Source organism: Sulfitobacter sp. 1A12056, assembly GCF_043558125.1.
GTDB classification, from domain to species: domain Bacteria; phylum Pseudomonadota; class Alphaproteobacteria; order Rhodobacterales; family Rhodobacteraceae; genus Sulfitobacter; species Sulfitobacter faviae.
On record NZ_JBIFFY010000010.1, the window covers coordinates 54,817 to 109,829 of the forward strand.

Consider the following 55,013-nt stretch of genomic DNA (forward strand, 5'->3'; position numbering starts at 1 on the left):
CTGTCTCGCCCTCGCCCTGCCCGCCGCGGCGCAGGATGCTGTCGGCACGCCCTTGCAGGGTGATCTGCTCACTGGTTGGCAACAAAGCGATGGGCGGCGGGTGGCGGCGATCCGGCTGCGTATGGCACCGGGTTGGAAGACCTATTGGCGCAGTCCCGGTGACGCGGGCATCCCGCCGGAGTTCGATTGGTCCGGCTCGGACAACCTGCGCGATGTGCAGATCACATGGCCCGCGCCCAAGGTCTTTGACCAAAGCGGGGTGAACTCCATCGGCTATGCCCGCGAGGTGATCTTGCCGCTGACCATCACCCCGCGCCGCCCGGGTGCGCCGGTGACATTAGACACCAGCATCGACCTTGGCGTCTGCAGCGACATCTGCCTGCCACAGACCATCCACCTGCGCGCCCTGCTCGACACCCGCGACAGCAAGCCCACCCCGGCCATCGCCGCCGCCTTTGCCGCGCGGCCCTATTCCGGGGCCGAAGCTGGTCTGAAAAGCGCCCATTGTAGTCTGCGCCCCACCGCGCGGGGGCTGGAGATCGAAACCCGGCTAGCCCTGCCCTCTGCCGGGGGTAAGGAGACCGTGGTGATCGAACCCGGCAATCCCAACATGTGGATGAGCGAGACCGTAAGCCAGCGGTCGGGCAATACGCTTGTCGCCAGCGGTGAGATGATCGCCGAGAATGGCACCGCGCTGGCGCTCGACCGTTCCGCCATTCGGATCACGGTGATTGGCAAGAACCACGCGGTCGAGGTGACGGGCTGCAGCTCTGGCTAAACCTGCGCGCTACTTGCGGCGCTGATGCTCGTCCAGCCGCGGCATGATCTCAACGAAGTTGCAGGGCATGTGGCGGTAGTCCAACTGTTTCAGCAGGATGCCGTCCCACGCATCTTTACAGGCACCCGGACTGCCCGGCAGCGCGAACAGATACGTCCCCTGCGCTACGCCGCCCGTCGCGCGGCTTTGCACCGCGCTGGTGCCGATCTTGTCCATTGAGATCATGGTGAAAACCGTGCCAAAGGCGTCGATCTCTTTCTCATAGACATCGCGGTGCGCTTCGACCGTCACATCGCGCCCGGTGAGGCCGGTGCCGCCGGTGCTGATCACCACGTCGATCTCAGGGTCCGCGCACCAGTCGCGGAGTTGCGCCGCGATGGCGGGGCGGTCGTCGGTCACGATCTCGCGGGCGGCCAGCACATGGCCCGCCGCTTCAATCCGCGCGACCAATACATCGCCCGAGCGGTCTTCGGCCAAGCTGCGGCTGTCCGAAACGGTCAGCACAGCGATTCTTACGGGGATGAACTCCCGGCTGTCATCGATCCTGCTCATGTCCGCTCCATCATTGCCAAACGCGCGGCCAAAGCCACGAAAATACCGCTGCTGATCCAGCCGAGCAGCCGCCCACCGCCCGCCAGCCGCCGCCCGATCCCGGCGGCAAAGACCCCCACCGCGCCGTTGATACCAAAGCCGCCCAGTGCCAGCACCGCACCAAAGGTCAAGAACTGCGCCAAGACCGGCCCGGCCTCGGGCACAACGAATTGCGGCAGGAAGGCCAGCACGAAAAGGATCACCTTGGGGTTCGTCAGATTGACGGCGAAACCGGTGTTGAAAGCGCGCCAACCGCCCATGCCGGGCGTCGTATCGCGCGGCTTTCCAGCCTGCCGCAGCGTTTGCACCGCAAGCCACAGCAAATAGGCCACGCCGAGCCAGCGGATCATGTCCAGCGCCCAAGGCAGGGCCGCGACGACCGCGCCCAGCCCCAACCCGGCCAAAGCCACATGCACCAGCACGCCTGCCGAGATCCCCGCGCTTGCCGCCAATGCGGCGCGCGGGCCTGAACGCAGCCCCTGCCCGAGGCAGAACATCATATCCGCCCCCGGCGTGAGGTTCAGCGCCAAGGCGGCGGGCACGAAGGCCAGAAGGGTCAGCGCATCAACCATCGCGCAGCTTTGCCTGAACGCTGAGCAGATCGGCCCAAGCCTCGCGCTTGGCCTCGGGATTGCGCAGCAGGTAGCCGGGATGCACCATCGGCATGCAAGAAAGATCGGCGGCCTTGGTCCAATTGCCGCGCAGGCGCATGATGCTGCGTTTCTCCAAAAGCGACTGGCAAGACCAATTGCCAAAGAGCACCAACACCTTGGGCTTGGCCAATTCGATATGACGCTGCACAAAGGGGCGCATCATCGCGATCTCATCTGGCTTCGGGTCGCGCCCCTGCGGCGTCCGCCACGGCAGGATATTCGACAGATAGACATTGCGGTCGCGCCCCATGTCGATCGCCGCCAGCATCCGATCGAGCATTTGGCCCACGCGCCCCACGAAAGGCTTGCCCGCGCGGTCTTCGTCGCGGTCGGGGGATTCGCCGAAGATCATCAACGGCGCGCCAGGCACCCCATCGGCAAAGACCAGATTGCGCGCGCCCTTGTGCAGCTCGCAATGCTCGAACCCTTGGATCGCGGCGCGAAGCTCTTCCAAGCTCTGAGCACCCTGCGCGGCGCGGCGGGCCAGTGCCACGGGGTCGGGCGTCTCTGCCGCTTGCAGGGGCTGCGGCCCCTTGGTCGCCTTGGCGCTGGCCTTGGGCGGGCTTGCGGGCACCTCATAGCGGTTGACCGGCGCATCGCAGATCGCCTCGGTCGCGCCAAGCTCGACCTGCCACGCCAGCATCTCTGCCGCCTGATGATAATCGAATGATTCCATGACCCGCAGCTTACGCCCTGAGGACGGGGGGCGAAATGCCCTATCGCTGCGCTTTACGCGCCAAGCCCCCCGCGCCTATAAGGCGGCAACAGCAGAAGGGATCGCCACCATGTCATTCGCCCATCGCCACCTGCTTGGCATCGAGCAGCTCTCGCAATCCGACATTACCACCCTTCTGGACTTGGCCGACACCTATGCCGACCGGAACCGCCAGCCGAACAAACATTCCGACGCGCTGCGCGGGCTGACCCAGATCAACATGTTCTTTGAGAACTCCACCCGCACGCAGGCGAGTTTCGAGATCGCGGGCAAACGCCTTGGCGCGGATGTGATGAATATGGCGATGCAGGCCAGTTCGATCAAAAAGGGTGAGACGCTGATCGACACGGCGATGACGCTGAATGCCATGCACCCCGATCTGCTGGTCGTGCGCCATCCGCAATCGGGCGCGGTGGACCTGCTGGCCCAAAAGGTGAACTGCGCCGTGCTCAACGCGGGCGACGGGCGGCACGAGCACCCCACGCAGGCGCTCTTGGACGCGCTGACGATCCGCCGCGCCAAGGGGCGGCTGCACCGGCTCAGCATCGCGATCTGCGGTGACATCGCTCACAGCCGCGTGGCACGGTCGAACATCCTGCTTTTGGGCAAGATGGAAAACCGCATCCGCCTTGTCGGCCCGCCGACCCTGATGCCCAGCCAGATCGACCAGTTTGGGGTCGAGGTCTTCGACGATATGAAAAAGGGGCTCGAAGGTGTCGATGTGGTGATGATGCTGCGGCTTCAGAAAGAGCGGATGGATGGCGGCTTTATCCCGTCGGAGCGCGAGTATTACCACCGCTATGGGCTGGATGCCGAAAAGCTCGCCCATGCCAGCCCCGACGCCATCGTCATGCACCCCGGCCCGATGAACCGCGGGGTGGAGATTGACGGCACTTTGGCCGACGACATCAACCGTTCCGTCATTCAGGATCAGGTCGAGATGGGCGTCGCCGTGCGCATGGCCGCGATGGACCTGCTGGCGCGCAACCACATCGCCGCCCAACCCGGCGCGGCCTGACCGGAACCCCGACGGGCCAAGCGGCGTTTTCCTGAGAACAGTCAAAGGAAGCCGTCATGCCCCATACAGAAGTCGCCCCGCAAGAAGCTGGCAAGGTTCGCGTCTATGCCCTCTCGCTCTCGGATGCCGAGGCGCGGGCGATGCGCGATGATGAGACCGCACAGGCCGCGGCCCTCGGGGTCGATCGGATCGACGCAGCCTATACAGAGGTCTTCCGGGTGGCCGACCTCGATCAACTGGGGCTTGCGGGCTATCTGCGCGACGGCAATGGCGTGAACCCCGACCAGATCGAGACGGACCGCAGCAAGCTTGCCGCGCTCGATGGTTGGGTGATGATCGTCTACTCCCGCGCCTTTGCCGGGCAGTCGCTGCAACTGGCTCCGATCCCGGCGCTGACCCATATCGGCACCTATACCGAAGGCGGCCCCGACACGCCGGTGCAGGCGATGGAGGCCGAAGCCGCCCAGCCCTACACCGGCATCCCCCGCGTCGCCCCTTCCGAGCCCGCCAAGGGCGGCGGCGGCAAGACCATGGTGATCGTCGCAGTGGCCGTGCTGATCCTGCTCATCATCTGGTGGCTGCTGGCCTAAGCGCGAAAACCGCTGGCACCCTTGGTGCTGGCGGGCTACATCTGGCCCATGCAAGAACCTGAACACGATCCGAAAATGTCTGGCCGTATCGCCATGGTCGCCCTTTTGGTGGCCTTTGGCGTGGTCGGGCTGATGATTTGGATTGGCGGCTAGCGGCGCGTGCGCCGCGCCCGCGCCCAAAAGACCGCTTGGTTTGGGGGGCGATTTGGGGCATGACAGCGGCGCATCCGCTATCGCACCAAAGGCCCGCCCATGACCCAGTTCTTCACCAATCTGCGCCTTCTCGACCCTCAGGCTGGCACGCTTGAGCCTGCTGCGGTTCTGGTGCGCAACGGGGTGATTGCCGAGGTGCTGGCCGATGAGGCCACAGCGCCCGAGGGCGCGGAACTGGTCGATTGCGGCGGCCATATCCTCGCCCCCGGTATCGTCGACATCGGCGTCAAAGTTTGCGAACCGGGCGAGCGGCACAAGGAAAGCTACCGTTCTGCCGGGTTGGCGGCAGCAGCGGGCGGGGTGACCACCATGGTCACGCGCCCGGACACCGATCCGGCCATCGACAGCCCCGAGACGCTGGAATTTGTCACCCGCCGCGCCAATGAAGCCGCCCCGGTGAATGTGGTCCCGATGGCCGCGCTCACCAAAGGCCGCGAAGGGCGCGAGATGACCGAGATCGGTTTTCTGATGGACGCCGGGGCCGCCGCCTTTACCGATTGCGACCGCGTGGTGACGGATACCAAGGTCTTCTCCCGCGCGCTCACTTATGCCCGCAGCCTCGGAGCGCTGGTCATCGCCCACCCACAGGATCCGGGGCTGAGCAAGGGGGCGACCGTCACCTCTGGCAAGTTCGCCTCACTGCGCGGCTTGCCTGCCGTCTCGCCCATGGCCGAGCGGATGGGGCTGGACCGTGACATCGCCCTCATTGAGATGACCGGGGCGCGGTATCACGCGGATCAGATCACCACCGCCCGCGCCCTGCCCGCGCTGGAACGCGCCAAGCGCAACGGGCTCGACATCACCGCCGGTGTCGGCATTCACCACCTCACGCTGAACGCACTCGACGTGGCCGACTACCGCACCTTCTTCAAGGTGAAGCCGCCGCTGCGTGATGAGGAAGACCGCCTTGCCGTGGTCGAAGCCGTGGCCAGCGGCCTGATCGACATCATCTGTTCCATGCACACCCCGCAGGACGAAGAGAGCAAACGCCTGCCCTTCGAGGAGGCCGCCAGCGGCGCGGTGGGGCTGGAGACGCTGCTGCCCGCCGCGATGCGTCTGGTCCATGCCGAGATGATGGACCTGCCCACGCTCTGGCGCGCGCTGTCGCTGAACCCGGCCAAACGCCTCGGCCTGCCCGGCGGGCGGATCGCCGTGGGGGCGCCTGCGGATATGGTGCTGTTCAACCCCGACGCGCCCTTCGTGTTGGACCGCGCGACGCTGCGGTCGAAATCCCGCAACACACCCTTTGATGGGATGCGGATGCAGGGTAAGGTCGTGGCAACTTATGTAGCAGGCTCCTGCGTTTACGAGGCGAATTGATGCCCCCAATCGAGACTTCCGTTGAATTGATCCTCTTCTGGGCGCTGGCAGGCTATGTCATCGGCTCCATCGCCTTTGGCATGTTGCTGGCACGGCTGATGGGGCTGGGCAATCTGCGCAGCATTGGATCGGGCAATATCGGCGCGACCAACGTGCTGCGCACCGGCAACAAGAAGGCGGCGGCGCTGACCCTGCTGCTGGACGGGGCCAAGGGGGCCGTGGCGGTGCTGCTGGCCCGCGCCTTCGCGGGCGAAGATGCGGCGCAGGCGGCGGCGCTTGGTGCGATGATCGGCCATTGCTACCCGGTCTGGCTGGGCTTTCGCGGCGGCAAGGGTGTGGCGACCTTTCTGGGCCTCATGCTGGCGCTCGCTTGGCCCGTCGGGCTGGCCTGCTGTGCGGTCTGGCTGGCGACGGCGGCACTCTCGCGCATTTCGTCGCTTTCCGCACTGGCGGCGGCAGCAAGCTCGACCTTCCTGCTGGTCTTCCTTGGCTACGGGGAAATGCTGCTTTTGGGCATCGCCCTGACTTTGCTGATCTTTTGGCGGCATCGCGACAATATCCGCCGGATCCGCGCAGGCACGGAATCGCGCATCGGCCAAAAAGGCTGACACCGCCCGAGGGCGGCATCAGCCTCTTTACCCTTCAGTAGGAATATTCCGCGTAGATACGGCTCAGATCGCCGTTCCATGGCCCGTGGTAATCCGCCAAGAGATCGTCAGCAGGCACACGGCCCGTCTCGATGCTGTCGCGCAGGGCGTTGAGGAAATGCGTCTCATCCGGCACCAGCCCACCGGCACCGGGACGGGCGCGGGCTTTCAGCCCCGCCTCTGATAGGGCCACGGCCTCGCGCGCCAGATCATGCATCTTAAGCCCGCCCACCTCGGCCTGAAGGCCGTGGGTGGAGGCGGCGATGCGCAATTCTTCCCGTGTCTCGGCATCCCAGCCTTTGACCAGATCCCACGCGCCATCCAGCGCGCTTTGGTCATACATCAACCCGACCCAGAAGGCCGGCAGGGCACAGAGCCGCCGCCACGGGCCGCCATCGGCCCCGCGCATTTCGATGAACTTCTTGACCCGCGCCTCGGGGAAGAGCGTGGTCAGGTGGTCGGCCCAATCGCTCAGCGTCGGCTTCTCGCCGGGCAGAGCGGGCAACTCGCCTTTCAAAAAGTCGCGGAAGGACTGGCCGAGCGCGTCGATATATTTGCCGTCGCGGTAGACGAAATACATCGGCACATCGAGCGCGTATTGCACCCAAGCCTCAAAGCCGAAGCCCTCATCAAAAACGAAGGGGATCATGCCCGTACGCGCGTCATCGAGATGGCGCCAGACCAGACCGCGGGTGGATTTCACGCCGTTGGGCTTGCCGTCGAGAAAGGGCGAATTGGCGAAAAGCGCATTGGCGATGGGCTGCATCGCCACGGCGACGCGCATCTTCTGCACCATGTCGGCCTCGCTCGCGAAGTCGAGGTTGACCTGAACGGTACAGGTGCGGCGCATCATGGTGGTGCCCATGGTGCCGACCTTTTGCATATAGCCGTCCATCAGCTTGTAACGGCCCTTGGGCATCAGATCCATCTGCTCATGCGACCATTCGGGCGCGGCCCCCAGACCGATGAAACCGACGCCGATCTCATCCGCCACGTCTTTCACCTCGCGCAGGTGGGTGTTCACCTCATCGCAGGTCTCGTGAATGGTCTCGACAGGGGCGCCCGAGAGTTCCAACTGGCCGCCCGGCTCAAGGCTGATGTTGGCCCCGTCTTTCTCAAGCCCGATCAGCTTGCCACCCTCTTCGACAGGGGACCAATTGTGGCGGTCGCGCAGCCCTTCCAGCATCACCCGGATCGAGCGTTCCCCCTCATAGGGGAGCGGTTTGAGCGTGTCCTTGCAATAGCCGAACTTCTCATGCTCGGTGCCGATGCGCCACTGCTCGCGCGGCTTGCAGCCGTCCGCCAGATACTGCGCCATCTGGTCGTGATGTTCGATCGGGCCGCCGCCGGATTGAGGAATGGACATATGCGAGGGCTCCGTTTTGAAGGATCGTCTTGGGTGTCTTCTAAGTTGTCGACGTGGCGTCGCGTCTAGCAGGGATGGGCGGATTTGACGGGGCTGTCAATGCAGCAAGACATGCGCCGGGCGCAGCGGCGCGCGCTCCCAGATCACAACGGCGTCATGGCGGGTCTTGCGTAGCTCAAAGAGCATCCTCTCGGTGCGTAGCCCCGGCAGGGCAGCGAAAGCATCAAACAGCGCCTCGGAGCCTGCGGCGTTCACCGGGATCAACAGGGGCGTCTCATCGTCGCGCGGCTCAAGCCGCCAATGGGCCGGAAACATCTGCCGGTCGAGGCTGAGCCGCTGCAATTCGCGCAGCGCCACCGTGCCACCGGTCAGCGGGCCGAAATAGGTAATCTGCCCTTCGACGACCTGCACCGCGCCCGCGCCATCGCCCTGCCCGCGAAAGCGCGCGCGTTGCACGCCAAGCCAGATCAGCGCGGCACCGCCCGCCAGCGCCGCATAGCCGGGCACCGCCAGCAAGAAACCGGGGCCCGCGACCAGCCAAAGGCCAAGGCCCATCAGCCCGCCGCCGACGATCGCCTCGCGCCAGCGCCAAAGCTGATCGCGGGCGCCTTGGCGCAGGAAACTCATCGGGCCACCATTCGCATCACCAATCTCCCAAAGCCTGCTGCCACATGGTCATCGCCGCCACGGCCGCCGTATCGGCCCGCAGGATGCGCGGGCCGAGCGTGACCGCATGGGCGTGATCGAAACCATGCAGCCGTTTGCGCTCGCCCTCGGAAAAGCCGCCCTCGGGGCCGATCAGGATGGCCCATGGCCCCTGCGCATCCGGCGGCAGCGCGCCGCTTTCCCCGGCCAAAGCCTCATCGCAGAACATGATCTGCCGGCTGCTGTCCCACTGGTCCAGCAGCCGCCCCAGCTTCTCGGCCTCGGCGACTTCCGGAACATAGGTGCCGCCGCATTGCTCTGCCGCCTCGACCGCATGGGCCTGTAGGCGCGGCCGCTGCACGCGGCCTGCGTTGGTAAATTCGGTCATCACCGGCAGGATGCGCGCGGCCCCCATCTCAGCCGCTTTCTCGACGATGAAGTCGGTGCGGGTCTTTTTGATCGGGGCAAAGAGCAGCCACAGATCCGGCGGCATTTGCAAGGGGCGGGTCTGTTCGACACAGGTCAGCACCCCGCCGCGCTTGCCCGCCTCGGCGACCTCGGCCAGCCATTCGCCATCGCGCCCGTTGAACAAAAGCACCCCGGCCCCAACCGTGAGCCGCATCACCCCAAAGAGGTAATGCGCCTGCTCGCGCGCCAAAGGAACCGTTTGCCCCTGCCCCAAGGGCTGATCTACATACAATCTGATTTTCGCGTTCATAGGGCCAGATATATGCACAACCAGCCGCCTTCGCCAGATGCTACGCCCGATGCGCCTGTTGCCGATGCGGTGGCCGACAATTGGGTCGACCGTCACGCCCCGGCGGGGCTCCGCCCCTACCTGCGGCTGAGCCGCGCGGATCGGCCCATCGGCACATGGCTGTTGCTGCTGCCCTGCTGGTGGGGGCTGAGCCTTGCGATTCTCTTCGACCAGTCGCCGCGGTGGGAGGATCTGTGGATCTTCGCGGGCTGCGGCATCGGCGCTTTCCTGATGCGCGGCACGGGTTGCACGTGGAACGACATCACCGACCGGCATATCGACGGGAAAGTCGCCCGCACCCGGCTGCGGCCCATCCCTTCGGGCGCGGTGACGGTGAAACAGGCGCTAGCGTGGATGGTGGGGCAGATGCTGCTGGCGCTGCTGATCTTGCTGTCATTCAATCAAGCGGCCATCGCGATGGGCGTGCTGGCGCTCTTGCCGGTGGCGGTCTACCCCTTTGCCAAACGCTTCACTTGGTGGCCGCAGGTCTTTCTGGGCCTCGCCTTTAACTGGGGCGCCATGCTGGCTTGGACGGCCCATGCAGGCACGCTGCACGCGCCCGCCGTGGTGCTCTACTTCGCGGGCATCGCTTGGACGCTGTTTTATGACACGATCTATGCCCATCAGGATGCCGAAGATGACGCGCTGATCGGTGTGAAATCCACCGCCCGGCTCTTTGGTGAGAATTCCGGCAAATGGCTGCGGCGCTTCCTGATGGCCACAGTGGGGCTGATGGGGATTGCCGTGATCTATGCCGGGCTGCCCCAAGCCTCGGTGCTGGCGCTGGCGCTGGCCCTTGGCGGGCCTTGGGCAATGGGATGGCATATGGCATGGCAGCTGCGCGGGCTGGATACCAAGGACAATGCCAAGCTTTTGCAGCTCTTCCGGGCCAACCGCGATACCGGCATGATCCCGCTGTTGTTTTTCGCGGCAAGCTTGCTGGCCTGATTGCACCCCCGGCAGGACGCGCGTATCAAGTCGCAAGCTTAACAATCAGAAGTCCGCCCATGCGCCTCTCCGCCATTTTCACGATCGCCCTGACCTTTGCAGCCGCAGCGGTGGTCTCTCTGGTGGCGGCGAGCTTTTCGGTGCAACTGATCGAAGACACCTCGGAAATCGGCGTCCGTGACGCGCTGGACGCGCAGGGCATGACATGGGCCGAAGTGCAGGCCGATGGCTTGCAGGTCACCCTCGCCGGGATCGCGCCGACCGAGGCCGTCCGCTTTCGCGCCCTGTCGACCGCAGGCACCGTGGTCGACGCCGCCCGCGTCATCGACGAGATGGAGGTCGAGGCCCAATCCGGCATCGCCCCGCCGCGTTTCTCTGCCGAGGTGCTGCGCAATGACGCGGGCATCTCGATCATCGGCCTGATCCCCACCAGCACCGACCGCGAGGCGGTGATCGACGCCTTTGGCGACATGGCGGGCGACGCCTCGGTGACCGACCTTCTGGAATCCGCAGATTATCCCGCCCCCGAAGGCTGGGAAGACGCGCTGAGCTTTGCCGTGCAGGCGATGGCCGACCTGCCCCGGGCCAAAGCCTCGGTTGATGCGGGGCGGGTGACCATCACCGCCATCGCCGACAGCGCCGCCGCCAAGGCGCAGATGGAACGTAAACTGCAACGCGCCGCCCCGCCCAGCCTGCGGCTGCGACTGGACATCGCGGCCCCGCGCCCGGTGATCACGCCCTTCACCCTGCGGTTTGAGATCGACGCGGAAGGCGCGCGTTTCGATGCCTGCTCTGCCGATACCGAAGCCGCCGCCGACCGTATCTTGAAAGCGGGCATCACCGCCGGCGCGCCTGAGAGCGCCGATTGCACCATCGGTCTGGGCGTGCCCAGCCCGAACTGGGGCCGCGCCGTGGCGCTGACCATCGACGCGCTGCGCCGTTTGGGCCAAGGCAGCATCTCTTTCGCCGATGCGGACATCACCCTGCTGGCCGCGCCCGGCACCGAGTCCACCACATTCGACCGCGTGGTGGGCGAATTGGAAAACGCGCTTCCCGATGTCTTTGCCCTGACCGCGAAACTGCCCGAGGTCGAAGACCCAGAAGCAGGCCCGCCCGAATTCACCGCGACCCTCTCGCCCGAGGGGCAGGTGCAACTGCGCGGACGACTTTCGACCGAGGGGCTGCGCGATCTGGCCGACAGCTACGCGAAATCGCATTTCGGCTCGGCCAACGTCTATACCGCCGCGCGGCTGGACGAGACCCTGCCGGGCGATTGGGCCACCCGCGTTCTGACCGGGCTTGAGGCCATGGCCTCCCTCGCCAATGGCTCTGTCAAAGTCACCCCGGACCGGCTTGAGGTGATGGGTAACACCGGCAACAAGGACGCCAACACCACCGTCGCCTCGCTTTTGGCCGATAAGCTGGGCGAAGGGGCGGATTACAGCATCGATATCACCTATCAAGAAAAGCTCGACCCCATCGCGGGTCTGCCGACGCCTGAAGAATGCGAAGCCGAAATTCGCGAGATCCTGAAAATTGGCAAGATCACCTTTGAGCCGGGCAGCGCCACGATCGACGCCTCCGCGCTTGGGACGATGGACGATATCGCCGAAGTGCTCAAAAACTGCGGCGACATCCGGCTAGAGATTCAGGGCTACACCGATAGTCAGGGCCGCGAATCGATGAACCTGTCACTGTCGCAAAGCCGCGCGGAATCGGTTCTGAACGAATTGCGCGCGCGCCGGGTGCTGACCTCCTCCTTCGTGGCCAAAGGCTATGGCGAGGAAAACCCCATCGCAGACAACAAGACCGAAGAGGGTCGCGAAGCCAACCGCCGCATCGAATTCCGCCTGATCCAGCCCGAGGCCGAGACCCCCGAGGACGAAACAGCGCTGGAATCTGCTGAAGAAACGGGCGATACCACGGCAGAAGAGATCGGGGAATCCGACGAAACCGAAGAAGGCAGCGGTGATGAGCAGAACTGAGTTTGTCCTGGCAACAGCCATCATTCTTTTCGTGGCCTTCTGCATGGGATGGTTCGCCAATTGGCTGCTGAACCGCTTTACCCGCGTAGCCGCTGATGATGTGGCCCAGCTGGACCGGATGAGCCAAGAGCTGCACGAGGCCGAGGAAACCCGCGATCAGGCCATCACCTATCTGCAACAGCGCGAGGCCGAGTTGACCAACCAACTCGCCCAGACCGAGGCCGAGTTGCGCGCCGCGATGGACGGGCTGCGCGACGCGCGCCATGAGGCCGAGGAAATGCGCGCCTATATCGAACGTCAGAAAGCCTAACCCCAGACCTTCGGAGCCCTGCCATGGCCAAACTCGCCCACTCCATGATCCGCGTCTTTGATGAGGCGGCATCGGTGAAATTCTACGAAGACGTGTTCGGGCTGAAAATCGCGGACCGGCTGGATTTCGACAGTTTCACCCTGATCTACCTGCGCGACGCCACGGGCGCCTTCGAACTGGAATTGACCGTCAACAAGGACCGCGAGACCCCTTACGATCTGGGCGACGGCTATGGCCATCTGGCCTTTGTGGTCGACGACCTTGAAGCGGCGCGCGAGACCGCGATCAAGGCCGGTGCCACCCCGCGCGAGATCGTTGATTTCCGCCCCGCCGGAGAGACAGTGGCGAAGTTCTTTTTCGTGGCAGACCCCGATGGCTACCAGATCGAAGTCATCGAAAAAGGCGGGCGTTTCGCCTGAGCCGAAGGCTCACCAACGCTGCAACGCCGCCTCGTCTTCGTCTTTCGCGGCGACCCAAGTGTCCCCCTCTGCCGTGATTTCGCGCTTCCAAAAGGGCGCGCGGGATTTGAGGTAATCCATCAGGAACTCCGCCGCCTCAAAGGCATGGCGGCGGTGCCGCGCGGCGGTGGCGACCATCATGATCTGCTCCCCCGGCACCAGACGCCCGTAGCGGTGGATGACCAGCGCATCCTGCAGATCGAACCGTCCCATCGCCTGCTCGGCAATCTCACGCAGGGCCTTTTCGGTCATACCGGGGTAATGTTCGACTTCCATCGCGCTGAGCGTGCCCGCGTCATTGTCGCGCACCACGCCTGTAAAGGTCACGATCGCGCCGCTGCTCCCCTCGCCCTTGGCAAAGCGCGCGGCTTCCTCACCCAGATCAAAGGGCGCTTCCTGCACCAAAACGCGCATCGCTCAGCCCCCGGTCATCGGAGGGAAGAAGGCCACCTCGCGCGCGCCTTGCAGCGGGGCGTCGAAATCGGTCAGTTCCTGATCAACGGCGACCCGCAGCGCGGAAAGGTCGGAAAAGGCAACTTCGTAGCGCTCCTCCCGGCCCCGCAATTCTTCGACCAATTCGGCCACCGTGGCAGCTTGGCTCTCGACCCGTTCGCGGGGCAGGCCGATGCGTTCGCGGACCCATGCGAAATACAAAACATCCATTAGCGTGGCTCCTTCAGGTGCGGCAGCGCCTTGCGCAGATAGTCAAAGCCGGTGATGGCGGTCAGCACGGCGGCGACCCACAAGAGCGCCAGCCCCAGCAGCCCGGCCCATTCCATCCCGGCGAGTTTCCAGCCCAGCCCGAGATGATCTTCGACCTCGCCATCAAGGATCGCTTCGATCATCTGCTGGTCCATGCCGAAAACGCTCATCCCGAGGTAATGCTCGAACACGCCTTGCGAAAACAGCACGGCGATGGCGATCATCTGCAATGTCGTCTTCCACTTGGCCAGTTGAGTCACCTTCAACGTGCCGGCGACATCGCCCAAATACTCCCGCAGGCCCGAGACAAAGACCTCACGAAACAAGATCAGCGTGGCGGGCAGCACCAGCCATGGCGACCAGCTTGAGAAGGCGACGATCACCATCAGCGCGATCACGACCATCGCCTTGTCGGCAATCGGGTCGAGCATGGCGCCGAGTTTGGTTTCCTGCGCCCAAGCGCGGGCAAGGTAGCCATCGAACCAATCCGTCACCGCCGCCCCGACAAAGAGCAGCAGGGCGAACCAATCGGCATAGGGGCGCGTAAAATAGAGAAACATGACCGCCACACCGGGGGCCGCGACCAGCCTGAGCAGGGTCAGGATATTGGGCAAATTCCATTTCATGACGTTATCCTATCTTGCGCCGTTCGTGGCTGAAAGGACGAAACCGCCCCGTCCACGAGCTGTCGGCAGCACGGGGCCGCCCGCCCTATCCTTTTTCATGGAAATAGCCGTAGATCGTCTCGGCCAGCGCATCCGATACGCCCTCAACCGCCTTGAGATCGCTGAGGTTCGCGCGGCTTACCGCCTTGGCCGAACCGAAATGCGCCAGCAGCGCACGCTTGCGCGCAGCGCCGACGCCCGGCACATCGTCGAGCGGTGTGGCGCTGACCCCCTTGGCCCGTTTGGCACGGTGGGTGCCGATGGCGAAACGGTGCGCCTCATCCCGCAGGCGCTGCACGAAATAAAGCACCGGATCGTTGTGGCGCAGCGCCATGGGGCGCTTGCCGACGCGGTGGAACTCTTCCTTGCCCGCGTCGCGGTCAATGCCCTTGGCCACGCCGACCATGGGAATATCCTCAACCCCATGCTGCGCCATGATGGAGGCCACGGCGCTCACCTGCCCCGCGCCGCCGTCGATCAGCAGCAGATCGGGCCAAAGGCCGCGGCTGCGGTCCGGGTCCTCTTTGATGAGCCGTTTGAAGCGGCGGTGCAGCACCTCTTTCATCATGCCGAAGTCATCGCCCGGGGTCAGGTCATCGCCGCGGATGTTGAACTTGCGGTACTGGTTTTTCATCATGCCTTCCGGCCCCGCCACGATCATCGCGCCGACGGCATTGGTGCCTTGGATATGCGAGTTGTCGTAAACCTCGATCCGCTGCGGCGGCTTGGGCAGGTCGAAGGCATCGGCCAGCCCCTGCAACAGCTTGGTCTGCGTGGCCGTCTCAGCCATCTTGCGGGCGAGGCTTTCGCGGGCGTTGCGCAGGGCACCGTCGACCAGTTCGGCCTTCTCACCCCGTTTCGGCACCAACAGTTCGACCTTACGGCCCAGCTTGCCGCTCAGCGCCTCGGCCATCAGATCTGGGTTCTCGATCTCATTGCTGAGGATCAACTGCCGGGGCGGCTCTCGGGTGTCGTAGAACTGGCCGATGAAGGCCTCCAGCACCTCGGCGGCGTCGATCTCGCTGCCGATCCGAGGGTAGTAGTCATGGTTGCCCCAGTTCTGGTTGGCGCGGATAAAGAAGACCTGCACGCAGGCCTGACCGCTTTCCATGTGCAGCGCGATAATGTCGGCCTCGTTCACCCCCTGCGGGTTGATGCCTTGGGCGGTCTGAACCTGCGTCAGCGCCTTGATCCGGTCGCGCAGGGCGGCGGCGCGTTCGAACTCCATCGCCTCTGACGCCTCTTCCATGTCCCGCGCCAAACGGCCCTGAATATCCGTCGATTTGCCGCTGAGAAACCGCTCCGCATCGCGCACGGTCTCGCGATAATCCTCGGCCGAGATTTTGCCGACACAGGGGGCGGAGCAGCGTTTGATCTGATGCTGCAAACAGGGCCGCGTGCGGCTGTCGAACATCGCGTTGGAACAGTCCCGCAACAGGAACACCCGTTGCAATTGGTTCAGCGTCCGGTTCACCGCGCCCGCGCTGGCAAAGGGGCCGTAGTAGCTGCCCTTCTCCTTTTTCGCGCCGCGGTGTTTCTTGATCTGCGGGTAGTCGTGATCGGCGGTGACAAGGATATTGGGAAAGCTCTTGTCGTCGCGCAGGAGCACGTTGAACTTGGGCTTAAGCTGCTTGATCAGGTTCTGTTCAAGCAGCAGCGCCTCGGTCTCTGTCTTGGTGGTCAGAAACATCATCGAGGCGGTGTTCGCGATCATCCGCGAGATCCGCGCCGAATGCCCCGTTGGCCGCGCGTAGGATGACACCCGCGCCCGCAGGTTCCGCGCCTTGCCGACGTAAAGCACGCGGCTCTCCGCATCGAGCATCCGGTAGACGCCAGGCGAGGAATCGAGCGACTTCAGATAGGCCTGAATCACCTTGCGGCCTTGCGGCGGAGGGCTGTCGTTGGGCGTGGTCATCTCAGGCGCTGATTCTCGTGCTTCGCTGCAATAGGACGGCAATGGGGGCAAGCTTTAACATGTCCACCAAACATGTGGATAACTCTGCCGATAACTTCTGGGCATCTTGGATTTCTCTTTGTTTTTAACATGGTTCGCTGATTTGCCTATTTTTTAGGCGCGCCCATAATATCCTGATTTCGTTCATTCTTTTGTTTACCATGAAACAAGCCTCTGAAAACAAAAGGGTTTCGGTAACACTTTGGTTACATAGGTTAAGGACGTGCAAAACTTCCCGCATGCGCGTCAGTTTCGGGGGCTTTTAGGGCTTGTTTCCCATTGCAAATGCTCTCCGCCATCGGTGCAGATAAGCTGCCCCGTGACCCCCGGCGAATCGATGAAATACCCCAGTGCCGCCGTGATATCCTCGGGGTTCGCGCCGCGGCCAAGAACCGTGCCGCGGCGCTGCGCGGCAAAGTCATCGGGGTCTTGATGCGGGCCTTGCAGGGTCGGGCCGGGCCCGATGCCATTCACGCGGATCGCGGGGGCCAGCGCCTGCGCACTGGTGCGCGTCATCGCCCAAAGGCCCATTTTGGCGATCGTATAGGTGGTGAATTCCGGCGTCAGGTTGCGCACCCGCTGGTCCAGCATATTGACGATCAAACCGCTGGCACGCGGCTCTCCGCCGGCGTCGGCATCGGGGGTCAGCCCCTGCCCTGCCATCGCCTGCGTCAAAACGAAGGGCGCGCGCAGGTTGCTGCCCATATGGCGATCCCAGCTTTCGCGCGTCGCGCTGGTGATATCGTCCTGCTCAAAAATCGAAGCGTTGTTCACAAGGCAGGTGATCGGCCCGCCGAGCGCATCCGCCGCGCGGGGCAAAAGCGCTTCGGCTTCGGCATCGTCGAGAAGGTCAGCTTGCAGGGCCACAGCGCGGCGGCCCAAGGCCGCAATCTGGGCGACGGTCGCCTCAGCCCCGCTTTGCGAGGTGGCAAAATGCACCGCCACATCAAAGCCGCGCTGCCCGAGGTAGAGCGCCATGGCGCGGCCCAGACGTTGCCCGGCTCCGGTCACCAATGCCCGCCGCATCTGCCGCCCTCCTCAGATCAGGATGATAAACAAATAAAGCCCATAAAGCGCGCTCAGCGCCACGCCCCAAAGCCGGGTGATATCGCGGCCCAGATAGACGAAGGGGATCAGCAAAAGCGACGCGCCCAACATCACCCAAAGGTCGATCCGCAAGAAAGCTTCGTCGACCGAGATCGGACCGACAAGGCTCGCAATGCCGATGATCGCCAGCAGGTTGAACATGTTGGAGCCGATCACATTGCCAAGCGCTACATCCGCCTGACGGCGCAGCGCCGCCATCACCGTGGTCGCAAGCTCAGGCAGCGACGTGCCCACGGCCACCAGCGTCAGGCCGATCACCGTGTCACTGACCCCATAGGTCTGGGCGATGATCGTAGCGTTATCCACCAAAAGGCTCGCCCCCAAGGGCAGGCCGATCAGCCCGAGGATCAGGAACATCGCGATCTGCCAGCCCGCCATATCGGGGTCCGCGCCTTCGGGCTCTTCCTCATCCTCTGCCGCGCCGCTGCGGCAGGCGTGGCGGTGGTCCTTGGCATCGCGGAAAGCGTCGAAAAGCATATAGGCCAGACCGGCGAGCAGGATCAGCCCGGCGATCCAGTCAAAGACGCCGCGGAAGGCCAGCGCGATGAACAAGAGCGAAGCCGCTATCATCTGGTTATAGGTCTTGCGGGTGCTGCATTCCGAGGTGTGCATCGTCGCCAAAAGCGCCGGAATGCCCAGCACCATCAAGATATTGGCCGTATTCGACCCCACGACATTACCAAGCGCCAGCCCCGGCACCCCGTCCAAAATCGCCTTGACCGAGATCAGCAACTCCGGCGCCGAAGTGCCAAAGGCCACGATGGTCAGGCTGACGATCAACGCAGGCACGCCAAGGCGCAGCGACAGGTTCACCGCCCCTTTCACCAGCGCATCCCCCGCAAACAGCAGGATCACGAGGCCAAGCCCCGAAAGTAGCCATGGCATCAGCATCAACGCCCTCCCTTACAGGCACAATCGCCTTTGCCAATGCGGTAACGTCCGCAGTCACGGCATTTGGACCGGGTCAGGCGCCTGCCCCCCAGCCAATGCATTTTTCCAAACCAAGCCATGAGGCCCATGGCCACCAGAAACAGCAGGACGATCTTGAAAACCATGGGCTAGAGTCCAAACCGCGCGAAGGCCGCGCGTTCCTCTATGCCCTGCACCGCGTCCTGCATCATCTGAACGCCAAAACGCGACAACAGCCCGCGTTTCACGCCATAGCGGCGCAGCCTGACCTTATCGCCAAAGCGCTTTTTCAGCAGTGGTTTCAGATGGCCGATCCCGTCGATCAGCCCCAGTTCGGCAGCGCGTTTCGCCAGCCAGATTTCCCCGGTAAACAGGTCTTGCCCCTCGGGCAGCTTGCCCGCGCGGCGGGTCTTTACATGGTCGATGAAATTCTCGTGGATATCTTCGAGCATGGTTTTAAGCCGCGCAACATCCTCAGGGTTTTCGGGACGGAACGGATCGAGCATGGATTTGCTCTGCCCCGCCGTATAAACGCGCCGCTCGACCCCATGCTCGCGGATGAACTCATGCACCCCGAAGGAGGCCGAGATCACCCCGATGGAGCCGACGACCGAGCTTGGGTCCGCGTAGATCTCATCTGCCGCCGCCGTCAGCCAATAGCCGCCCGAAGCGGCTACATCTTCGACGAAGGCGATGACGGGAATGTTCTTTTCTTCGGACAGGCGCCGGATGCGCGCGCCGATCAACGACGACTGCACCGGGCTGCCACCGGGGGAGTTGATCTCTAAGGCGACAGCGGCAGGCTTGCCCTTGGCAAAAGCCTTTTCGATGACCGGACCCATGGTGGCATCGTTCAACACCGCGCGGCCCTGCGCGCCGATCATGCCGGAAAGCCGGATTACGGAAACGCTGGGCGGGGATTTCAGGAAGGGCAGCCGAATTCTCATGCCCTTCATGTAGAACGCCCACCCCGCGCAAACAAGGCGGACGCCCAAGTTTCGTAGGCTCAGGCCCGAAGACGCCAGCCGGTGCGGAAAATCCACCAGATCACGCCGAGGCAAAGCGCCGTAAACAGCGCGATGGCGGCAAGGCTGGTGATGATCGGCACATCCGCCGCGCCGAAAAACGCCCAGCGGAAGCCCGAGATCAGATAGACCACCGGGTTGAAGTGCGAGATCACCTGCCAGACGGGCGGCAGCATCGAGATTGAGTAGAAAGACCCGCCAAGGAAGACCAACGGCGTGACGATCAAGAGCGGGACCAGTTGCAACTGCTCGAAATTGCCCGCCCAGATGCCGATGATAAAGCCCATAAGCGCGAAGCTGATACAGGTCAGGATCAGGAAGGCCACCATGGCGATGGGATGCTGGATCGTGATGTCGACAAAGAAGAAGGCCGTGATCAGGATGATCGTGCCGATAAAGAGCGCCTTGGTCGCCGCCGCGCCGACATAGCCGATGACGATCTCGAAGAAGTTGATCGGCGCCGAAAGCAACTCGTAAACCGTGCCGATGAACTTCGGGAAATAAATCCCGAAAGAGGCGTTGGAGATCGACTGCGTGATGACGCTGAGCATGATCAGCCCCGGCACGATGAAGGCGCCGTAGCTCACGCCCTCGACCTCATCGATGCGGCTGCCGATGGCGGCGCCGAAGACCACGAAGTAAAGCGAGGTCGACAGCACCGGCGAGATGATGCTTTGCGTGATGGTGCGAAAGAAACGCGCCATTTCAAAAGCGTAGATGGCTTTGATCGCGGTCCAGTTCATGCCGCATCCTCCTTGAGCAGATCGACAAAGATATCTTCCAAACTGCTTTGCCGTGTCGCCACGTCTTGCAGCACCAGACCGCTTTCCGCGACCTTGGAGAGCAGTTTGGTGATGCCGGTCCGCTCGGCATTGGTGTCATAGGTGTAGATCAGCGATTGCCCATCGGCGGACAATTCCACATCTGGCGATTGCAGCGCCGGCGGCACTTCGGTGATCGGCTCGGTCAGTTGGACTTCGAGTTGCTTCTTGCCCATGCGCGCCATCAGCGCGTGTTTCTCTTCGACCAGCAGCAATTCGCCCTTGGCGATGACGCCAATCCGGTCGGCGATGGCCTCGGCCTCTTCGATATAATGGGTGGTCAGGATGATCGTCACGCCCGAGGCTTTCAGCCCCGCCACGATCTCCCACATGTCCTTGCGCAGTTCCACATCGACGCCTGCGGTCGGCTCATCCAGAAACAGCACCTTCGGGTCATGCGCCAGCGCCTTGGCGATCAGCACGCGGCGTTTCATCCCGCCCGAAAGCTCGCGGATTTGGCTGTCTTTCTTATCCCAGAGCGAGAGTTGCCGCAGGATTTTCTCCAGCACCGCCTCATCCGCCGGACGGCCAAACAGCCCGCGCGAGAAGCGCACGGTGTTGATGACCTTCTCAAAGGGTTCGAGATTGATCTCCTGCGGGACCAGCCCGATCATGGAACGGGCCGCGCGGAAATCATCCCGAATGTCATGGCCGCCGACGGTCACCTTGCCGCTGGTCGCGGTGGTGATGCCGCAGATGGTCGAAATGAGCGTCGTCTTCCCCGCCCCGTTCGAACCCAGAAGCGCGAGAATCTCGCCCTTCTCGATCTGCAAGTTGACCCCTTTGAGCGCCTCGAAACCGCCCGCGTAGGATTTACGCAGGTTCTGAATATCCACGATTGTCGGCATGGTCGTCTCCGCTTTGGTAAGGCGCGCAACCTAACCGGCTTTGCACCGGCTGAACAGATGCCTTCAGGTCTTGGCGCGACCGAACCAGCCCTTTTTGGCAGGCGCGTCTTCTTCGGTGGCCGACGCCTCTGTGCCCTCCTCTGCCGGACCTTCGAGCGAGGATTGCAGGTTGTCGAAAAACTGATCCGCCATTTTCTTGGCGAAACCGTCGATGATCCGGCTGCCAAGCTGCGCCAGCTTGCCACCGACCTTGGCCTCGACATCATAGCTCAGCTCGGTGCCGCCGTCCTTCTCAACCAGCCGCACTTCAGCACCGCCCTTGGCGAAACCGGCGGCGCCGCCCTTGCCCTCGCCGGTGATCGTCAGCGCCTCATTCGGCACCAAATCAGAGAGCGTGACATGGCCCTTGAACGTCGCCTTCACCGGGCCGACCTTTTGCACCACCGTGGCGACATAACCCTCTTCGACCGAGCCTGAGACGTCTTGTGCGCCGGGCACGCAGGTTTGCAGCATATCCGGGTCGAGCAATGCCGCGTAAACCTCGGCGGGGGTGGCGGCGATCTGGCGGGTGTCGGACATCTGCATGGCTGGCTCTCCCTTAGGCGTATCGCAACAGTCTAGCGGGGAATTCTGCGCAAACCAATGTCAAAGCGCTGGACCTTACGCGCCGGGCTGATAGGTCTTTGCCATGACAAGTAGTTCCCATAACCGCGCCGGACTGGCGATCGGGCTGATCCTTCTCGGCGTCGCCGCGATTTCGGTCAATGACATGCTGATCAAACGTCTGTCGGGCGGCTATCCGCTGCATCAGATCGTCTTTACCCGCTCGGCCATTGGGATTCTGCTGGGGCTGGTGCTGGTCAAACTCGAAGGCGGATTTCACCTGCTTAAAACGCAGCAGCCGGGGCTGCATCTGCTGCGCGGGCTGCTCATCGTGATTTCGAACATGTCGTTCTTTTTGGCGCTCTCGGTCCTGCCGTTGGCCGAGGCAACGGCGCTGTTCTTTGCAGCCCCCCTCTTCATCACGGTGCTGTCGATCCCGCTTCTGGGTGAAAAGGTCGGCCCGCTGCGCCTTGGCGCGGTGATCGTGGGGTTCATCGGCGTTGTGATCATGATGCGCCCTTGGGCCAGCACCGCGACGCTCGAAGTCTCCCGCTGGGTGCTGCTGCTGCCGGTGCTGGCGGCGCTGACCTATGCGTTGAACCAATTGATGACCCGCAAGCTTGGGGTGAACTCCAAAGCCTCGGCGCTGATGGTCTATATCCAAGCCGCCTTTGTCGCCGTGTCGCTGGGGTTTTTCCTGATCGCGGGCGATGGGCGGTTCGTGGATGAGGGCAGCAGTGCCTCGCTCCAGTTCCTGCTGCGCGCGTGGATTTGGCCTGCCCGTGAGGATTACCTCACCTTCCTCGGCATTGGGTTGAACATCGCGCTGATCGGCTATTGCCTGAGCCAAGCCTACCGGCTGGGGGATGCCGCCACCGTCGCCCCGTTCGAATATATCGGCCTGCCGCTGGCGGTGTTCTGGGGTTTCGTGATCTTTGGCGACCTCCCGGTCTGGGAGGTCTGGGTCGGGATCGCGCTGATCCTCGCCTCGGGTCTGTTCGTCTATCTACGCGAGCGCCAAAAGGCGCTGCGCGTGACCCGTTTGCAGGGCGGGCGGCGGGCTTAAGCCGCCACCTCGACCACCACTTTGCCGGTCGCCTTGCGGTCGCGCAGCAGGGCCAGCGCCTCATTCGCCTGTTCCAGCGGCATCACGTTGCTGACATGGGGTTTCAGCTTGCCCGCGACATACCATTTGATCAGCTCGGCGAAACTGTCGGTCAGCACCGAAGGTTTGATCTTGGCATAGCCGCCCCAGTAAAAGCCCAAAACGGTGAGGTTCTTGACCAGCAGGATATTGGCCGGGATCTGCGGCACCTCGCCGCTGGCAAAGCCCAAGGGGATCAGCCGCGCTTCGGGGTTGCAGGCGCGCATGGCGGCTTTGAACTGATCGCCGCCGACGGGATCATAGACCACATCGGCCCCGCCCAATTCCTTGACGATGGCGCGGATGTCGTCGGTCTCGGAATTAATCAGGTGATCGGCGCCCGCCTTCTTGCAGACGGCGAGCTTGTCTTCGCCGCGCGCCACGGCGATCACCTCGGCCCCCATCAGCTTGCCCAGTTCCACCGCCGTCAGCCCGATGCCGCCCGACGCGCCCAAGACCAGCAGCCGCTCGCCCGGCTGCAACCGCGCCTTATAATCCAGCGCCACATGGCTGGTGCCATAGGCGATCAGAAAGGCCGCCGCATCGACCGCTGTCATCTCTTCGGGGATCGGCACGCAGACGGCTGCCGGAATGGCGGCATATTCGGCCAGACCGTCAAACCCGGTATAGGCCGCCACGCGCTGGCCGACCTTCAGGTGATCCACCCCCGCGCCCAGAGCGGTGATCCTGCCCGCCATCTCCATCCCCAGCGTGAAGGGCAGCGGCGGTTTTTCCTGATAGGTGCCTTTGATGATCAACAGATCGCCAAAGTTCAGCCCGCAGGTCTCGACCTGAACCAGCACCTCGCCCTGCCCCGGCATCGGCATCTCAAGCTCTTGCAGGGTGAGCGGTTCGTCATAGGCGGTGACTTGCATGGCGCGCATCGGGCTGTCCTTTCGTGCTGCTTTGGCCCGAAGAGGCCAGAAGCCAGCGCGCTTGGCAAGACCCGTGGCCCGCGCCGCTGCGTCAGCCGGGCATGATCACCAGCCGGATGCCATAGGCCACCACCGCCAGCAGGGCGACGCTGGCCAGCCAAAGCGCCACGAACCAGCCCGCGCGTTTCAGCCAATGGCGCATCAGTGATAGCCCTCCTCGGGGTCGATTTTGCCGCGGAACACCCAATAGGCATAGGCGGTGTAGCTCAGGATCAGTGGCAGCAGCACCAAGGTGCCGACCAGCGCGAACATCAGGCTCTCATCCGGGGCGGCAGCCTCTGCAATGGTCAGGCTCGGCGGGACCATATGGGGGTAGAAACTGATCCCGATGCCGATAAAGCCCAGCACGAAAAGCGCCAGCGCGCAGAAGAACGGCTGCTTGTCGCCGCGGCGTTGCAACCCGCGCAGCATGCCGAAGGCCGCAAGCGCCACCAGCAGAGGCACGATGCCGCTGAAGAGCGCGGTGGGCCACGCGAACCAGCGTTCGAAATAGACCGCATCGGTGAAGGGCGTCCAAAGGCTGACCAGCCCCATGAAGACCAGTGTCGCCACCGCCAACGGCCATGCAAGGCGGCGCATATGCGCTTGGATGCGGCCTTCAAGCTTCATGTTGAGCCATGTGGCGCCCAAGAGCGCATAGCCCGTGGTCACCGCCACACCGGTCAGGATCGAGAAGGGCGTGAGCCAATCCCACCAGCCGCCCGCATAGGCGCGGCCTTCGATCTCGATCCCCTGCACCAGCGCGCCCAAGGCGATGCCCTGACAGAAGGAAGCCACCAGCGAGCCGCCGAAGAACGCCATGTCCCACAGCGGTTTCCAGCGTTTCGTGCGCCAGCGGTACTCGAAGGCAACGCCGCGGAAGATGAGGCCCAGCAGCATCAGGATGATCGGCATGTAAAGCGCGGGCATCACCACCGCATAGGCCAGCGGAAAAACGGCGAAGAGCCCGCCGCCGCCCAAGACTAGCCACGTCTCATTGCCGTCCCAGATCGGCGCAACCGAGTTCATCATCACATTGCGCTCGCCCTCATCCTTGGTCATCGGAAAGAGCAGCCCAACACCCAGATCGAAGCCATCGAGGATGACGTAGATCAACACCGCTGCGGCGATGATCCCGGCCCAGATGAACGAAAGTTCAAGTCCAAACATCTCAGCTCTCCTCGCCCTTGTTATGCGCGGTCTTGTCTCTGACCGCCGCCTCTTCGCCGACAGCAAGGATCGGCCCCTCGCCGCGCGCCGGGTCGTTCTGCGCCGCCCCGTCTTGCGCGTCGTCCCCCTGAACGTCGTCGCGTTCATCCTCCAGCACATGACCGACAACCGGCTTGCGCATCATCGCCAGAATATACCAAGTGCCCGCGCCGAAGACGAAGAAATACACCACAATGAAAGCGATCAGGGAGGTCGCGACCGCCGGCGCCTCAATCGGGGCGAGGCTTTCCGAGGTCCGCAACAGCCCGTAGACGGTGAAGGGCTGCCGCCCGACCTCGGTCGTGATCCAGCCCGCCAGCACCGCGACAAAGCCGGTGGGGCCCATCAGCAGCGCCAGCCGGTGCAGCATCGGCGCATCGTAAAGCCGCCCGCGCAGCCGCGCGAAGGCCGCCCAAAGCCCCAGCCCCAGCATCGCAAAGCCAAGCGCGATCATGATGCGGAAAGACCAAAAGACGATGGCCACCGGCGGCTCATCCGCGTCTGGGATCGTATCCAGCCCGTCGAGCGGCGCGTTCAGATCGTGCTTGAGGATCAGCGACGACAGTTTGGGAATTTCTACCGCGTAGTCGATGCGCTTTTCCTCGGGGTTCGGGATACCAAAGAGGATCAGCGGCGCGCCCTCTGGGTGGCTGTCGTAATGCCCCTCCATCGCCATGACCTTGGCGGGCTGATGCTCCAGCGTGTTCAGCCCGTGCATATCGCCTGCAAGGATTTGGAGCGGTGTGACCAGCAAGAGCATCCACATCGCCATGGAGAACATCCGCCGCGCCGCCGCATCCGCGCGGTCGCGCAACAGGTGCAGGCCCCCGACCCCGCCGACGACCAACGCCGTGGTCAGATAGGCCGCAAGCACCATATGCAGCAAACGGTAGGGGAAGGACGGGTTGAACACGATCGCCCACCAATCCTCGGGCACGAATTGGCCCACGTCATTGATGGCAAAGCCCGCAGGCGTCTGCATCCACGAGTTCACCGACAGGATCCATGTGGCCGAGGCCAGCGTGCCAAGCGCGACCAGCGCTGTGGCGAACATATGCAGCCCGTCGCCCACCCGTTTGCGGCCAAAAAGCATGATGCCCAAAAAGCCCGCCTCAAGGAAAAAGGCCGAGAGCACCTCATAGGCCATCAACGGCCCGACCACAGGCCCCGCCTTGTCAGAGAAGACCGACCAGTTGGTGCCGATCTGGTAGGACATGACGATGCCCGAGACGACCCCCATGCCAAAGGCCACCGCGAAGATTTTCTTCCAGTAGTTGAAGAGCTTCAGATAGGTCTCTTCGCGTTTCCACAGCCAGAGCGCGTTGAGCACGGCCAGAAAGCTCGCCAACCCGATCGAGAAAGCCGGGAAGATGATGTGGAACGAAACCGTGAATGCAAACTGCACCCGCGCTAGGATTTCGGCGGTGTAACCGTCGAGCATATGAAGCCCCCGCGTATTGTTTCCTGACCTATATAGGACCCGGCGGCGGGAGCGGCACAGGCTAAATTGCCGCAGTGCTTGGCCCGCGTTCTAGCTGTCGAACGCCACCACGACGCGCAGCCCCGGCGCGTTGTCGGCAAGCTCCAGCCTTGCCCCATGGAGTTTCGCCACCCCATCGACCAGCGCCAGACCCAGCCCATGACCCGGCGTGCCCCGGCTGCGATCAAGCCGGTAGAGGCGCTGCAACACTTTGTCGCGGTCCTCTGCCGGAATGCCGGGACCGCCGTCCGCCACCGTGAGCGTGACCTGCCCCGCCGCCTGCTTCAGCGCGACCTCTACCGCCTCGGCATCCCCGGAATGGCGCAGGGCGTTTTCGATCAGATTGGCCAGCAATTGCCCCAAAAGCGCGCGGTCACCGGTGACATGAACAGGGGGTTCGGGCAGATCGCAAAGCAGGCGTTTGCCCTGCTCCCCTGCTGCAGGCTCGTAAAGCTCGACCATAGTGCGGCAAAGCGCGGTGAGGTCGACGGAGGCGAAATGGGCGCGGGCCTCGCCCTGCTCCACCTGCGCCAATTGCAATAGCGATTGAAAGATCGCGGCAATGCCCTCCAACTCGGCCCGGGCACGGGCCAGCGGTTCGGCGGGGTCCGCGCCCGCAGCCTCGGCCCGGTCCAGATCGTCAAGATGGACAGAGACACGCTGAATCGGGGTCTTCAGATCATGCGCGATATCGAGAGAGACCTGCCGCAGCGCCGCGACAGAGGTTTCCTGCGCCCGGGCCATCTGGTTCACCGCCTCACCGATGCGCAGCAGGTCATCCGACCAGCGCGGCCCCGGCGCGACCCTTGCGGCCAGATCCCCTGTCGTCAGCCGATCTAGCGTGGCACGGATCACCTCCACATGGCGTTTGGAGCGGCGGGCAAGGATCAGCCCGCCCGACAGCGCGATCAGGACCGTGGGCAGCAGGCTTACCAGCAGAATATTGACGAAAACCTCGCGCAGGGCCGTGATCTCGGCCCGGCTGCGCGCGATGGTCAAAAGCCCGCCATAGAGCGTGTCGGTCAGGGTCAGGTAAACACCCCGATACTCCGCCCGCGCCGCACCGATCGAGACGATGTGATAGCCCTCGTTATCCCGCGCGATGGCCCCGTTGCCGTAAATGCGCCCGTTGGGACCGATGTAGCTGAGGATCAGGCGGTTCGGGTCGGTCTCCCGCGATTCCGCCTCGACCAGCCGCGCGAGCGCGGCGGCGCCGGGGGCGGCACGAAAGCCTGCCATGTCCTGCGCTAGATCGGCGCGGATCGCTTGCTCGAACGACCGTTGGGTGACCGCATAGCTGGCCGCGAGGCTGAGCAGGCTGACGATGGTGAACAAAAGCACCAGCAAAAGCGCCAGACGCAGCGGCATCGACCGCCAGAGCCCCGCCAGCCGCGCCCTCATGCGTCGATCCTATAGCCAGCGCCACGCACGGTCTGGATGAGTTCGCTATCAAAGGGCCGGTCGACCTTGGCGCGCAACCGGCTGATATGGGTCTCCACCACGTTGGTCATCGGGTCAAAGGAAATGTCCCAGACCGCCTCCAAGAGCATGGTGCGGGTCTGCACCCTGCCCTTGCGGCGCAAGAGATGCTCGAGCAAGGCAAACTCGCGCGGCAACAGGTCGATCTCTTGGCCCGCCCGCGTCACCCGGCGGCTGATGAGGTCCATGGTCAGGTCGCCCGCGCGCAGGACCGTCTCCTGCTCCAGCGCCTGCGGGCGGCGGGCCAGTGCGTTGACCCGCGCCGAAAGCTCTCCGAAGGCGAAGGGTTTGACCAGATAGTCATCCGCCCCGGCATTGAGCCCGTCGATCCGGTCCTCCACCGCGCCCATCGCCGTCAGCAGCAGCACCGGCGTGGTATTGCCCGCCCCGCGTAGGGTTTTCAGCAGCGTCAGCCCATCCAACTCAGGCAGCATCCGGTCGAGGATCAGCACGTCATATTGCCCGGTGGTGGCCTGCACCAACCCGTCGCGGCCATCGGCCACCACATCCACCGCATGCCCCTCCTCGCGCAGGCCACGCGCGATATAGGTGCTGGTGGTGGTATCGTCTTCGACAACAAGCAGTTTCATCGTGTCCTCATGTAGGATTGCCGATGAATTATGCCAAATTCGCCGCCCGTGCAGCCCAGAGGCGGCAATCTCACAAATTTGTATAGGGCACGGCAAGGCACTGTAAAACCGCAGGTCCAGATAGGCTCCCGGAACGACCGAATGCACAGCAAGGAGCATGCAATGACCAAGACTCTTTCAAAAGCCCCCCGCGCCGCCGCCCTTGCGCTGAGCGCCGCGATGGCCGCCACGCCGATGCTGGCGCTGGCCCCCTCGGCCGCGCTTGCGGTTCCGCCGGGCGGCTATGCCGACCTGGTCGAGGCCGTCTCCCCGGCCGTCGTCTTCATCGAAGTGACCGGCAAGCAGCAGCAGGCCGTGGCCCAGCAACAGCTGCCCCCCGGCATGCCCGAGGAACTGCGCCGCCGGTTCGAGCACATGCTGCCCGGTCAGGATGGCGCCGCCCCCGCCCCGCGTCAGGGTCTGGGTTCGGGCTTTATCATCTCCGAGGACGGCCAGATCGTGACCAACCACCACGTCGTCGCAGGTGCCGAGACAGTGACCGTGAAACTCGCCGATGGCCGTAAGTTCGACGCCGAAGTAGTGGGCAGTGACGCGATGACCGACATCGCGCTGCTAAAGGTTGCCGCGGATGTGGACCTGCCCAAAGTGGACTTCGGCACCTCGAAAACCCTGCGCGTGGGGGATGAGGTCGTGGCCGTGGGCAACCCCTTCGGCCTTGGCGGCACAGTCACTTCGGGCATCGTCTCGGCCCTGTCGCGCGACATTCAGGCAGGCCCCTTCGATGACTTCATCCAGACCGACGCGGCGATCAACCGCGGCAACTCGGGCGGGCCGCTCTTTAACAACGAGGGCGAGGTCGTGGGTGTGAACACCGCAATCCTGAGCCCCGGGGGCGGGTCGGTCGGCATCGGCTTCTCGGTGCCCTCGGATCTGGTGCAGACCATCGTCGCCGATCTGGCCGATGACGGGTCGGTCGAGCGGGGCTGGCTGGGCGTGCAAATCCGGCCCATGACCCCCGAGGTCGCCAATGTGCTGGGCTATGACGAGCCGCGCGGCGCGGTGATCGAAGCGATTACCGAAGACAGCCCCGCCGCCAAAGCGGGCCTCAAGAAGGGCGACATCATCCTGTCCTTCGGCGACACGGAAGTCGACGATCTGCGCGACCTCACCCGCGCCGTGGCCACCACCACGCCCGAGAGCGCGGCAGAGGTCGTCGTGCTGCGCAAAGGGTCTGAACAGACCCTCGACGTGACCGTGGGCGCGCTGGAGCCCAAGCCGGCGTGATCCACGCCTTCCCGGCGCCCCTCATGCCGCCGGGAAGCCCCCAGCCCTTCGCCCTCGCCGGGGGCTGGGCAGCCTGCCCCGGTGGTCCTGCACTGCCGGGGCTTTTTATGTCCCCTCGCCGCCATCACCTTCGCCTGATGGTGCATTGTGCATATGGAACCGCACCAGTTCCGCCACGGAATTCGCCTCAAGCTTGCGCATCACCCGCGCGCGATGCACCTCGACCGTCTTGATAGAGATGTCCATCTCGCTGCCGATCTCGCGGTTCGAAAGCCCCGCCGCCACCCGTTCGAATACCCGGTGCTCCTGCGGGGTGAGCCGGGCCAGAAGCTGCGCATTTTCGACCTCTGCCGCCTTGCTCCTGCGCCGGGCCGCATCGGACTGAAGGGCGGCGTTGATCAGGTCGAGCATGTTTTGGTTGTTGAAGGGTTTTTCAATAAAATCCACGGCCCCCGCCTTCATCGCCGTCACGGCGGTAGAGACATCGCCGAAGGCCGTCATCAGGATCAGCGGCAGTTTGATCCCCCGCGCGTTCAGCGCCTTTTGCAACTCCAAACCGCTCATCCCCGGCATCCGCACATCGCTCACAAGGCAGCAGCAACCGCTGTCCTCATAGCTATCGAGGAACGCTGCCGCCGATGCAAAGGGAATGGCGCGCAGCCCGACAGAGCCCAGCAACCACACCAGCGACTCCCGCACCGCGGCGTCATCATCGACGACGTAAACGATCCCCTCTTCCGACATTCTACTTTTGCGCCTCCAACGGCAGACGCACGGTCAGGCAGGCGCCCTCGGCATCGGATTTCGTCACGGCGATCGTTCCGCCATGGGACAGAACGATCGTTTCGCAAATCGCCAGCCCCACGCCAAGCCCCTTGTCCTTGGTCGAGCGGAAGGCGCTGAAAGCGGTCTGTGCGGGCATGTCCGGGGCAAAGCCGCGTCCCGCGTCGGCCACGTCGATCACGATCTCACCGGCTTCGCAGCGCGCGGTGACCGAGACTTCGGCATCCTCACGCTCCGCCTCGCGACAGGCGTCGATGCCGTTCTTGATCAGGTTGATCAACAGCTGTTCGATTTCGATCCGCGCGCAATGCAGGGTGACCTCCCCACATTGATCGTCGATGGTCACGGCGACCCCGGTGGCCGAGCTTTCGGGCTGGATCAGCAGTTGCACCGAGCGGAGGATCTCGTCAAAGCGGACCGCATTGCGGTCGGCATCGTCGCTATGCAGATAGTTCGACATGGAGCGCAGGATGGCGCTGGCCCGTTCAGATTGGCTTTGCATATTGTTGAGCACGGCGATCATATCCTCTCTCTCAAGCTGGTCGTTCTTGGCACGCAGCACGCAGCCTGCGGCAAAATTGTGAATAGCGGCTAAAGGCTGGTTCAATTCATGGGCGATGGCGGCGGTCATCTGGCCCAGCGTTTCGCGCCGGTTGAGCAGTTGCAGCGCCGTTTCATGCCGGTGCAGCCGCTCTTCGCGCTCGACCTTTTCGCTGATGTCGGAAGCGATGGTCAAAAGCCCGCCCGCGGCCACGGGGTAATCCGTCACTTCTAGCCAACGGCCCGTCGATGTCCGCGCGCGAAAGAACTTGGCCGGGGCGTTGCGCCGGTCGCGCCGCTGCGCGCTCCAGCGGAACTTGCCTTCGGTGGTCGTCGCCAATTTGCCGGTCTGGGTGAAATGGGCGAGCAGTTCATCGAAATGTTTCCCGATGATATCGCCCTCCATCCCGGCATAGGTCGCGCGATATTCCTCGTTGCAATAGACCAGACGGTCGCTGCTGTCGAAGAGCGCCACCATGGTCGAGATATTCTCGAAAGCCAGCGCCAGAGCCTCCAATGCGCTTTTGCGCTCGGTCTCGGCGGTGGCGATTTCGGTCATGTCGAAACAGGTGCCGCGATAGCCTGCCAGTTCCGCTTGGGCATCGAAGAAAGGTTTGCCTGACATGTCGATCTGCCGTGTCCGCTCCTTGCCCAAGGGCAAGAACAATCGCAGATCGCGAAAGGCTTCTCGCGCGGCGAAGCGTTGTTTCAGCAGGTCGTAATCCCCTTGGTCTTTCGCCACATCGGCTTCGGCAAGGGTCTTGCCCAGATCGAAGATCGGGGTTTCGCTGTCGGTCTGACGGCCCCCGCCAGACAGAAAGGTGAAACGCCCTTCGGCGTCCATCTCCCAGACCCAATCGGTCGCGCTTTCGGTGAAGTCGCGAAAGCGGGTTTCGCTTTCCACCAGTTCTGTCAGCACGTTCTGCTGATCCGTCACATCTTGGATCGCGGCCAGCAGATGCACATGACGGCCCCGGTCCAAACGGCGAATGCAGGCGCGCGCTTCAATCTGGCGTCCGCTGGCGGCAAGAAACTTGACGTTCTCCACCACATCGCGCGGACGGCTGCCTGCCATATGGACCATATGCAGGTTGTTCCGGATCGTGGCGCGGCTGCGCGGCTCCACGAAACTCTGCCCTTGCTGCCACATCTCGCGCAGGTCTTGCGCGTCGCGACCCAAAAGCGCTTCCACCTCGGGCGAGGCATCGACCAGCGCGCCCTGCTGATCCCACTCCAGATAGCCGATCCCCGCCACCTCTGCCGCAAGCGCATGTTGCGCCGCGCTGACCTCTGCCTCATGCACTGCGTCCTGCACGGCGGAGCGGTCCATGATCATGACCAGCACCCCCACCACCTGCCCCCGGTCGGCCAGCGGCTGATAGACCGCCGCCCCCTGGGTGCGGTCCAGCACGGGGCGCGAGAAATCGAAATGCCATGTGACCTGCCGCCCGGCCAAGGCCTTCTCAAGGTTGTCCGAAATCTCCTCCAACAGGTCCGGCGGGACGATCTGCGACAGGTGTTTGCCCACGATCTCATCCGCTGGCCTGCCGAAGGACGCGCTATAGGCGTCATTGACGAAAGCATAGGTCATATTGGGCGTGAGAAAGGCCGCCTGCACCGGCAAATGATCGAGGAAGTCGGGCAATCTGCGCCGTGTCTCATCGGTGTTGGCGGTGTTTTGCAGCTTGCGCCGGTTGCGCATCACGCGCCAGACCTGTGCCACCAGCACCGCAAGCGCCGCCACCGCAAAGACCAGTTCGATCGGGTCGCCATAGGCGCCGCCGCGCGGGGCCGATGCCAATACCACGACGATATAGAGCGCCAAGACCGCAACCGCGCCCCCCACGGCGAAACGGTTGATCGCATCGCCGATCTGCTTGGCGATCATCACGCCGGACAAGACGATCCCGCACAGCGCGATCAATGTGAACGCCGCGACCAAGCTCATGCGCACCTCTACTTTCCCTCAAAAGGTCTGCTTTTTCGGCTCCCCTGTCTATTGGGGGAAACCCTGACAAGGGCCGATTAAACCGCCTCGCAAAACGGGTATACGACGGCGCGCCATAAATTCGTGAAAATATCTGCCCTAATTTCAGCAGCTTGTTCCTGCCTATAGGGGAGAACCCTGACCCCGCTGGGGCTTTGCCCAATTGGCGGCGCAATTTCAGGCCGGTAGCTTGTGCTCACCCCACGGAATTGGCCGTGTGATACATGGTCAAAACGCGGATTTTGCAGTGACAGATAGTGAAACCCCACCCTCGAAGCCCTCTGACGCAAAGGCAGAAAGCAAGACGCCCACGCAGGCCGATCTGATGGAGATCCACAGCCTCTACGCTCGGGCCGACGCGATGGCCGAAGCCGCTGAGAAAGCGGGCAAATCCGACGGTGAAGCGCAGCCTGCCGCGGCCCCGCCCCCACAGAGCGCCGAACAGGGTGATGAATGGAATGACGCGGGCTAAGCGCCGAGACCGCTCACTTCGTACTGTTGGACACCACATGGTCACTGTCGATCCCGCCCAACGAATGAAACAGGCCCGACGTATTGCTGACCCCGAATTTCTTGAGCAATTTCGCGCGATAGACCTCTACCGTCCGGTGCGAGATATCGAGGTTGAGCGCGATTTGCTTGCTGGTCAGCCCCTCTGCCAGATGGCTCAGGATCTCGCGCTCGCGCCGGGTCAGGGGCAAATAGGGCCGTTCGGCAGAAAGGTCCGCAAAGCTCCAGACCGCACGGTCGAGCGGGCGTTCGGGGGTGAAGGAATGGCCGCGCACCCGGCACCAGAACAGGCTGCCGTCCCGCCGTGCCATGATGCGCTCGTCCCAATAGGTATTGGTCTTGCGCAGCTGGTCCACGCCGCGGTCGCGGATGTTTACGAACTCTTCATCCGAGGGGTAGAGAATGGCGAAAAGCTGGTCGCGCAGATCGCCGCGCGCATAGCCGAACATCGCCGCGAAGGCGTTGTTGCAGTCGCGGATGCAGCGGTTCTCGGTCACCACAAGCCCGACGGGCGCATGAACAAAGGCAAGCTCTTCAAAGCGCCCCTGCGCAAAGCAATCGTCGGTACGTATTTCCACCATCTTGCTCCGTTTAACTCTATTTCCGATGCTGAAACCGCAAGCTAGTCGACGGGAGGAGGCGGCGCAACACGGCGCTGGCCCGTGCAGGGAGGACGCGATGCTAACACGCAAGCGCATGGCGGACGCGCCATGATCGCGCGGGCCGCGGTCGCGCGGGTACGGCTGGCAGGGGGCAAGGGCGCGGGTGGCATCACCCGCGCTATGCCCATGCTGACCCGGAAAGGCACGCGCCAATGACCGCCCCCCAGTTCCACTTTGTCCCCGTAATGGGCCATGAGGTGCATGTCGCCGAATGGGGTGATCGTAAGAAGCCTGCAGTGCTAATGCTGCACGGTCTGGCCCGCACCGGGCGCGATTTCGATGAGGCCGCCGCCGCCCTGTCGCGGGATTTCCATGTGCTCTGTCCCGATATGATCGGGCGCGGAAGGTCGAGTTGGGCGCGAGACCCTGAGGTGGAATATTCCGTCGAACATTACGCGCAAATCGCGACGGGGCTTTTGGATCACTTTCAGATCGACCGCGCCGCGTGGTTCGGCACCTCTTTGGGCGGCATGATCGGGATGCATGTGGCCTCAAGCCCCGAGGCGCAGCGGGTCAACGCCTTGGTGGTGAACGACATCAGCCCCGAACTGCCCGAGGCGGCGGTGCAGCGCATCCTCTCCTATGTGGGCAGCCTGCCCGCCTTCGACAGTTTCGCGGAAGGAGAAGCCTGGCTGCGCCAGACCTACGCCCCCTTCGGCCCGGCGGCAGATGCCTATTGGCAGCGCATGGCGCGGTCGTCACTGCGGCGCCGTGGGGATGGAGGGCTGACCCTGCATTATGATCCGCGCATCACCGTGCAATTCACCGCCTCGGCGCATGAGTTGTCGACATGGGACCGTTGGTCACGGACCCGCACGCCCACCCATCTGCTGCGCGGCGCGCAGTCGGACCTGCTGCAACCCGAGGCCGCAAGGCGCATGACGCAAAGCGGCCCCCGCCCCGGCATGACCGAATTCCCCGGCTGCGGCCATGCCCCCAGCATGTCCAACCCCCAAGATATTGCCCTGCTGCGTCGCGTTCTGGTTGAATTGCTGGGACAATCCGCACCCTCATAGGCGCGATTTATGCAAAATTGACGCTACCGCCCCGACATTTGCATGCATCCGGGTATTTTCCTTGCGTCAACAAAGAACTGTGCGGTCTAATGCCTCCGGGGCGTATCCGGCCCTCAGAAGGCCGGAGCGTGGAGGACAGGGACCATTTTGGGCAAAGCCGGCATGGAAAAGATCAGAAATGCGCTGTCTCAGCGTGCGAAACGGATTGTCGTGCTGGTCGCGCTCTGCGCCGTTGTCCTTGGCTTTGGCCATCGGATCGAGACGCTGTCCTACCAGACCTACATGCAGGATCTGGAACTCGACACCACCTTGGAGCTGATCGAAGTCCGCGAGCGGATCCGCGCGGATATCTTCGAGCAGATCCTGAAACTGCGCGAATTGGCCACCGTCATCAGCGAGAATCCGACGATCACCCAGTCCGAATTCAGCGCCCGCGCGGCAGAGTTCATGGCCGAGAACCCGGATGTCATCAACCTCGCCGTGGCCCCGGACCTCGTTGTTACCATCGTCCACCCCTATGAGGCCAATCGCGGCGTGCTGGGGCTGGACTATCGCCAGAACGCGGCACAATTGCCGAAAGTCGAACAGGCTTTGCAAAGCGGCGAGGGGCTGGTGACCGGCCCGGTCGATCTGGTACAGGGCGGGCGCGGGTTGATCCTGCGACATCCGATCTTTGATTCAACCGGCACCAATGCCGCGCCGGACACGCCTTGGGGCATCCTCTCGATGGTGGTGGATTACGACGCCCTCGTCACCCGGTTGCAAATCCCCGAACTGACCGAAAAATACGATCTGGCCATCCGCGAGTTGACGCCAGAGGGAGAGGTCGAACAGACCATCATCGGTGACCCCGAACTGACCTTGATCGACCCGATCAAGCTCGACTTCAGCTTTGCCTTTGGCACTTGGCAACTGGCCGCCACGGTCAAAGGCGGCTGGCCAGAGCACCGGCCGGATTTTTGGCTGAACTGGCTCTTGCGTCTGCAAGGCGCGCTCGGCGTTACGATTTTCGCGTGGTACATCATGCGTCTGGCCGACAACCGCAAACTTGCCGAAGAACGGCTGCGCACCGGTGTCGAAGCCTTGGACCACGGTTTTGTCATGTATGACGCCAAAGGCACCTTGGTGCTTTGCAACGAAAAATACCGCGAGATTCACGGCTATAGCGAAGTGGTGAAGCCCGGCTCGACCTATGAACAGATCGTGCGGGACAGCATTCGCCGCGGCATGGTCCCCGATGCCATCGGCAAGGAAGAGGAATGGATCCGCATCTGGCTGGAAAAGCGGGAGAACGGCGCCTTCGAGACCGAGCAGCGCATGCCCGATGGCCGCATCATCCGCACGTCGGACCGGCGGATGAAGGACGGCAGCGTCGTGGGCCTACGGATCGACGTGACCGACCTGAAGAAGGCGCTTTTGACCGCCGAGGACGCGAACAAGGCCAAGACCGATTTCATGGGCGTGCTGAGCCATGAGTTGCGCACGCCGCTGACCGTCATTCTGGGCCATGTCCGCCTTGCGCGGCATTTCGACCGGACCCCGGCGGCGCGTGACCTATGCACCGCAATCGAGGCCGACCCCCAGACCCGCGAAACGCTCTCTCCCAAGCTTTCGGCGACGATGGCCAAACTGGGCGACATCATGCAAACGGTCGAGCGGTCGGGCAATCACCTGCTGACCCTGATCAACGAGGTGCTCGACTTTGCCAAGATCGACGCGGGCAGCCTGTCCATCGCGATGGAGCCGGTGCAGATCGACGATATCGTCACCCCGACCGCAGATCAGCTGCGCCCGATGGTCGAAGACAAAGGGCTAGAGTTAAAGGTGAAATCGGCCAGCGGCGTAATGCTGGCGGATGGCAAACGCATTCAGCAAGTGTTGATCAACCTGCTAAGCAATGCGACGAAATTCTCCGACGAAGGGACCATTTCGCTGACCTGCCGCATCCGGGGGGAGGTGGTGGAATTCCGCGTGACGGATTCCGGCATTGGCATCCCCGAAGATGAGCTAGAGCGCGTTTTCGAACCCTTCCATCAGGTCGATTCCACCGCCACCCGCCGCTTTGGCGGCACCGGGCTGGGCCTTGCCATTTCGCGCGACATCGCCACCGCCCATGGCGGCAGCCTTGTCGCGACCAGCATCATGGGCAAGGGCAGTAGCTTTTTGCTGACCCTGCCCCTGCGCCCTGCCATTGCCCTCGCCGCCGCCGAAGCGCGGGAGGCCGAAGTGGCCTGAGCGCCGCGCCTCGGCTCTTCGATATCGCGGCTCACCGCGCGGGCAGGTGCTCCACCACTTGCTCCTGCTCACCCAGCCCTTGCACACCCAGCCGAACCCGGTCGCCGGGGCTGAGATAGCGTTGCGGTTTCAGCCCCATGCCCACGCCCGGCGGGGTGCCCGTGCAGATCAGGTCGCCCGGCTCCAACTGGATGAATTCGGACATGTAGGAGACAATCGTCGCCACATCGAAGATCATCTTTTCGGTAGAGCCGTCTTGCAGCCGCTCGCCATTGATCTCGGTCCAAAGGGACAGCTTGCCCGGATCGCCCAGCTCATCCCCCGTCACGAGCACTGGCCCTGTCGGGCAAAAGTTGGGAAAGCTCTTGCCCTTGACCCATTGCCCGCCCCGCTCGGCCTGCCACGCGCGCTCGGACACGTCGTTGACGACGCAATAGCCCAGCACATGATCCAACGCCTGATCGCGGCTGACGTTCAAGGTGGTACGCCCGATTACCACGCCCAACTCGACCTCCCAATCAAGTTTGCTCATCTTTTTAGAATAGAGAAGCGGATCGTTCGGCCCACAATAGGTGCGGCTGGCCTTGTTGAACAGGATCGGCTCGCGCGGCACCTCCATGCCCGACTCCGCCGCATGGTCGGAATAGTTCAACCCGACGCCCCAGATGTTGCGCGGCTGGCTGACCGGTGCGGCGATGCGCTGGCCTTGGATCTGGGCCAGCGGCAGCCCTTCCAGATCGACGCCCTCCAACACGTCGCGCAACGTCGGGATCGTCTCGGGTGTGAAGTCCGGCACAAGGGCGCTGACGTCTCGCGGCTGCCCTCCCGCATCCAGCACCACCGGCGTCTTCGCGCCGTCCCGCGCCCCGTATCGCATCAATCGCATGGTCAAATCTCCCCTCTTCGCAACCCTCGTTGGCCGTACCATAGCTGCTGGATTTACGATGGCCACCGCTTTGCAAAGTGGCGCACGCCGTCTCTGCCAATCGGCATCCGTCTGCTTACCGGGGTGAAAAGTCTTGTTCTTGCCCCAATTTAGTCGTTGCGGCATTGGCAGCGGTGCCCGAGGGGGATACCTTGGGTGAACATCTGCCCACGCGCCAAGACAGATGCAAAGACCACGACAGAGGCAAATATGAACGACTTTTACAACGCTCTGGCGGATTTCGACGATCCGCTGCGGCAACTCTATATGCTTGCTGTCGAACCTGACCTCTCTGTCGAAGACAAGATCGCCAAGCTTTTGCAACTGGGCACAGAGGCGCTCGACCTCGAACTTGGCATCGTCTCCCGCGTGGATCACCCGGTCTATGAATGCGTCTATGTCCATGGGCCCGATTGGGCACCCGCCCCCGGCAGCACCTTCGACATCAATGGCACCTATTGCCTGCATACGCTTGGCAACGACGATGTGACCTCTTTTCACCACGCGCGCCAGCAAGAGATTTCGGCCCACCCCTGCTATGAGAACTTTGGGCTGGAAAGCTACATTGGGGCACCGCTGAAAATCAGCGATGCGCTCTTTGGGACGTTGAACTTTTCCGGCACCGCCCCGCGCCCTGCCCCGTTCAGCAAGGCGCAGACCCAATTCGTCCAGTTCCTCGCCCGCTGGCTGAGCAGCGAGCTCTCGCGGCAATCCGAGCGCCGCGCGCTGCGCGAACAGCGCGGGCTGCTCAAGGCGATGGTCGATGCCGTGCCCGAGGCCATCATCATGGCCGATCCCAACCGCCGCGTGGCCTTGGTGAACCCGGCGGTTGAAACACTGTTCGGCTACACCCCCGACGCGCTTCTGGGGCGGCAGACGGCGGTTCTTTACGAGACCCTCGGCAGCTACGAACGAATGGGCGAAGAGCTTTCGAATGCTGGCACGGCCAGCAAGGAAAGCGGCTTTACCGTCGCCTGCCGCCGCGCCGATGGCTCTACTTTCGAGGGGCAAGTCGCCACCGCCAAGGTCGAGACTGACCGCGGTGAGCATCTGGGCTATCTCGGCGTGGTGCGCGACGTCAGTGAGCAGCGCGAGTTTGAACGCGCCAAGGACCAGCTTATCGCCACCGTCAGCCATGAGATGAAAACCCCGCTGACCGCGCTGACCGGGGCGCTGCGCCTGCTTGAGTTGAACCCGGACGACCTGCCGCCGCAAAAGCGCAAACTGTTGCAGCTTGCGATGCGCAACGCGCGGGCGATCGATCAGATGGTGGGGGATATTCTGGATGTCGAAACCCTGCGCAGACCGGATCAATCGGGGTTTTCCGAGCGCGCCTTGGCACCGCTCTTGGCCCAAGCCTCGGAGACCTTGGTCTCCTACGCGAAAGAGCGCGGCGTTGGCTTGGAAATGACCCCCTCCGAGGCCCCCACACCGCTGTTGCGGCTGCACGAAGGGCGGCTCACGCGGCTGTTGTCAAACCTGCTGTCCAACGCGATCAAAGCCTCGGACGAAGGCGGCACGGTTCAGCTTGGCCTTTCGGAAGATGGCACCGGGTTCTGGGTCAAAGACCACGGAAGCGGCCTGCCTTTGGAACTGCAACCGGTTCTTTTCGAACGGTTTTCCCGCGGCTCCAGCTACCGGGTCAAAGAGGGGCATGGGCTGGGGATGAGCATCGTCAAAGCCATTGTCGACCAGCACCTTGGGGAAATTCGCTTTGAAACCGCCGAGGGCGAAGGCACGACCTTTTTCGTAGACTTCCCGCCGCTCGAAGGGCGGCCGGATGCGATGGCCGCCTCCTGACGGCGCATCGCGGCCCCGGCGAGCTTCAGGTCAGAAAAGCCCGAAGCGCGTGCAGCGTGCGGTCAATCCCGGCGGCGGTGGTCAGCACCCCCGGCGACATGCGCAGGGTCTGGCTGCGGTTGTCGACGTAAATCTCCAGCGCCGCCAATTGCGCCACCACATCCGCCGCGTCGATGTGATCGGGCAGAACCACCATGAGACTGCCGCCCCGCTGGTCCGGGTCCGCCGGGCTGGCGAGGGTCAGGCCCATCCCCTCAAGCCCCGCCTGTAGCTGCGCGGTCAGCTTGCGGTTATGCGCCGCCAAGACTTCGGTGTTCTGCCCCATGCGCCATTTCATCGCCGGCAGGCTGGCCACCGCAGGAACGGTTGAGGGCGTGCCACTGTCGAGCCGCCGAATGTCAGGCGCGAATTCGAAAGCGTCGAGATCCCATGAGAACGGATTGCCTTGCGAGAACCAGCCGCGCATCTCGGGCTGGCACTGCGGGATCAGTTCGGCATCCATATAGACGATCCCCGCCCCCGGCGTGCCGCACATCCATTTGAGGCTGGTCGACAGGGCGAAATCGACGCGCGGCGCGGTCACGTCATAGGGCAGCAGCCCCACGGCCTGCGTCATATCCACCCCGATGAGCGATCCCATCTTGCGGCCATGCGCCACCAATTGCGGGATGTCCAACCGGTGCGACGTCGTCGAGCTGACCCAAGTCAGCAGGGCCAGCGCCACCTCCTCGTCCCAATGGGCGATGATGTCTTCGGCCTCGACCCAGTGCCCCCCTTGCCGGATCGGCACAGTGTTCAACGTGAAACCAAAACGCTTCGACAGGCCGGTAAGCAGGAAGTGCAGAGAGGGGAAACCATCCTCGGCCACCAAGACCTTCTTGCCGCGCAGGGTGCCTTCGGGCAGCGCACCGATGACGGCCATCAGCCCGGTGGTGACGCTCTCTGTCGTGGTGACGGTGCCCTTCGGCGCGCCGATCAACTCGGCCCAGAGGTCAATGAACTGCTGGCGTTTGGGCAAGACATCGGCCCATTGGTCGCCGTTGGGCGCGGCCCATGCATCGGTGAAATCGGTGAGCCCGGCCAGCATATCCGCATGTTTGCCGGGGTATTGCCCGATGGAGTGATAGAGGAGATAGGCGTCGCCCGTTCCTGTTTCTGTGGACATTGTAATCTCCGTAGGGTGTTGGCCGCGCAGGCGCGCGGGACGGTAATTTTGTGGGGGACGGGGCCGCTTCGGCTCAGCGGTAGCCGCGCTTGTAATGCTGCTCTAGCCAGCCGGTGAAACGGACCATCGGCCAAAGGATCGCGATGTAGATCAGCGCGGCCAGCAGCAGCGGCGTCGGATTGGCGAAAAGCGCCTGCGCGTCGGTGGCCTGTTTCAGCAAATCATCCATCGCCACGACCGAAGCGAGCGAAGTGTCTTTCATGATCGCCACCGCATAGGAGGCAAGCGGCGGGATCATCATCCGAAACGCCTGCGGCAGGATCACCTTGCGCATGGTGGTAAAGAAGGACAGGCCAAGCGCATCGCAGGCTTCGAACTGCCCGCGCGGTACGGCTTCGATCCCGGCACGCACGACCTCTGCCGTATAGGCCGCCAGCACCAGCGCCAGCGCAATGGTCGCCCCCACGAATGAGGAAAAGACGATGCCCGCGAAGGGCAGCGCGTAGTAGACGAGGATCAGCACCACCAGCACCGGAATGGCGCGGAAGATATCCGTATACAGAACCGCCAGCAGCCGGAACGGCTTGGCCGCATAGAGCCGCACCAGACAGACCAGCACGCCAAGGATGCCGCCAAAGAAAATCGCCGAAGCGCCCAGCAGGATGGTGTTGAGCAGCCCGCGCATCAAGATCGGGAAAGCGCGGCGCATCACGTCGAGATTGAAGAAGATGTCGATGATTTCCATTGCGCATTCCGTCAGTTTGATCGCAGGGGGCAAGCCTTAGGCCGCAGGCGGAGCAGCGCCCCGCCCGCGGCCCAAAGGTATCAGTCCGCCGAGGTGGGCACCGGCAGCGGGGTCACCGCAAGGCTACCCTCGGCAGGGGCCACGCCGAGCCATTTCTCATAGAGCGCCGCCATGGTTCCGTCCTCTTTCATCGAAGAGATCGCACCGTTGACCGCCTCCAGATGCTCAGAGCCCTTGGGCATCATGATCGCGAATTTATCGCCCGTCGGAATCTCGACCGAGACCTGCAAGCCCTGCATCGTCGGCTGGGCAAAGGCGTAGCGCAGGCTGACGATATCATTCACCGCGGCATCGATCCGGCCACTGCGCAGATCGGTCAGCATATTGGCGGTGGTGTCATAGCTGGAATAGGATTTAAAGCCGAGCTCATCCTCCCGTTCTTTCAACCAGTTCTCCGGGAAAGAGGTGGCGATGGAACCGATGCGCTTGCCCTCCAGCCCGTCGAGATCGGCAATCCCGGCGTCGGTCTTGGTGCCGACCCCCAATGCGCCCGAGAAATAGGGCTGCGTGAAAGACTGCGCCTCAAGCCGTTCATCGGTGATGGTGAGCGATGAGATCACCGCATCCACCCGGCCCGAGGCGGTGGCCACGAAAAGCGCGCGGAAGTCGTAGCCGCTGATTTCGGTCGTCTTGCCAAGCCGGGCGGCGACCTCATTGATGATGTCGACCTCGAACCCCTCGAAGGCGCCCGCTTCGTTCTTGAACTCCCACGGCGGGTTCGCCGGGTAAGAGCCGATTTTCAGCACGTCCTGCGCCATGGCAGAGACGCCCGACAGTGTCGTCAGCGCCGCGACGGTGAGGCCAACGATCAGATTATTTTTCAGATTCATGTTTTGCTCCCTGTGAACACCCCCGCGCAGCGCGGCAAGCTTTCCCCTATTGGCTGCCATTTTTCGTATACGAATTCAATTGAATTTTACGAGTATGCAAACTTATACCTAGCCATAAGCGTATTTCCTGCGCATGCTCGGCCTGCAATCGCATACTTTTCAGAGAGGTCGGAATGCCCCGCTCAGCCAAGCGCCACATGAAAGATCAGATTTACGACATCTTCCTCGGGCGCATTCAGCGGGGCGAGATCAGCCATGGCGACCGCTTTGTCGACACCGCCGTCGCCGAAGAGTTCAACGTCTCGCGAATGCCGGTACGCGATGCGCTGATGCGCCTGTCGCATGAGGGCTACCTCGACAGCACGACACGGGGCTTCACCCTGCCCAACCTGTCGATGCGCCAGATTTGCGAGATTTTCGAGTTGCGCCGCCTGCTGGAACCGCGCGCCGCGGCGCTGGCCACCAATCAGCTGACCGATGAGGACATCGCCACCCTGACCCGCGCGGTGGAACAATCCGAGCGCACGTTGGAAACCGGCGATATCGAAAGCCTCTATGCCGCCTCCGAAGACATCCGCCGCACTTGGATCATGGCGGTGCCCAACATCGAGTTGCGCGACACGATCCTGCGCTACATGGCCCAAATTCAGGCCGTTCGCATGGCCACGCTGCGCGACGCCGTCGCGCATGAAACCCTCGTGGAGTTGCACCGCGACATGCTGCGCGCCTTTACCGCCCGCGATGCGGCCAAGGTGGAGCTTTTGCTGCTGCGCTACGTTCTGGCTGGAGAGGATAGCTTCCTGCGGCTGAAAGCCCGCGCGCAGGATTAACCCGCCTCGCCCTTGGCCACCGTACAGAGCCAATCGCGCACGATGATCGCCGCGCTCGACACCCCCTGCCGGGGCGAAAGCAGGTAGAAATCCAGCCCGCCTTCCATCACATGCGGCACCGGGCGCAGCAGCCGCCCCGCCTCAAGATCGCGCTGCACCAGAAAGCGGCTTGCCAGCGCCACCCCCTGCCCCGCCAATGCAGCATCAAGGCTCAGCGTCGTTTGATTGAACCGCAGCGTGCGGGCCGGTTTGACGCTGCTGCCAACGGCCTCTTCGGCAAAGCGCGGCCAGAGGTCATGGGTATCGTGAAGCAGGGTCATGCGCGCCAGTGTGGCGGCATCGACCGCCCCCTCCCCCGCAAGCAGCGCCGGAGAACACACCGCCACCACCTCCTGCGTGAAAAGCAAGTTCGCCCTCAGGCTCGCCCCAAAGGGCGGACGCGCCTGTCGCACGGCAAGGTCGATCCCATCGGCATGAAAACTCGCCACCCGCTCTGTCGCCGTGATGCGCAAATCAATGCCGGGGTGCGCTTGGGTGAAGTCCGAAAGCCGGGGGATCAGCCATTTGGATGCGAAGGTCGGCGTCACGCTGATCGTCACCCGCGCCGGGGCGTGGCGCAGGGCATCCGTCGCCTCCGCCAATTGCTCGAAAGCACGCGACACCGACAGATGATAGGCGCGCCCCTCGTCAGTAAAGGCCAGCCCCCGCGGCTCGCGCAGGAACAGACGCAGCCCCAGATGATCCTCCAGCCCGCGCACTTGCTGGGCGACCGCGCCTTGAGTCACGCCCAACTCATCCGCCGCGGCCCGGAAATTCAGGTGACGCCCCGCGGCAGCAAAGGCACGAAGCCCGTTCAAGGGCGGCAGAGGCATCTCATTCGACATGATAGAATTCCTACAGTCACACAACAAAGCATCTGGCTGGCTGCACGGGATCACAGCGCCTAAATGACGCAGCATATCCGCGCAGCGCAATCGCTGCCTAGTATATGGAGCATATCCGATGACAGCAGAAAAAGTAGCCCTTATCACCGCAGGCGGCAGCGGCATGGGCGCGGGCGCGGCCCGCAAACTGGCGGCAGACGGCTTTAAGGTCGGCGTCTTGTCTTCTTCCGGCAAGGGAGAGGCGCTCGGCACCGAACTGGGTGGCTTTGGGATCACCGGCTCGAACCAATCGCCAGACGCACTGGCGCAGCTGGTAGATGGCGCGATGGACCGTTGGGGCCGCGTCGATGTGCTGGTGAACTCCGCCGGGCATGGGCCGAAGGGCGACATTCTGGAAATGAGCGACGCAGATTGGCACGATGGGATGGACGTCTATCTGATGAACGTGATCCGGCCCACCCGTTTGGTAACGCCGATCATGGCGGCGCAGGGCGGCGGTGCGATCATCAATATCTCAACCTTCGCCACCTTCGAGCCGGACCCGCTCTTTCCCACCTCGGGCGTCTTCCGCGCCGGGCTGGCGGGTTTCACCAAACTCTACGCCGATCAATATGCGGGCCAGAACATCCGCATGAACAACGTCTTGCCCGGCTTTATCGACAGCCTGCCCGAGACTGAGGACCGGCGCGTGCGCATTCCCATGGGGCGCTACGGCACCGAGGCCGAGGTGTCATCGCTGATCGGCTGGCTCGCTTCCGAGGGCGGGGCCTATGTCACCGGGCAGAACTGGTGCATCGACGGCGGGCTGACCCGTGGCGTCTGAAGTGCTGGCGCCCGCCACGCCGCAGCGGCTGGCCTTTTGGGTCAAATGGATCGCCTCGGTGATCCAAATACTCGGCTATGCCGCCACAGGTTTCGGCTGGACGCCGTGGAACCTCTACCTCTTCGTGGTGGGGGTTCTGGGCTGGCTGATCGTCGGGCTGCTTTGGAATGACCGGGCGATCACGCTGGTTCACCTTGTTGCTATGGGGGCGATGCTTGCGGGGATGGCCAGCCAGTAGTGGCGGTGTGTCGAGGGGCGTCGCCTGCGTGATGGCCCCCCGTATCCCCGCATAACATCCGGCGGGGGAACCGTGTCCCCTCCCCCCGCCTGCCTTGCACGACGCTGAACCTGCCCCATATCTCTTTGCAAAGGACAACCGCGAGAGACCAAGATGGGCTATGTAAAGACAGCGATGCTGATGGCGGCGATGACCGCGCTTTTCATGGGGGTCGGCTATCTGATCGGCGGATCGGGCGGTGCGCTGATCGCGCTGGTGGTGGCGGCGGGGATGAACGCCTTCACCTGGTGGAACTCCGACCGCATGGTGCTCAAGATGCACAATGCGCAGCCCGTCTCGCCGGGGGACCGCGCGGGGCTCTACGCCATGACGGCAGAGCTTGCGCGGAATGCGGGCCTCCCCGAGCCCAAAGTCTATCTGATCGACACGCCCCAGCCCAACGCCTTCGCCACCGGGCGCAATCCGGCCAACGCTGCCGTGGCGGTGACGAAAGGGCTGATGCAAAGCCTCAGCCGCGAGGAACTGGCGGGCGTCATAGCGCATGAGTTGGCGCATATCCGCAACCACGACACGGCGATCATGACCGTGACCGCGACTTTCGCCGGTGCGATTTCGATGCTGGCGAATTTCGCGCTATTCTTCGGCGGCGCGCGTGAGCGGATGGGGATGATCGGGACGTTGATGATGATGTTCCTCGCCCCCATGGCCGCCGCGCTGGTGCAGATGGCGATCAGCCGGACGCGGGAATATGCCGCCGATAAGGCCGGGGCCGAGATCTGCGGCCATCCGCTCTGGCTCGCCTCGGCGCTTGAGAAGATCGCCTTGGGGGCCGCGCGGATCGACAATCACGCGGCAGAGCGCAACCCGGCCACGGCGCATATGTTCATCATCAACCCGCTACACGCGCATAAACATGACAGTCTTTTCGCCACGCACCCGGCGACGGAGAACCGCATCGCGGCCCTGCGTGCGATGACACCTGACGCCGCGCCAGTGCGAACACACAGCGCCCGCCCAACCAGCAGCAGCCGCATCCCGAAAACCGGCAGACGCCGCGACGCGGGGCCATGGCACTAGGCCGCGCTTAGCCCCGCCGCCAGTAGGCGGTACAAATCTGGCGGGTTTTATCCATGCCGAGATGGGTTTTGAAATGTCCGCGCAATTGCTGCGCGTTCTGGAACTCTCCGGCGAAAAAGGCATAGCCCAAACCGTCATCCGTCAGCGCCTGCGCATGGCCAAGCACTTCGGCCTCGAAGGTGGCGGGCGGCAGGGCATGGACGCGCAGCTTGGTCTTGGGCAGGTAGTCGCGATACGACACGCCTTGCGGCAGGGCCGCCACCACATCGCCCACCGCATCCTCCGGCAGCCGCGCCAAAAGCTGCGCTACGGCGGGCAGCCCCGTGCCATCGGCGGCAAGGAAATAGGAAGAGGCTTTCGGCAAGGCGCTGATGCCCACCGGCCCCATTGCGCCGATCCGTTGCCCAGCTTGGGCGTTCTGGGCCCATTGCGAGATCAGGCCGGAGCCGTGGCGAACCACGTCGATATCGACCTCTTCGCGCTCGGGGCGGATGTTCTTGAGCGTGACATAGCGGGCATGCAACTCATCCGCACCCTTGGGCCAAACCGGCGCCCCATTGGCGCCCATCACCGGCCAGACCGGCGTGCGGCTGGCATCGCGCGGCAGGATCAGACGCAGGTGGATGCCCTGCGGGGCAAGTTCGGCAATGTCGGGGTAATGCAGGGTAACACGCTGCATCCCTTCGAAGAGGATTTCGCTGTTCAGCACCTCCAACAAACGGAAGTTCTGCGGCGTTTCTCCGGCCTCTTGCGCCACACCCTGCCAGCGGATGCGATCGGCCAGCGCGGGGTCAAACTCCGCCACATGATGGACCATGCCCTCTTTCGAGAATTGCATGGCGTTTTCGCCGGGGGCTTGCAGGCTGACCTCCAGCCCACGCGGGCAAAGATCGAACTCTACCCGGTAGCCGTCTTGCTCAAACACATGACCCGTCGGCCCCTTGGCGCGAAACGCCATGCCGTGGTCATCGACAAGATGCGACAGGATTTGCGAGAGCATCTCCTGCGGGGCATCCATGGGGATGGTGGTCTTGGCTTTGGCGATGGTCATCTGCGGCTCCTCCCGAGGCAAAGAAAAGCGCGGCACACGAGGGGAGTGCCGCGCTCTAGGCTCACCAGCTATGGGCCAGCTTCACGGTGACTTCACGGCCGGGGCTGTAGAAGTCAGCGTAAGAGCCGCCGAAGGAGGTGTGCTTTTCGTCGAACAGGTTAGTGACATTGGCCGACAGGGTGGTCTGCTCGGACAGATCATAGCTGACCGCGGCGTCGACCACGACAAAACTGCCTGTCTCACCCGTGGCGTTGCTGTCGCTGTAGTAGTAGCCGCTGTTGAACCGTGCGCCCAAACCGACTGTCAGATCACCACGGCCAAGGTTTTCCCAAGTCCGGCTGGCCCAGATCGAAGCGACGCTTTCAGGCACCAGTCCGGGGCGGTTGCCGACATTGCCCGCCGTGCCGTTCTCTTTGATCTCGGCATCCAGATAGCTGTAGGCGGCGGTGAGAGTATAGGCGCCCATCTCGGCCTTGGCTTCCAGATCGATACCACGCACGCCGATCTCACCAATGGTTTCCGGCAGGTTGGTCGCAGGGTTGGTGCGGGTGATGTTGCTTTTCGACAGGTCATAGACCGAGGCCGTCAACAGCGCGTTTGTGCCCATGGGCTGCCATTTGGTGCCCAGCTCGAACTGCTCGCCCTCTTCCGGCTCGACGCCAAAGCCTGCGGGCACGACCGACTGTGCGTAGTTCCCAAAGACCGAGAGGTTGGGTTTGATCTTATAGGTCAGACCCAGGCGGCCCGTCGTCTCGCTGATGTCGTTGGTTTGAACCGTGCCGGCAAGGTTGTTGGTCTCAGTCACGTCGATCCAGTCGTGCCGCAGCCCGAAGGAGGCGATGAAACGCTCGTTCCAGTTCAGCTCTTGCTGAGCGTAGATCGCCTTGCCCTCCGTCTCGGTGTCAAGATCGGCAAACATCGGCACACTGGTCGGACGGCCCGTATAGGTCGGGTTGTCGCGGTCAACCGACGGTGCCGGGCCATAGAAGCGTTGGTCAGACTCGTCGGACCAAGAGAATTCGACCCCCGCCGTGGTGGTGCTGGCGGCCCCGCCGAGGAACCCCTCATAGGTCAGATGCAGATCGGAGATCATGCTCTCGCTCGTGCCATCGCTGGCAAAAAAGGCGCGGTCCACCGTGCTGTCATTCGGGGTTCCATCGCTGACATAGGCATAGCCGAAGTCATCGGCGCTGTCGCTGTAGCGCAGGGTGCCGCCAAAGCTCAGCCCGTTGCCAAAATCATGCGCGCCCAGAACCGATACGGTCGTCCGCTCGGTGCCGCGGTAGTTGTAGTCAGGCTCGCCGTAGAACACATCGCTGCGGTCAAAATCGCCGCCCGCCGGGAAACCGCCGCTGCCGGGTACGGAATCGCGGTTGAGGTGATCGACGATCACGGTCAGCTCAGACGCATCGGAGGAGCGCCATGTCAGGCCGCCCATCGCGAAGATCTCATCGTTCTCGGAATAGGGATACTCAAGCTCGCCATTGCGCAGCAGGCCGGTGAAACGGTAGCTGAGCGTGCCTTCCTCATCCAGCTTGTCGCCGAAATCCACACCGGTTTCCAAGCTGCCATAGGAGTCGACCGAGGTGTAGACACTGCCAAAACGTTCGTCGCGGGGGCGTTTACTGACATAGTTGACCGAGCCACCGGGATCGGAAAGGCCAAAGGTCGAAGACGACGCGCCCCGGATCACTTCGACCCGCTCATAGGCGAAGGGTTCTTCGCGGACCGATCCGAAGTTCGCGCCCAATGTCAGCCCATCGCGGTAGGTATAGGCTTCGAACCCGCGCAGGATGAAATAGTCGAACCGATCATCTGCGCCATAGCTGTCGGTGCTGGCACCGGCTGTGTAGTTCAACACCTGCTCCACGCTATCCGCGCCGCGGGCTTCGATCTCGCGGCTGGTGATGACCGAGACGCTGGCCGGGATGTCGATGATCTCACCCGACAGTTTGCCGCCGCTGCTGATCTCGCTGGCGACAACCGTTTCGGCATCCGCCGCGCCGGACGTCTCGGAACTGGCTTCGAGGATCACGTCATCCAGCTGGTAAGTTTCTTGCGCGTAAAGCGTGCCCGGCACCAGCGCCGTGCAGCACAGCAGCGCCGTCTTGAGAGAGCCGCGCCCCATTTGCAGGGGGATGAGTTTGGAAGAGGACATGGCGGTCTCCGTAATAACCTAGTGAATCTGTCGGGATTCCCTTACCCCTATGATACGGAGGAGACCAGAGTCAATCTGACTGAATTAGTCAGTTATTTTCAGGCCGCGGCATTCTTGCGTGGCGGCCCGATCTTGTGACGCCCAATTGGCACCATGCAGGGGGTCTGCGAGACCGGATCGTTGACGATACGGCACGACAGGCCAAAGACGGTTTTCACCAATTCCTCGGTCAGGACCTCGGCGGGCGGCCCCTCGGCGCGGATGCCGCCATCGCCCACGGCGATCAGGTGATCGGCATAGCGCGCGGCGAGGTTCAGATCATGCAGCACCATGACGATCGTCGTCCCCTGCGCCATGTTGAGATCGACCAGCAGGTCCAGCACCTCGACCTGATGCGCCACGTCCAGAAAGGTCGTTGGCTCGTCCAGCAGCAACAGGTCGGTCTCTTGTGCTAAGGCCATGGCGATCCAGACACGCTGGCGTTGACCGCCCGACAGCGTGTCGAGATCACGCTCGGCCAGTTCCTCGGTCCCTGTCGCGGCCAGCGCGCGGGCCACGGCGCGGTCATCCTCTGCCGACCAGCGCGAGAACAGCCCCTGATGCGGATGCCGCCCACGCCCGACAAGATCGGCCACGGCAATCCCCTCAGGCGCGATGGGCGATTGCGGCAGCAGCCCCATGACCTGCGCCAGCTTGCGCGACTTCATTTGGTGCACCGCTTCGCCATCCAGCAGAACCGCGCCGGACTTGGGCTGCAAAATCCGCGCCAGCGTCCGCAAAAGCGTTGACTTCCCCGAGGCGTTCCCGCCCACGATGGCCGTGATCTTCCCCGCCGGGACGGTGAGCGTTACCCCCTCCAAAATCACGCGCTTTTCATAGCCCGCGCCCAGATCGCGCGTTTCAAGACGGTGGTCGTGGGTCATAGCGTGCCCCCATTTCTATTGGCGCGAACGATGAGATACAAAAGGAAGGGCGCGCCGACCGCGCCGGTGACGACCCCCACGGGCAAGCGGGCGGGCAGCAGGAACTGCCCCACGAAATCGCCCGCGATGACCAGCAAAGCACCCACAAGCCCTGCCCCCAACAGCAACCCGGTCGTGCCCGGCAAAAGCCGCGCCGCAATGGGCCCCGCAAGGAAGGCAACAAAGGCAATCGGCCCGGTCGCTGCCGTGGCGATGGCCACAAGGCCGACGGCGGCCAGTGTCACGCGCAGCCGCGTGGCGTCAGCACGCACGCCAAGCGCTTCGGCGGTGTCATCGCCAAGGCGCAGCACCTCCAGATCGCGGGCGGTAACGGCCAAGAGCCCGCCGAAGACCAACAGCGCCCCCGCCACGGGCAGCGCTTGGACAAGCTGCATGCCGTTGAGGCTGCCAGTCAGCCAGCGCATCGCCTCGGCCCGGTCCCATGCGGGCGCTTCAAGCAAGACATAGGCCGTCACACTGTCGAGCATGGCAGAGACGCCGATGCCGATCAGGATCAGCCGCGCCCCGGCGGCACCGCGGCGCGAGGACAGCGCCCAGATCATCGCCGCGACCCCAAGCCCCGCCACGACCGCCACAAGCGACACCAGCCAACCGTCGAGGGCCAGAATAACGATGGCAAAGACCGCCGCCGCACCTGCGCTGGCGCTGATGCCGATGATATCGGGGCTGGCCAGCGGGTTGCGCAGCATGATCTGAAACGCCACCCCGCCCAAGCCAAAGCTGGCCCCGGCCAAGAGCCCCATGACCGCGCGCGGCAGGCGTAAATCCGTCACCACGAATGAGGCATTGGCCCCCGGCGCCCCCGTCAGCGCGGCCCAGACATCGCCCGGTGGCAGGCAACCGCGCCCACAGCTGAGCGTCAGGAGCATAAGCGCGGAAACGAACGCGGCCAGTGCGACCAGCACCTGAACACGCCGCGTCGCGGCAGGGCGGAAACGGCGGGGTGCGGTAATGGTCACATCGCTCATAGCCCACGCATCCTGTGATTGCGCACCGTCCAGATAAAGAAGGGCGCGCCGACAAAGGCCGTGACGATGCCCACGTCCAACTCATTCGGGCGGGCGATGACGCGGCCCAGCACGTCCGACAGCCCCAGCATGGAGGCCCCCGCCAAGGCCGAGAGCGGCAGCACCAGCCGGTAATCGACACCCGCGATCATCCGGCACAGATGCGGCACGACCAGCCCGACAAAGCCGATTGGCCCGCAAAGCGCCGTCGCCGTGCCGCAAAGGATCACCGCCCCCGCCGCCGCCATGACCCGGCCCAAGGCGACGCTTTGGCCAAGGCCGGTGGCCAGTTCTTCGCCCAGGGCCAATGCGTTGAGAACCCGGGCCGAGGCGAGGCTCAGCGCCAGCCCCACCAGCGCGAAGGGCATGGCGGGCAAAAGCGTCTCAAAGCTCGCGCCGCCGATGCCGCCCACCTGCCAAGATTGCACAGAGCCCGCGATATCATTGCGCGGCAAGACCACCGCGATGATGAAGGCCGACACCGCCACAGAAGTTGCTGTGCCAGCAAGGGTAAGCTTCAGCGGTGTCGCCCCGCCCTGCCCAGCGGAGCCGATCAGATAGACGAAAATCGCGGTCAACCCCGCCCCGGCGATGCCGAGCCACAGAAAACTCTGCGCGCCGCTGATGTCGAACCAAGCGATGCCCACCACGACGAAAAGCGCCGCGCCCGCATTGACGCCCAGAATACCCGGATCGGCCAGCGGATTGCGGCTGATGCCCTGCATCACCGCCCCCGCAAGGCCAAGCGCCGCGCCCGCCAAAACGGCCAGCGCCGTGCGCGGCATCCGCACCGCGACCGCCGCAGCGCCGATGGACTCGATCCGGCCAGTCATGCCCGCCCAGATCTCGGCCCAAGGCACCGAACGCGCGCCCACGGTCAGCGACAGGCCGGTCATCAGCAGCAGCAGGCCCAGCAAAAGCGCGAGACCGGCCAGCCGTTGGGGGCGCTGCACCTGCATTATTCGCCGCGTGTGGCGGCCGCGCTCAGCCGTGCAAGATAATCGTCGAGCACATAGTCGATCGACAGCGGCGTCGGGTTCGCGGCAGTGCCCATCGGATCATTCGCCAAAAGCACGACCGAGCCGCGGGCGACCGCCGGGAAACGCGCGATCAGCGGGTTCTTGGCCAGCTCATCCAAGCGCGCCTGATCGCCATAGGTCACCACAACGTCTACATCGTCAAACAGGTCGATCCGTTCTGCACTGACACGGCCCGAGTATTTCCCGGCCTCGCTCGCCTCGCGCACCGCCTGCGGCGTCGCCATGCCGAGGTCGGTCAGGAATTGCACCCGCTGGTCGGCGGCGGCGTAGAAACCGATGGTGCTGAGGTCACGCGGATCAAGGTGGGTCACGAACATACCGGTCTTGCCCGCCAGTTCGGGATGCGCCGCGCGGGCGGTCGCGATCCGCTCTTCGATCTCGGCGACCATCGCCTCGCCCTCCTCGGCCATGCCAAGGCCCGCCGCATTCTGGCGGATCATCTCGCGCCATGTCGTTGTCCATGCCGCTTCGGGATAGGCGACGACCGGGGCGATGCGGCTGAGCGTTTCATAGTCCGACTGCGACAGGCCGGAATAGGCGGCGAGGATCACATCGGGCTGGGTGCTGGCCACGGCCTCGAAATCGATGCCATCGCCCTCGTCAAAGAGCGTGGGCACCTCGGCGTTCAATTCGTCCAACCGTTCGATCACCCAAGGCAGCAGCCCATCGCCATCGTCGTCCCCCCATGAGGCGCGGGCGAAGCCGACCGGCACGATGCCAAGCGCCAAGGGCACTTCGTGATTGGCCCAACCGACCGAGGCAACCCGCTCGGGGCGCTCTTCGATGGTGGTTTCGCCAAAGGCGTGTTCAACGGTGACGGGAAAGTCCTGCGCCATGGCGGCGGTCGCGCCGAAGGCCAAGCAAATGAATGACAACGTTCTGAGCACCGCGGCCCCCTTAATCCGATTCTTTTAGTAAACTATTGCCTGTTATGCCGCTGCGGGCGGGGATGCAACAGGTCAGTTCATCGGATCATGGGTTGGGACTGCGCCGGGGCCGCCTGCGAAGCGGCCCCGGGTGTGGTTATTGGATGCTGACCTCGAAGGAGACGAAGCCCTGCGCGCCGGGTTGCAGCGCCCCCGTACAGGACCAGCGCAGCGCCCCGTCGTAGCCCGGCGCATTTGCCAATGGCGCGTCCAAGGTGCAGGTCACCCCATCGGCCAGGGTGACCGGGCTGGGCACCGCTGCGGCCAAAGCCGTGTAGGGCGGTGTCTTGTCGTAGACGACGATGTCGCGCGCGGGCACGGTGCCCACGGTTTCGACATAGATGCGGTATTCCAACACATCCCCGGCAGCGGCGCCGTTGCTGACCCCTTCGGGCGTGCCGCGCGTCACGTTGCGGACGGTTTTGGTCAGTTTCAACGTGCCCTGCGCCGCCTCAACCACCAGCCGATCGGTGTTGACGTTTCGCTGGGCGAGGCCGCTGGAGCCATAGCTGGTGTCGGCGACCAGATCGAAGCGATAGGTCGATCCCTGCGTTGCCGCGCCCGAGACGGTGACCCGTGCAAGGACACAGATCAGATCGCCCGCCTCGGTGGGCAGCGCACCGGAGATCGCTTGGTCCGGCGTACCGTCGCAATCCGTATCCTCGTAAAGGGCGGTCGAGAAGGCCCCTTCGGGAGTCGAGGCTTCGGCGGTGACGCTGAAGGTCACGCTTCCGGGGGCCGAGGCGATATACTCATGCCGCAGCGCCAAGACCTGCCCGGCCCGGATCGTCTTGTCCTGCGATTGGTTCAGCCGCGCCGCTTCGATAAGGCCGAAGCCGAGCCCGGCGTAGGCGGTGCCCGCCGCGGGGGTGAAGGTGAAGCGCCCGTCATGGGGATCGCCGTTCACCACGCCGGGCAAGGCCGCGCCGCCCTCGGACACGTTGAGCAGACCCGCGCCGGGCTGGGCCACCACGGTGACCGCGCCGCTATACCCCTCAGGCAAGGCCGCG

General features: G+C 63.7%; 56 protein-coding genes (2 of these 56 only partly in view). 19 read left to right on the forward strand and 37 right to left on the reverse strand.

Going from position 1 to position 55,013, the window contains the following annotated elements; all coding sequences use genetic code 11:
* Positions 1-778, forward strand: the 3' portion of a protein-coding gene (locus tag ACGYLD_RS16000) for a protein-disulfide reductase DsbD domain-containing protein (protein ID WP_394403193.1). Its footprint begins 35 nt before the window's first position; only the last 778 of its 813 coding nucleotides appear in the window; the start codon falls outside the window, past its left edge; the stop codon is at positions 776-778.
* A gap of 9 nt (positions 779-787) precedes the next feature.
* Here the strand turns inward: ACGYLD_RS16000 and moaB are convergent, their stop codons facing one another.
* From moaB to ACGYLD_RS16015, 3 genes are read right to left on the reverse strand one after another with little or no spacing between them, the layout of a single operon-like run.
* Positions 788-1,330 (reverse strand): molybdenum cofactor biosynthesis protein B, encoded by a 543-nt coding sequence (gene moaB, locus ACGYLD_RS16005; protein ID WP_394403195.1) that lies wholly within the window; start codon positions 1,328-1,330, stop codon positions 788-790.
* On the reverse strand, positions 1,327-1,941 hold the full coding sequence (locus ACGYLD_RS16010) for a LysE family translocator (RefSeq protein WP_394403197.1): 615 nt from the start codon (positions 1,939-1,941) through the stop codon (positions 1,327-1,329). The genes moaB and ACGYLD_RS16010 overlap by 4 nt, the downstream gene beginning before the upstream one ends.
* Positions 1,934-2,698, reverse strand: coding sequence for a uracil-DNA glycosylase family protein (locus tag ACGYLD_RS16015; protein WP_394403199.1), 765 nt, complete (start codon positions 2,696-2,698; stop codon positions 1,934-1,936). The genes ACGYLD_RS16010 and ACGYLD_RS16015 overlap by 8 nt, the downstream gene beginning before the upstream one ends.
* A gap of 109 nt (positions 2,699-2,807) precedes the next feature.
* Between ACGYLD_RS16015 and ACGYLD_RS16020 the strand changes: the two genes are divergently transcribed.
* The 4 genes from ACGYLD_RS16020 (at position 2,808) to plsY (ending at position 6,486) form a co-directional block, all read left to right on the forward strand.
* Positions 2,808-3,755: an aspartate carbamoyltransferase catalytic subunit gene (locus ACGYLD_RS16020; protein ID WP_067265620.1), complete on the forward strand. Its 948-nt coding sequence runs from the start codon at positions 2,808-2,810 to the stop codon at positions 3,753-3,755.
* A 56-nt stretch (positions 3,756-3,811) separates the two neighbouring features.
* Complete coding sequence (locus ACGYLD_RS16025; protein WP_271688208.1) at positions 3,812-4,345, forward strand: hypothetical protein; 534 nt, start codon at positions 3,812-3,814, stop codon at positions 4,343-4,345.
* 252 nt (positions 4,346-4,597) lie between these two features.
* Positions 4,598-5,878 carry a dihydroorotase gene (gene pyrC / locus ACGYLD_RS16030; protein ID WP_271693028.1) on the forward strand — a complete coding sequence of 427 codons (1,281 nt, stop codon included), beginning with the start codon at positions 4,598-4,600 and terminating at the stop codon, positions 5,876-5,878.
* On the forward strand, positions 5,878-6,486 hold the full coding sequence (gene plsY / locus ACGYLD_RS16035) for a glycerol-3-phosphate 1-O-acyltransferase PlsY (RefSeq protein ID WP_209218309.1): 609 nt from the start codon (positions 5,878-5,880) through the stop codon (positions 6,484-6,486). Before pyrC ends, plsY begins: the two co-directional genes overlap by 1 nt.
* 34 nt (positions 6,487-6,520) lie before the next feature.
* On the opposite strand, the gene ACGYLD_RS16040 is transcribed toward plsY, so the two are convergent.
* From ACGYLD_RS16040 to ACGYLD_RS16050, 3 genes are all read right to left on the reverse strand, one after another.
* The gene (locus ACGYLD_RS16040; protein ID WP_271688211.1) at positions 6,521-7,891 is read right to left on the reverse strand and encodes a glutamate--cysteine ligase; all 1,371 of its coding nucleotides are present in this window, start codon (positions 7,889-7,891) and stop codon (positions 6,521-6,523) included.
* 96 nt (positions 7,892-7,987) lie between these two features.
* Complete coding sequence (locus ACGYLD_RS16045; RefSeq protein ID WP_067265571.1) at positions 7,988-8,518, reverse strand: hypothetical protein; 531 nt, start codon at positions 8,516-8,518, stop codon at positions 7,988-7,990.
* A 16-nt stretch (positions 8,519-8,534) separates the two neighbouring features.
* On the reverse strand, positions 8,535-9,254 hold the full coding sequence (locus ACGYLD_RS16050) for a 16S rRNA (uracil(1498)-N(3))-methyltransferase (protein WP_271693027.1): 720 nt from the start codon (positions 9,252-9,254) through the stop codon (positions 8,535-8,537).
* A gap of 12 nt (positions 9,255-9,266) precedes the next feature.
* Between ACGYLD_RS16050 and ubiA the strand changes: the two genes are divergently transcribed.
* From ubiA to ACGYLD_RS16070, 4 genes are read left to right on the forward strand one after another with little or no spacing between them, the layout of a single operon-like run.
* A complete protein-coding gene (gene ubiA / locus ACGYLD_RS16055) occupies positions 9,267-10,241 on the forward strand; it encodes a 4-hydroxybenzoate octaprenyltransferase (RefSeq protein WP_394403202.1) in 975 nt (324 codons plus the stop codon).
* 59 nt (positions 10,242-10,300) lie between these two features.
* The gene (locus ACGYLD_RS16060; protein ID WP_271693025.1) at positions 10,301-12,226 is read left to right on the forward strand and encodes an OmpA family protein; all 1,926 of its coding nucleotides are present in this window, start codon (positions 10,301-10,303) and stop codon (positions 12,224-12,226) included.
* Positions 12,213-12,536, forward strand: coding sequence for a hypothetical protein (locus ACGYLD_RS16065; RefSeq protein ID WP_007118939.1), 324 nt, complete (start codon positions 12,213-12,215; stop codon positions 12,534-12,536). The genes ACGYLD_RS16060 and ACGYLD_RS16065 overlap by 14 nt, the downstream gene beginning before the upstream one ends.
* A gap of 23 nt (positions 12,537-12,559) precedes the next feature.
* Positions 12,560-12,955, forward strand: coding sequence for a VOC family protein (locus ACGYLD_RS16070; RefSeq protein WP_271693024.1), 396 nt, complete (start codon positions 12,560-12,562; stop codon positions 12,953-12,955).
* Positions 12,956-12,964: 9 nt separating this feature from the next.
* Here the strand turns inward: ACGYLD_RS16070 and ACGYLD_RS16075 are convergent, their stop codons facing one another.
* From ACGYLD_RS16075 to ACGYLD_RS16120, 10 genes are all read right to left on the reverse strand, one after another.
* On the reverse strand, positions 12,965-13,408 hold the full coding sequence (locus tag ACGYLD_RS16075) for a molybdenum cofactor biosynthesis protein MoaE (protein WP_271693023.1): 444 nt from the start codon (positions 13,406-13,408) through the stop codon (positions 12,965-12,967).
* A gap of 3 nt (positions 13,409-13,411) precedes the next feature.
* Positions 13,412-13,657, reverse strand: coding sequence for a molybdopterin converting factor subunit 1 (gene moaD, locus ACGYLD_RS16080; protein WP_209218317.1), 246 nt, complete (start codon positions 13,655-13,657; stop codon positions 13,412-13,414).
* Positions 13,657-14,322 carry a CDP-diacylglycerol--glycerol-3-phosphate 3-phosphatidyltransferase gene (gene pgsA, locus ACGYLD_RS16085; RefSeq protein ID WP_067265553.1) on the reverse strand — a complete coding sequence of 222 codons (666 nt, stop codon included), beginning with the start codon at positions 14,320-14,322 and terminating at the stop codon, positions 13,657-13,659. Before pgsA ends, moaD begins: the two co-directional genes overlap by 1 nt.
* A gap of 85 nt (positions 14,323-14,407) precedes the next feature.
* On the reverse strand, positions 14,408-16,276 hold the full coding sequence (gene uvrC, locus ACGYLD_RS16090) for an excinuclease ABC subunit UvrC (protein WP_271693022.1): 1,869 nt from the start codon (positions 16,274-16,276) through the stop codon (positions 14,408-14,410).
* A gap of 285 nt (positions 16,277-16,561) precedes the next feature.
* Positions 16,562-17,341 (reverse strand): SDR family oxidoreductase, encoded by a 780-nt coding sequence (locus ACGYLD_RS16095; protein WP_271693021.1) that lies wholly within the window; start codon positions 17,339-17,341, stop codon positions 16,562-16,564.
* Between the two features lie 12 nt (positions 17,342-17,353).
* On the reverse strand, positions 17,354-18,313 hold the full coding sequence (locus ACGYLD_RS16100; protein ID WP_271693020.1) for a calcium/sodium antiporter: 960 nt from the start codon (positions 18,311-18,313) through the stop codon (positions 17,354-17,356).
* 167 nt (positions 18,314-18,480) lie between these two features.
* A complete protein-coding gene (locus tag ACGYLD_RS16105; RefSeq protein WP_271693785.1) occupies positions 18,481-19,278 on the reverse strand; it encodes a S49 family peptidase in 798 nt (265 codons plus the stop codon).
* 59 nt (positions 19,279-19,337) lie between these two features.
* A complete protein-coding gene (locus ACGYLD_RS16110) occupies positions 19,338-20,099 on the reverse strand; it encodes an ABC transporter permease (protein ID WP_067265544.1) in 762 nt (253 codons plus the stop codon).
* Entirely contained in the window at positions 20,096-21,025 is a 930-nt protein-coding gene (locus tag ACGYLD_RS16115; RefSeq protein WP_271693019.1) for an ABC transporter ATP-binding protein, read from the reverse strand. Before ACGYLD_RS16115 ends, ACGYLD_RS16110 begins: the two co-directional genes overlap by 4 nt.
* A 63-nt stretch (positions 21,026-21,088) precedes the next feature.
* Positions 21,089-21,610 (reverse strand): CoxG family protein, encoded by a 522-nt coding sequence (locus ACGYLD_RS16120; protein WP_271693018.1) that lies wholly within the window; start codon positions 21,608-21,610, stop codon positions 21,089-21,091.
* A 103-nt stretch (positions 21,611-21,713) separates the two neighbouring features.
* Here ACGYLD_RS16120 and ACGYLD_RS16125 point away from each other — a divergent pair, with 103 nt between their 5' ends.
* Positions 21,714-22,694: a DMT family transporter gene (locus ACGYLD_RS16125; protein ID WP_271693017.1), complete on the forward strand. Its 981-nt coding sequence runs from the start codon at positions 21,714-21,716 to the stop codon at positions 22,692-22,694.
* Here the strand turns inward: ACGYLD_RS16125 and ACGYLD_RS16130 are convergent.
* From ACGYLD_RS16130 to ACGYLD_RS16155, 6 genes are all read right to left on the reverse strand, one after another.
* Complete coding sequence (locus ACGYLD_RS16130) at positions 22,691-23,656, reverse strand: NADPH:quinone oxidoreductase family protein (RefSeq protein WP_271693016.1); 966 nt, start codon at positions 23,654-23,656, stop codon at positions 22,691-22,693. The genes ACGYLD_RS16125 and ACGYLD_RS16130 overlap by 4 nt on opposite strands.
* A gap of 82 nt (positions 23,657-23,738) precedes the next feature.
* The gene (locus ACGYLD_RS16135) at positions 23,739-23,849 is read right to left on the reverse strand and encodes a DUF2474 family protein (RefSeq protein WP_136720396.1); all 111 of its coding nucleotides are present in this window, start codon (positions 23,847-23,849) and stop codon (positions 23,739-23,741) included.
* On the reverse strand, positions 23,849-24,856 hold the full coding sequence (cydB, locus tag ACGYLD_RS16140; protein WP_209218325.1) for a cytochrome d ubiquinol oxidase subunit II: 1,008 nt from the start codon (positions 24,854-24,856) through the stop codon (positions 23,849-23,851). The genes ACGYLD_RS16135 and cydB overlap by 1 nt, the downstream gene beginning before the upstream one ends.
* Before the next feature lies 1 nt (position 24,857).
* Complete coding sequence (locus tag ACGYLD_RS16145) at positions 24,858-26,336, reverse strand: cytochrome ubiquinol oxidase subunit I (protein WP_271688235.1); 1,479 nt, start codon at positions 26,334-26,336, stop codon at positions 24,858-24,860.
* Positions 26,337-26,426: 90 nt separating this feature from the next.
* Positions 26,427-27,776, reverse strand: a complete 1,350-nt coding sequence (locus tag ACGYLD_RS16150) for a HAMP domain-containing sensor histidine kinase (RefSeq protein WP_271693015.1) — start codon at positions 27,774-27,776, stop codon at positions 26,427-26,429.
* On the reverse strand, positions 27,773-28,444 hold the full coding sequence (locus ACGYLD_RS16155) for a response regulator transcription factor (protein ID WP_271688239.1): 672 nt from the start codon (positions 28,442-28,444) through the stop codon (positions 27,773-27,775). Before ACGYLD_RS16155 ends, ACGYLD_RS16150 begins: the two co-directional genes overlap by 4 nt.
* 162 nt (positions 28,445-28,606) lie before the next feature.
* On the opposite strand from ACGYLD_RS16155, the gene ACGYLD_RS16160 reads away from it, so the two are divergent.
* A complete protein-coding gene (locus ACGYLD_RS16160; protein ID WP_394403207.1) occupies positions 28,607-29,728 on the forward strand; it encodes a Do family serine endopeptidase in 1,122 nt (373 codons plus the stop codon).
* 105 nt (positions 29,729-29,833) lie between these two features.
* Here ACGYLD_RS16160 and ACGYLD_RS16165 read toward each other — a convergent pair whose 3' ends face one another.
* Together ACGYLD_RS16165 and ACGYLD_RS16170 are read right to left on the reverse strand one after the other, a co-directional pair.
* A complete protein-coding gene (locus ACGYLD_RS16165; protein WP_271688243.1) occupies positions 29,834-30,472 on the reverse strand; it encodes a response regulator transcription factor in 639 nt (212 codons plus the stop codon).
* Position 30,473: 1 nt separating this feature from the next.
* Positions 30,474-32,999 carry a PAS domain-containing protein gene (locus tag ACGYLD_RS16170; RefSeq protein WP_394403209.1) on the reverse strand — a complete coding sequence of 842 codons (2,526 nt, stop codon included), beginning with the start codon at positions 32,997-32,999 and terminating at the stop codon, positions 30,474-30,476.
* Between the two features lie 286 nt (positions 33,000-33,285).
* Here ACGYLD_RS16170 and ACGYLD_RS16175 point away from each other — a divergent pair, with 286 nt between their 5' ends.
* Positions 33,286-33,510: a hypothetical protein gene (locus ACGYLD_RS16175; protein WP_394403211.1), complete on the forward strand. Its 225-nt coding sequence runs from the start codon at positions 33,286-33,288 to the stop codon at positions 33,508-33,510.
* 13 nt (positions 33,511-33,523) lie between these two features.
* On the opposite strand, the gene ACGYLD_RS16180 is transcribed toward ACGYLD_RS16175, so the two are convergent.
* Entirely contained in the window at positions 33,524-34,129 is a 606-nt protein-coding gene (locus ACGYLD_RS16180) for a helix-turn-helix transcriptional regulator (protein ID WP_067265514.1), read from the reverse strand.
* A gap of 233 nt (positions 34,130-34,362) precedes the next feature.
* Here ACGYLD_RS16180 and ACGYLD_RS16185 point away from each other — a divergent pair, with 233 nt between their 5' ends.
* The gene (locus ACGYLD_RS16185) at positions 34,363-35,226 is read left to right on the forward strand and encodes an alpha/beta fold hydrolase (protein WP_271693009.1); all 864 of its coding nucleotides are present in this window, start codon (positions 34,363-34,365) and stop codon (positions 35,224-35,226) included.
* A gap of 162 nt (positions 35,227-35,388) precedes the next feature.
* Positions 35,389-37,461, forward strand: coding sequence for an ATP-binding protein (locus ACGYLD_RS16190; RefSeq protein ID WP_394403213.1), 2,073 nt, complete (start codon positions 35,389-35,391; stop codon positions 37,459-37,461).
* A 31-nt stretch (positions 37,462-37,492) separates the two neighbouring features.
* On the opposite strand, the gene ACGYLD_RS16195 is transcribed toward ACGYLD_RS16190, so the two are convergent.
* On the reverse strand, positions 37,493-38,347 hold the full coding sequence (locus ACGYLD_RS16195) for a fumarylacetoacetate hydrolase family protein (RefSeq protein ID WP_271693007.1): 855 nt from the start codon (positions 38,345-38,347) through the stop codon (positions 37,493-37,495).
* Between the two features lie 249 nt (positions 38,348-38,596).
* Between ACGYLD_RS16195 and ACGYLD_RS16200 the strand changes: the two genes are divergently transcribed.
* Positions 38,597-40,186 carry an ATP-binding protein gene (locus ACGYLD_RS16200; RefSeq protein WP_271693006.1) on the forward strand — a complete coding sequence of 530 codons (1,590 nt, stop codon included), beginning with the start codon at positions 38,597-38,599 and terminating at the stop codon, positions 40,184-40,186.
* Between the two features lie 25 nt (positions 40,187-40,211).
* Here the strand turns inward: ACGYLD_RS16200 and ACGYLD_RS16205 are convergent, their stop codons facing one another.
* From ACGYLD_RS16205 to ACGYLD_RS16215, 3 genes are all read right to left on the reverse strand, one after another.
* The gene (locus ACGYLD_RS16205; protein ID WP_271693005.1) at positions 40,212-41,351 is read right to left on the reverse strand and encodes an aminotransferase class V-fold PLP-dependent enzyme; all 1,140 of its coding nucleotides are present in this window, start codon (positions 41,349-41,351) and stop codon (positions 40,212-40,214) included.
* Between the two features lie 73 nt (positions 41,352-41,424).
* The gene (locus ACGYLD_RS16210) at positions 41,425-42,096 is read right to left on the reverse strand and encodes an amino acid ABC transporter permease (protein WP_067265504.1); all 672 of its coding nucleotides are present in this window, start codon (positions 42,094-42,096) and stop codon (positions 41,425-41,427) included.
* Positions 42,097-42,176: 80 nt separating this feature from the next.
* Complete coding sequence (locus ACGYLD_RS16215) at positions 42,177-42,986, reverse strand: ABC transporter substrate-binding protein (RefSeq protein WP_271693004.1); 810 nt, start codon at positions 42,984-42,986, stop codon at positions 42,177-42,179.
* A gap of 197 nt (positions 42,987-43,183) precedes the next feature.
* Between ACGYLD_RS16215 and ACGYLD_RS16220 the strand changes: the two genes are divergently transcribed.
* Entirely contained in the window at positions 43,184-43,816 is a 633-nt protein-coding gene (locus ACGYLD_RS16220) for a GntR family transcriptional regulator (protein ID WP_276155682.1), read from the forward strand.
* Here ACGYLD_RS16220 and ACGYLD_RS16225 read toward each other — a convergent pair.
* Positions 43,813-44,700, reverse strand: a complete 888-nt coding sequence (locus ACGYLD_RS16225; RefSeq protein WP_271693003.1) for a LysR substrate-binding domain-containing protein — start codon at positions 44,698-44,700, stop codon at positions 43,813-43,815. The two genes, ACGYLD_RS16220 and ACGYLD_RS16225, sit on opposite strands and share 4 nt — an antisense overlap.
* A gap of 118 nt (positions 44,701-44,818) precedes the next feature.
* Here ACGYLD_RS16225 and ACGYLD_RS16230 point away from each other — a divergent pair, with 118 nt between their 5' ends.
* The 3 genes from ACGYLD_RS16230 (at position 44,819) to htpX (ending at position 46,838) form a co-directional block, all read left to right on the forward strand.
* Complete coding sequence (locus tag ACGYLD_RS16230) at positions 44,819-45,523, forward strand: SDR family oxidoreductase (protein ID WP_394403216.1); 705 nt, start codon at positions 44,819-44,821, stop codon at positions 45,521-45,523.
* Positions 45,513-45,761, forward strand: a complete 249-nt coding sequence (locus ACGYLD_RS16235; RefSeq protein ID WP_271693001.1) for a DUF6552 family protein — start codon at positions 45,513-45,515, stop codon at positions 45,759-45,761. Before ACGYLD_RS16230 ends, ACGYLD_RS16235 begins: the two co-directional genes overlap by 11 nt.
* 153 nt (positions 45,762-45,914) lie before the next feature.
* Positions 45,915-46,838, forward strand: a complete 924-nt coding sequence (gene htpX / locus ACGYLD_RS16240; protein WP_271693000.1) for a zinc metalloprotease HtpX — start codon at positions 45,915-45,917, stop codon at positions 46,836-46,838.
* Positions 46,839-46,845: 7 nt separating this feature from the next.
* Here htpX and ACGYLD_RS16245 read toward each other — a convergent pair whose 3' ends face one another.
* From ACGYLD_RS16245 to ACGYLD_RS16275, 7 genes are all read right to left on the reverse strand, one after another.
* On the reverse strand, positions 46,846-47,889 hold the full coding sequence (locus ACGYLD_RS16245) for a siderophore-interacting protein (protein WP_271692999.1): 1,044 nt from the start codon (positions 47,887-47,889) through the stop codon (positions 46,846-46,848).
* Between the two features lie 61 nt (positions 47,890-47,950).
* Positions 47,951-50,047, reverse strand: a complete 2,097-nt coding sequence (locus ACGYLD_RS16250) for a TonB-dependent siderophore receptor (protein WP_271692998.1) — start codon at positions 50,045-50,047, stop codon at positions 47,951-47,953.
* A 98-nt stretch (positions 50,048-50,145) separates the two neighbouring features.
* Positions 50,146-50,970, reverse strand: a complete 825-nt coding sequence (locus tag ACGYLD_RS16255; protein WP_067265489.1) for an ABC transporter ATP-binding protein — start codon at positions 50,968-50,970, stop codon at positions 50,146-50,148.
* On the reverse strand, positions 50,967-51,998 hold the full coding sequence (locus tag ACGYLD_RS16260) for an iron chelate uptake ABC transporter family permease subunit (protein WP_271692997.1): 1,032 nt from the start codon (positions 51,996-51,998) through the stop codon (positions 50,967-50,969). The genes ACGYLD_RS16255 and ACGYLD_RS16260 overlap by 4 nt, the downstream gene beginning before the upstream one ends.
* Positions 51,995-52,996, reverse strand: a complete 1,002-nt coding sequence (locus ACGYLD_RS16265; RefSeq protein ID WP_271692996.1) for an iron ABC transporter permease — start codon at positions 52,994-52,996, stop codon at positions 51,995-51,997. The genes ACGYLD_RS16260 and ACGYLD_RS16265 overlap by 4 nt, the downstream gene beginning before the upstream one ends.
* Positions 52,996-53,913, reverse strand: coding sequence for an iron-siderophore ABC transporter substrate-binding protein (locus ACGYLD_RS16270; RefSeq protein WP_394403225.1), 918 nt, complete (start codon positions 53,911-53,913; stop codon positions 52,996-52,998). Before ACGYLD_RS16270 ends, ACGYLD_RS16265 begins: the two co-directional genes overlap by 1 nt.
* Before the next feature lie 187 nt (positions 53,914-54,100).
* A protein-coding gene (locus tag ACGYLD_RS16275; RefSeq protein ID WP_271692995.1) for a GEVED domain-containing protein crosses the window boundary here: on the reverse strand, positions 54,101-55,013 show its 3' end. Its footprint extends 4,199 nt past the window's final position; only the last 913 of its 5,112 coding nucleotides appear in the window; the start codon falls outside the window, past its right edge; its stop codon occupies positions 54,101-54,103.

Bases quoted from the DNA above. Each gene is read 5' to 3' on its own strand.
- moaB (WP_394403195.1), bottom strand. From the start codon at position 1,330: ATGAGCAGGATCGATGACAGCCGGGAGTTCATCCCCGTAAGAATCGCT.
- ACGYLD_RS16010 (WP_394403197.1), bottom strand. From the start codon at position 1,941: ATGGTTGATGCGCTGACCCTTCTGGCCTTCGTGCCCGCCGCCTTGGCG.
- ACGYLD_RS16015 (WP_394403199.1), bottom strand. From the start codon at position 2,698: ATGGAATCATTCGATTATCATCAGGCGGCAGAGATGCTGGCGTGGCAG.
- ACGYLD_RS16020 (WP_067265620.1), top strand. From the start codon at position 2,808: ATGTCATTCGCCCATCGCCACCTGCTTGGCATCGAGCAGCTCTCGCAA.
- ACGYLD_RS16025 (WP_271688208.1), top strand. From the start codon at position 3,812: ATGCCCCATACAGAAGTCGCCCCGCAAGAAGCTGGCAAGGTTCGCGTC.
- pyrC (WP_271693028.1), top strand. From the start codon at position 4,598: ATGACCCAGTTCTTCACCAATCTGCGCCTTCTCGACCCTCAGGCTGGC.
- plsY (WP_209218309.1), top strand. From the start codon at position 5,878: ATGCCCCCAATCGAGACTTCCGTTGAATTGATCCTCTTCTGGGCGCTG.
- ACGYLD_RS16040 (WP_271688211.1), bottom strand. From the start codon at position 7,891: ATGTCCATTCCTCAATCCGGCGGCGGCCCGATCGAACATCACGACCAG.
- ACGYLD_RS16045 (WP_067265571.1), bottom strand. From the start codon at position 8,518: ATGAGTTTCCTGCGCCAAGGCGCCCGCGATCAGCTTTGGCGCTGGCGC.
- ACGYLD_RS16050 (WP_271693027.1), bottom strand. From the start codon at position 9,254: ATGAACGCGAAAATCAGATTGTATGTAGATCAGCCCTTGGGGCAGGGG.
- ubiA (WP_394403202.1), top strand. From the start codon at position 9,267: ATGCACAACCAGCCGCCTTCGCCAGATGCTACGCCCGATGCGCCTGTT.
- ACGYLD_RS16060 (WP_271693025.1), top strand. From the start codon at position 10,301: ATGCGCCTCTCCGCCATTTTCACGATCGCCCTGACCTTTGCAGCCGCA.
- ACGYLD_RS16065 (WP_007118939.1), top strand. From the start codon at position 12,213: ATGAGCAGAACTGAGTTTGTCCTGGCAACAGCCATCATTCTTTTCGTG.
- ACGYLD_RS16070 (WP_271693024.1), top strand. From the start codon at position 12,560: ATGGCCAAACTCGCCCACTCCATGATCCGCGTCTTTGATGAGGCGGCA.
- ACGYLD_RS16075 (WP_271693023.1), bottom strand. From the start codon at position 13,408: ATGCGCGTTTTGGTGCAGGAAGCGCCCTTTGATCTGGGTGAGGAAGCC.
- moaD (WP_209218317.1), bottom strand. From the start codon at position 13,657: ATGGATGTTTTGTATTTCGCATGGGTCCGCGAACGCATCGGCCTGCCC.
- pgsA (WP_067265553.1), bottom strand. From the start codon at position 14,322: ATGAAATGGAATTTGCCCAATATCCTGACCCTGCTCAGGCTGGTCGCG.
- uvrC (WP_271693022.1), bottom strand. From the start codon at position 16,276: ATGACCACGCCCAACGACAGCCCTCCGCCGCAAGGCCGCAAGGTGATT.
- ACGYLD_RS16095 (WP_271693021.1), bottom strand. From the start codon at position 17,341: ATGCGGCGGGCATTGGTGACCGGAGCCGGGCAACGTCTGGGCCGCGCC.
- ACGYLD_RS16100 (WP_271693020.1), bottom strand. From the start codon at position 18,313: ATGCTGATGCCATGGCTACTTTCGGGGCTTGGCCTCGTGATCCTGCTG.
- ACGYLD_RS16105 (WP_271693785.1), bottom strand. From the start codon at position 19,278: ATGAGAATTCGGCTGCCCTTCCTGAAATCCCCGCCCAGCGTTTCCGTA.
- ACGYLD_RS16110 (WP_067265544.1), bottom strand. From the start codon at position 20,099: ATGAACTGGACCGCGATCAAAGCCATCTACGCTTTTGAAATGGCGCGT.
- ACGYLD_RS16115 (WP_271693019.1), bottom strand. From the start codon at position 21,025: ATGCCGACAATCGTGGATATTCAGAACCTGCGTAAATCCTACGCGGGC.
- ACGYLD_RS16120 (WP_271693018.1), bottom strand. From the start codon at position 21,610: ATGCAGATGTCCGACACCCGCCAGATCGCCGCCACCCCCGCCGAGGTT.
- ACGYLD_RS16125 (WP_271693017.1), top strand. From the start codon at position 21,714: ATGACAAGTAGTTCCCATAACCGCGCCGGACTGGCGATCGGGCTGATC.
- ACGYLD_RS16130 (WP_271693016.1), bottom strand. From the start codon at position 23,656: ATGCGCGCCATGCAAGTCACCGCCTATGACGAACCGCTCACCCTGCAA.
- ACGYLD_RS16135 (WP_136720396.1), bottom strand. From the start codon at position 23,849: ATGCGCCATTGGCTGAAACGCGCGGGCTGGTTCGTGGCGCTTTGGCTG.
- cydB (WP_209218325.1), bottom strand. From the start codon at position 24,856: ATGTTTGGACTTGAACTTTCGTTCATCTGGGCCGGGATCATCGCCGCA.
- ACGYLD_RS16145 (WP_271688235.1), bottom strand. From the start codon at position 26,336: ATGCTCGACGGTTACACCGCCGAAATCCTAGCGCGGGTGCAGTTTGCA.
- ACGYLD_RS16150 (WP_271693015.1), bottom strand. From the start codon at position 27,776: ATGAGGGCGCGGCTGGCGGGGCTCTGGCGGTCGATGCCGCTGCGTCTG.
- ACGYLD_RS16155 (WP_271688239.1), bottom strand. From the start codon at position 28,444: ATGAAACTGCTTGTTGTCGAAGACGATACCACCACCAGCACCTATATC.
- ACGYLD_RS16160 (WP_394403207.1), top strand. From the start codon at position 28,607: ATGACCAAGACTCTTTCAAAAGCCCCCCGCGCCGCCGCCCTTGCGCTG.
- ACGYLD_RS16165 (WP_271688243.1), bottom strand. From the start codon at position 30,472: ATGTCGGAAGAGGGGATCGTTTACGTCGTCGATGATGACGCCGCGGTG.
- ACGYLD_RS16170 (WP_394403209.1), bottom strand. From the start codon at position 32,999: ATGAGCTTGGTCGCGGCGTTCACATTGATCGCGCTGTGCGGGATCGTC.
- ACGYLD_RS16180 (WP_067265514.1), bottom strand. From the start codon at position 34,129: ATGGTGGAAATACGTACCGACGATTGCTTTGCGCAGGGGCGCTTTGAA.
- ACGYLD_RS16185 (WP_271693009.1), top strand. From the start codon at position 34,363: ATGACCGCCCCCCAGTTCCACTTTGTCCCCGTAATGGGCCATGAGGTG.
- ACGYLD_RS16190 (WP_394403213.1), top strand. From the start codon at position 35,389: ATGGAAAAGATCAGAAATGCGCTGTCTCAGCGTGCGAAACGGATTGTC.
- ACGYLD_RS16195 (WP_271693007.1), bottom strand. From the start codon at position 38,347: ATGCGATTGATGCGATACGGGGCGCGGGACGGCGCGAAGACGCCGGTG.
- ACGYLD_RS16200 (WP_271693006.1), top strand. From the start codon at position 38,597: ATGAACGACTTTTACAACGCTCTGGCGGATTTCGACGATCCGCTGCGG.
- ACGYLD_RS16205 (WP_271693005.1), bottom strand. From the start codon at position 41,351: ATGTCCACAGAAACAGGAACGGGCGACGCCTATCTCCTCTATCACTCC.
- ACGYLD_RS16210 (WP_067265504.1), bottom strand. From the start codon at position 42,096: ATGGAAATCATCGACATCTTCTTCAATCTCGACGTGATGCGCCGCGCT.
- ACGYLD_RS16215 (WP_271693004.1), bottom strand. From the start codon at position 42,986: ATGAATCTGAAAAATAATCTGATCGTTGGCCTCACCGTCGCGGCGCTG.
- ACGYLD_RS16220 (WP_276155682.1), top strand. From the start codon at position 43,184: ATGAAAGATCAGATTTACGACATCTTCCTCGGGCGCATTCAGCGGGGC.
- ACGYLD_RS16225 (WP_271693003.1), bottom strand. From the start codon at position 44,700: ATGTCGAATGAGATGCCTCTGCCGCCCTTGAACGGGCTTCGTGCCTTT.
- ACGYLD_RS16230 (WP_394403216.1), top strand. From the start codon at position 44,819: ATGACAGCAGAAAAAGTAGCCCTTATCACCGCAGGCGGCAGCGGCATG.
- htpX (WP_271693000.1), top strand. From the start codon at position 45,915: ATGGGCTATGTAAAGACAGCGATGCTGATGGCGGCGATGACCGCGCTT.
- ACGYLD_RS16245 (WP_271692999.1), bottom strand. From the start codon at position 47,889: ATGACCATCGCCAAAGCCAAGACCACCATCCCCATGGATGCCCCGCAG.
- ACGYLD_RS16250 (WP_271692998.1), bottom strand. From the start codon at position 50,047: ATGTCCTCTTCCAAACTCATCCCCCTGCAAATGGGGCGCGGCTCTCTC.
- ACGYLD_RS16255 (WP_067265489.1), bottom strand. From the start codon at position 50,970: ATGACCCACGACCACCGTCTTGAAACGCGCGATCTGGGCGCGGGCTAT.
- ACGYLD_RS16260 (WP_271692997.1), bottom strand. From the start codon at position 51,998: ATGAGCGATGTGACCATTACCGCACCCCGCCGTTTCCGCCCTGCCGCG.
- ACGYLD_RS16265 (WP_271692996.1), bottom strand. From the start codon at position 52,996: ATGCAGGTGCAGCGCCCCCAACGGCTGGCCGGTCTCGCGCTTTTGCTG.
- ACGYLD_RS16270 (WP_394403225.1), bottom strand. From the start codon at position 53,913: ATGGCGCAGGACTTTCCCGTCACCGTTGAACACGCCTTTGGCGAAACC.